The organism is Candidatus Auribacterota bacterium (assembly GCA_026392035.1).
Classification (GTDB): domain Bacteria; phylum Auribacterota; class Tritonobacteria; order UBA1439; family UBA1439; genus JAPLCX01.
Window position 1 is genome coordinate 1 of record JAPLCX010000042.1, and the last position, 51,825, is coordinate 51,825.

A 51,825-nucleotide genomic window follows, 5' to 3' on the forward strand; every position below is an offset into this window, starting at 1 on the left:
CTCCTTGTCTAAACGTGCTTTTTTGCACGACGGAGCCTTCCTTTTATGGTGTGTATTCCCCCCACATCCAATACCCATAGCTTTGCGCTAATCCAACGTCAGGCTTTCGCCATAAATCCTTCCCCACTGTCTGAATCACAGTACTTCATACATGAAATGTTGCCTTCACCCATCCCCTGCCGTATAATCATTCATCTCCATGACTGACCACCTGTACGAGCTGATCATCATCGGGGGCGGCCCGGCGGGGCTCGCCGCCGGCATCTACGCGGCGCGCGACAGCCTTGACTGTCTCCTTTTTGAAAAAGATACCGCCGGCGGGCAGCTCATCCTGGCGACGGAGGTCGCCAACTATCCCGGCTTCTCAGCCCCCCTCACCGGCCACGAACTGGCTGAGAGGATGCGCGAGCACGCCCGCCGTTTCGGTCTCACGGTGCAGGGAGAAGCGGTGGTTGCGCTCGATGTCCAAGAGAACGCGATTTCAATCACGACGGATACGCGCCGGTACAGCGCGCGGTCCGTCATTGTCGCCACCGGATCCTCTTACAGGATGCTGGGAGTCCCCGGCGAAGAGCCCCTCAGGGGACGCGGGGTATCGTACTGCGGGAGCTGCGACGGCCCTCTTTTCCGTGGCAGGTCGCTCATCGTGGTCGGGGGCGGCGATACCGCGCTTGAGGAAGCGCTTCTCCTTACCCGCTTCGCGGCTGAAATCAGGATCGTCCACAGGAGGAATGAGCTGAGGGCGAAGCGCTACCTGCAGAAACTCGCGTTGACCCATAAAAAGATAGAGTTTATACTGGATTCGGTTGTCAGAGAAATTCGCGGCCAGGAGCGGGTGACGGGCGTCCTGATCGAAAATGTGCGCGAGGGGAGTACGCGCGAGCTCACCTGCGACGGCGTCTTTATCTTCATCGGCGCGCATCCGAACAGCGGTTTCCTGGGGGGATGCTGCGCGCGGGACGAGGCGGGGCACGTGGTCACTGATCGCAACATGTGCACATCTGCCCCCGGCGTCTTCGCCGCGGGCGACGTGCGAAAGGATTCAGTGAGGCAGATTGCCTCCGCAGTCGGTGACGGGGTGACCGCCCTCATCTGCGCCGAGCAGTTCCTCAGCGCCCATAACCAGCCCGGGGAGCGCGGTCGCGCGGCTGCGGAAGGTAAATATTAGACTTGCGTGTGAAAGGGATATGCTATAATGATTTTTAAAAGAAGTCCGGGTTGCGTAACACCATGGCGGGCAATCAGGGGAGGTGAGGCATGAGAGGTATCGTGGTAAGCGTTGGCGCGCTTCTCGCACTCCTGTCGTGCGGCGGGGGGGCCCAGGCTGGCGTTGCCGGAGGGGATTCAGCGCTCTCGCGTGCGGCGCTCCTGGGGAAACAGGGTTTTGTTCAGGAGTTTATCAGCGCGGGGACCGTTCAGGAGAACGCCCCTATTATCCTCGCGAAAAGGAAAAAGAGCAAGAAGAAGAGCGTCACGAGTAGCGATGTTTCAGCAGGCGGCGGAGGGACGATTCAGATAGACCCTAATACGGCCGAGCCTGATAAGCTCATGATGCTGCCCCTCCTCGATCGCGAAGAGGCAGAGGCAATCATCGAGTATCGAAAGACCAACCGGATTGATACCCCTGAAGAGATGATGGAGATCAAAGGGGTGCAGCCGACCCACTATCGCATCTTCAAGCATCTGATCGTGATTCGTGAAGAAGAAAAGCCGCCGGCCAAGAGCCGGGAGGAAGAACACGCTCCGCCTCCCCCGCAGGAAAAACAGGAACCGCAGAAGGAACATTAAATACCGCTGCGGGGGACGGGTGGCGAAGAAAAGCGTGCGAAGCGCCGAGATGATCAGCGCGAGGGGCGGGGGATGATGAGTTTTTGACCGGCGGTGATCCGGTCGGCGTCCTTGAGCCCATTGGCCTCAATGATGTCCTGTGCGCGCACGCCGTATTTCTTCGCGATATCCGCAATGGTATCACCCGGGCTCACCGTGTGCTTAACGCCCCGTGAGCCGGGGGGCGCGTATCTTTTTTCGATTGCTCCCCGGAGCTGGGCGTTCTCGCTCTTCACCACCTCAATGACGGCCTTCATCTTCTTGTCCCATGTTCCTCGCTCCGCGTCGAACGACTTTTCGACCGCCGCCACTCTCCTCTCCAGTTCGTTTAGCCTGTCCGTGATGCGGCTGATCGATTCCTGGAGCGGCTGCCTGGGGCTTTCCTCCTGAGCTGACCTGAGGGAGCGCAGCTCTTCGCGTATCGTTTTTATGTCTTCGAGGATTTGCGCCTGCCGTGAGAGGGAGGGCTCGGAATTCGCCGGGCCGCTGCCGGGGCCGGCGCAGCCGCAGAGGAGGAGCGCGGAGAAGAGCGCGGTGGTCGCCGCGAGGAACGGTAGGGACGGGATGCGCCCCGTCGGGCGAAGGCGCGATGATGTGCGCTGACGGTCATGCATGTGCGATCCCCGCGTAGTGAAAAGGCCCGGGCGTGAAGCCCGGGCCTTGGTTCTCATCCGACATCAGGGGTGCACGCTAGCGCTGCTGAGCGGCCAGCAGGAAATGCCCCCTGCGGTTCCGCGCCCAGCATGATTCAGTCGATTCGGTGCACAGTGGGCGTTCCTCGCCATAGCTGATGGTGTAGATCTTCTCAGGCGCGATCCCGAGATTGGCGAGGTAGCTCCGGATGCTCAGGGCCCTCCTCTCTCCGAGGGCCATGTTGTATTCGTTCGAGCCCCGCTCGTCGCAGTGCCCCTCCACCTTGATCACGAGCTGAGGGTGTCCTTTCATATACCCCGCGACCTTTTCCAGAATGGGCCGTTCGCCGGGGCGGATGTCGGACTTGTTGTAGTCGAAGTGGACATCCACGAAAATTTCCTTGGCAGCGGGATCAGGATAGTTCTCGGGTTCGGAAAAGGGCCCCTCCGGCGTCTCGGTGAGCGGAATGCCACCGGGCCCGGCGCCCTCCGCGCCGAAGAGTCCCGCTCCCGGCGCGGGAATAGTCACCTTCGCCTTTTTGGCGCAGCCGGCGCCGGCGAGGCTCACCGCAACTGCGATCCCGGCGAGAAACATCAACCGTCTCATCGTTCATCCTCCTTGTGTTAATTGTTCACTGCGCGCAACCGGTTTCCCGGCGCCGCATGATCCTTCACCCGACGGCCGTTTATGGGACGACGGGCGCTCGATCCACCGAACAGATAATCTCGCTATCCTCACACGAGGAACCAATACTACACTAATACGCATCCGGGCTCAAGCATTTTTAGAGGGCGGGAGGTCCCGCGGATGCCGGAGGTCAGTACTTATAGACACTGCCTCCAATGAACTCGCGAAGGAGAGAAGTGCCGGGGACGCAGGAATCATCCTCCACAACCTCGATCTCGCTGAGTATCTTCTGAACGCGCGTCGCCCGGATAAAGGCATCTTCACGCCGTTTGCGGTGCTTGAACTCCTCGATGGCCTTTCCCAGGTAGGGGAACATATACTTTTTGTGTATCGGCAGCTCGTAGGGGAGCGCCCCGTTGAGGACGAAATCCACGCTCGTGATGAAGGGCACGATATACCGCATCTCGCTCTTGCGCACATAGTGCCAGTGGCCGATCGTGCGTACCGGGTCGTAGCTGCGGTGCCAGCTGTCCCGCACCATGCGCCGCAGCAGCCGGATGTCCGTCCAGCGCACCCAATTGTCCTCGTTGTCTTTTAGCTGGCTCAGGGTTTCAATATAGAGGCGGAACTTCAATTCGCCCGGAACGCTGTGGGTCATCTTCTCGTAGAGGCCATGGAGGCTGTCAATGAGGAGGAGCTGGTTCCGCTCGAGCCTGAGGGGATCTGTCTCCTTCTCCCGCTTTCCCGTTTTGAAGTTGTAGCGCGGGATCTGGATTGTCTTGTGGTCGATGAGCGCGGCGAGGTGCTCGTTGATCAGCTCTAGGTCGAGCGCCTCGGGGACCTCGAAATCATAATCTCCAAACTCGTCCTTCGGGTGCATCTCGAGGTCAAAAAAGTAATTATCCAGGTTGATGGGGACGATGCTCAAACCGGCCTTCTTGAGGCGCTCGTTGAGCTTGATGGTGGTCGTCGTTTTGCCCGATGAGGAGGGGCCGGCGATAATCACGATGCGTATCTTGTCTCTGTGTGTGATGATCTCCGCGGCGGCATTGGCGACGTTCTGACTGTAGGCGTTATCCCCCTCGCGGACGAGGTCGGGGAATGTTCCATCGAGCACACGCTTATTCAATCCGGCGACACTGTTGACACCGTGGGCGATGTTCCATTCCAGCACGCCGCGAATCACCATCTTCGGAATGTACTGCCGCTCGTTATCCTCGGCTGCCAGTTTCATGTTCTTGTGCTGCATCGAGCTCTCTCTCCCCCCCCGGGCCCGTGGAACGCGGCCTGGAGAGGTCTTCTCGGGACCAGTCAATAGGTGAGAAACATTCTAGCCGCCATTTTACTGTTGTCAAGACCATTCTTGCTTGAGTTTCCCAATTTTCGCCAGGAACCCTTCTTTTCAAGAGGAGAGCCCGGCCCACATGCCGCGCCCGAGGTTCTTTGCGTACTTCTCGAGTGAAATAAACGCTTCTCTGTAGGGGTGCTTCTCGGGGAGAGGGGCGGCGCACGACCAGCCGTTCTCGATCATCTCGGCGTTGAGGAACTTATTATCTACCATGATATATGCTTCAGCAATCGCCCGAGACTCAGAACTTTGAGGGCCCGGAAAGAGGAGCGCGGTCTTGCCTTTGACGCGGGCGGAAAGATAGTTCGCGGCCAGGCGCTTCATTCTATTTCCCACCGACCTCGGGGGCGGAGCGACGCCGAGGAGGCGCACCCGAGTCCCGCCTGCAAGTGTAATGGTCGTGGCATCCTCCGCGCCCACGCAGGCAACCTCCACCGCATCCCCCCGGGGAGGGACGAGATAGGGGCTTGGAGCGATTTTCTTCTTGCTCGGGAGGATTATTTTGGTCAGAGGGAACAGGCTGAAATGGACCTTCTTGTCCGGCCGCGCCCCCCGGGGCATGAGGTAGTAGAGCATGCCGTCTTTTGTGGATATCCGGCTCACTTCATCGTACGCGTAGTAGCGACCCGGCGCGTCGGGTTTTTCTCGGAACTGGATTCCCCTGTCATATGAGATGAGGATATCACCCTCGAGCTTCTCGCCTGTTTTGAGGAGCACCGTTTCGGCAGGCGCCCACCCTGTCGAGAAAATTGCCAGGGGGATGAAGAGCGCAACCGCCTCGAGTGGTAATCTCACATGTGCCTCCCCGTTCCTCACCGCGAAACGCCATTATACAGGAGTGGGGCTGCTACGACTACGAGTACTTTTCTCTTTGACGCAACAGGGGGGGGCGCATGCGCGGAAGGCCATTTTTAATTTGCCGTGTGAAGCCGGGGTGACTACAATAGTGTGCGTCGGGGGAGGCGGGAAAACAGCATACAGTCAAAAGCGGAAGGGGGCGGAATCTCATGAAAATTCTCATGATGCTCATCGCATTTTCTTCGGGCATGCGCATCCTCGCCGCGCAGGAGCTGAGCTTCAGGGAGCTACGCAGCGGCCATGACGCGGTCTACGGCGTCAGAAAGACGATGAGCACTCCGGAGGTCGTCATGGCGCGGGACGACGGAGAGCTTGGCCGCATCTGGGCGGAGGATCTTACCGGATCGCACAGGGACACGACCGGCCTCCCGGCGGTCAACTGGGAGGCGGAGTTTGTCGTCGCGATATTTCTAGGAACTGCGCCATCCGCTGGGTACACTATTCGTGTACAAAAGGTAGTGCGCCAGGGCTCCTGCATCGAGGTAACGGTGAAGGAGCGGAAACCGGCAGCGGACGACCTCTCCGCGCAGGTGCTCACGTCTCCCTATACGGTGATCGCGTGCCCCCGCGCGGGCATCCCGCTGGAGAAGGTCCTCATGCTCAAACTGATCAGCGTGGATGGTGGGGTGCTCATTGAGCGCCCGGCATGGTCGTATCGGCTCATGAATGTCTCGCCGGCGGTGCAGGTGGGGAAAGCGCAGAAGTAAATGCAGTTCGATCTTTTCGACCAGGATCTCAATCGCATACTGGAGGCGGCGGATTACGCAGCGTTTAAAAAACTCCTCCAGAGATACAATTGCACCGCATGTGAGCTCCATAAGCACCGGCACCAGATTGTCGTTGACCGGGGGAACCCGGCCGCGGCGGTCATGGTGATCAGCGAACGCCCCGGTGAAAACGAGGACCGGACCGGTCAGGCCTTTGTCGGAAGATCGGGCGAAATGCTGGATAGGATATTCGCCTCGATCGGGCTTGATTCGAACCGTGATATGCTCATATGCAACGTGGTCAAGTGCATGCCGGTGAGCACGCGGGAAGATATGGCCCTCGAAGACAGGGCGCCCCAGGCGGAGGAGGTCAAGGCATGCCTGCCGTTTCTCCGGAAGCAGATCTCGCTCATGGAGCCGAAGGTCATTCTCCTGCTAGGGGCCGTGGCGCTCAAGCACATTGCGAGAACCGGGGGCGAGTTCACGATGGAAAAGGAGGCGGGCAAATTTTTCACACTGCCCGAGTATCCGCGCATCCAGTTCATGGTGCTCTATCATCCCGCGTTTCTCCTCAGGGACCCGCGCAGGAAGAAGGAGATGTGGGAGCACGTCAAGAAGCTGCGCGATTATTTAAAGAAAGAGAATATAATGTCGCGCAATGACAAATGACAAAGAACAAATGACAAATCCCAAATCCCAAAGGTGTAGCGGGGCTGCTATCCGCAGTGGCATACTGTGTGCCGCCCTCGTCGGCCTCTGCGCCGGCTGCGCGACTATTTCCGTCGGCCCCGTGCGGTCGCAGGAGGGCGTGCATCCTGCCGCCACGGCGCCCGATGCGCCGCTCGTCCTCGCCATCCCGGGCCTCAGGATCCCCGCCCTCCCCGTGACGCAGGAACAGCATTTCGGGCATCTCGTGGAGATGCTCGCGGCCGAAGGGATCCCCTGCCGCATCCTCACCTATGATACCCGTGAAAATCCGCTTTCTCGCGATGCGGCGCTCTTCTCCCCTGATCTTGCCATCGCGTGGACGCGGGTCGGCCCGGCTGCCGTCCACGAACTCCAGAGAGAAAACGAACGCCGGGATTCTCTCGGGCTGCCGCCCGTGAAGAAGATTGTCCTCTTCGGCTACAGCCAGGGGGCGGTCATCATGGAGCAGATCGCCACGAAAATCTTCTATGGCTTCAGGAGGGGGTATGAGGAGATGCAGCGGCAGTTCGGCGGCGAGTGGGAGGCGCTCCAGAATGATCCCGAGTTCAACTATTTCATGAACGCGCTCGAAGACTTTCTGGTTCTCCGGAACATCAAGGTTCAGCGGGAGAAGGAGTTCGACCGCGACCCCGATATGAAGTTATTCTACCGCAGGTCCGAGATGAAGGCGGGTCGGCAGTTCGATGAGTTCATCGAGTACCTCATTGATCCCTCAGTCAAGTACCCGAATGTGACGCACTTCGAGGAGCCCGAGTCTCCGATGTACCCGAAGAGGTACCGCAAGGTGAAGCTCTGCGCGGAGTACGGGCAGCACTGCTCGCTGGAGCAACGAGAGAAAATTAAGAACTTCTTCATGGACTACGCTGAGTACCGCTACTTTCTGGATGTGAAGCCCTCGTTCATCACTGCAGCGGGCTCCTTCTTCGGCTCGCCCCGCGCCACGGAGAGTATCGTTCTCTTCAAATGGTTCCCCTTCCTGAAGCTCTTCGCGAGGCGCGAACTCAATCAGATAATTCAGACGCAGCTCGGTACGAAATATCAGTGGAAGAGCATGGAGAACCTCGTGCGGATGAACAGGGACGAGGCGTACCCGATCGACCCCGACAACACCCTGTTCATCGTCGGCGCGAACGGGAAGAGGGGGGACGGCCTCGTGGACCAGTCGAGCGCCCATCTGAGCGACCACTCATTCCGGCTCGTCAGGGTGAACGTGCGCGGGGGTGCGCGCGGGGAAGCGAAGGTGCTCGAACAGGACCGCCTGCCGGACCTTGTCGTGGTCCCCCTTCGGGTCATGCACTTTCCCGAGAAAGTGATGTGGGGCCTGGGGGGCAGGCGCTACGGGGCGGCGTATATGGAGGAGGGGAATCCGGCGTGGCCCTACGTACTGAGCTTTGTGCGGGGTGATTGGGTTGGAATCGGCAGCCGGCTCTCCCGCGGCGAGAAGAGGCTGGCGGAGGAGATGCTCGATCTCGTTCCCCTCGCCAGTCTCGGTGAGGCATTGACGCACGGGGGACTCAGGCAGTTCATGCTGGAGGTCGCGCTCCCCGGAGAAGATCTGCAGACGTCGAGCGTGAGCCGAGGCGGCACCTCGCGGAATGTGCACATAGACGGGCGCTACCATAACCCCAGGGGCCATACCTGGGTATGGACAGGCCACTTTGACGGGCCGGGACAGGAGATGAATCTGCTGGGCCCTGAGACGGTTCAGGGCGCTGTTGATCTCACGGTGCATCTGCCCCGCGGGATGAGGGTGCCGTTCAGCTGCGCCGTCTATCCCGGCTGTAACAGTTTCATAAAGCTTGAGGCGGGAGAGGGCGCGGTTCCGGGGGGCGCGCGTCAGTGAGCGGTGTGTTATTTCCACGAATTCACCGCCGTCGAGGGAGCGAGCGGTATATCCTTCACTGCGCCAGGGATCGCTGTGGTACAATGGTGTCGGGCCCTGTTCAGTTGAGGGCGAACACGACAGGCGGTTTATCGGGAGACAAGATGATGAGAATCAGATGGATATTGATCGCGGTGTTGGCGTGTGCGGGGTGCGTGGTGCCGAGGCATAAGTTTGACGCGGTTGAGAGGGAGAAGCGGCTGCTGGAGAACACGCGCGGGAATCTTGAGCGCGACAAAGAGAAACTGGCTGCGGAAAAGGCATCACTCGAGGCGCAGCTCGCTAAAAGCAACGTCGATGTTGCCAAGTGGGGGCAGCGGATCAGTGACCTCAAGGAAAGTAATGACCAGTTCAATACGATCATCAAGGAAATGACGGAGAAGTCTGCCGAGCTCGGCAAGAAGTGGAGTGAGTGCCAGGCGGAGCGGGAGAAGGTTGATGAGGAGCGCATGACGATTGAGGGAAAGTACGAGTCGATCGAAAAGGAGAAGAAGGAGGTCCAGGGGCAATACGGCGCGCTCCAGAAGCAGCACCGCGATCTCCAGGAGAAGCTCGCTGAACTGGAAAAGGCGAAAGCGGCGGCAGAGGCGCGGGCTGTCGCCGCAGCCGGGGAAGGGGAGTCGGCGGCGGGAGGTGGAGTCACGGGGTCAGGACCGGCGGGTGCGCCGGGCGGGGAGATGAAAAAGGGGAGCGGGGGTGAGCAGCAGGGATCTGATACCGCGCTTGATATTTCCGGCACTGATGAAGATAAGGGACCTTGATACAGTTGAAAGCGTAGCGAGCGTAAAGACAGATTGCAAGGGGCTGAACGAGGATTGCGTATGGCCTACCGGGCATGGTTTCAATGCATAGGGGAGTGCGGTGAGCGGTATCCCCTCAATGAGATCATCTATGAGTGCCGCAGGTGCGGGGAGCTCCTCGAGGTGCGGCACGACATGGATGAGCTGCGCAAAAAGTCGGGGAGCGAGTGGAGGCGGCTCTGGGATAAACGATACCGCCGCCCGGAGTGGCCCTATGGGAGTTCCGTATGGGGGAAGAAGGAGCTCGTGTGCCCCCACGTCAAAAACGAGAACATCATTTCACTCTATGAGGGGGGGAGCAATCTCTTCAGGGCGTGTCGGCTGGGGAGGGAGATCGGCGTTGAGGACCTCTGGGTAAAACTCTGCGGCAATGAGCACACCGGCTCGTTCAAGGATCTCGGCATGACCGTCCTGGTCTCAATGGTCAACCAGATGATCGCGGACGGCACGAAGATCATCGGCGTCGCGTGCGCCTCGACCGGGGACACCTCAGCGGCCCTTGCCGCCTACTGCGCCGCGGCGGGCATCCAGTCGATCGTGTTCCTCCCGAGAGGGAAGGTCTCCACCGCGCAGTTGATCCAGCCGATCGCCAATGGCGCGCTCACGCTTTCGCTGGATACCGATTTCGACGGGTGCATGGAGTTGATCAGGCAGATCTGCGCGCGGGAGAATATCTACCTCGCGAACTCGATGAATTCGCTGCGCATCGAGGGACAGAAAACAGTCGCGATCGAGATCGTGCAGCAGCTCGATTGGGAGGTCCCCGACTGGATTGTGATCCCCGGGGGAAACCTCGGGAATGTGAGCGCCCTGGGGAAGGGGCTGCGGGAGATGAGAGAGCTCGGGATCATCCGGAAGCTCCCCCGGATCGTCTGCGCGCAGGCCGCGCACGCCAACCCCCTCTACCTGAGCTACCTGAAGGGGTTCAAGGAATTCCATCCGGTCAGGGCGGAGAAGACCGCTGCGAGCGCCATACAGATAGGGAATCCGGTGAGCGTTAAGAAAGCGATCAGTGTCCTCAAGGCCTTCAACGGCGTCGTCGAGCAGGCGACGGAGGATGAGCTCGCGAATGCCTGCGCCCTCGCCGACCGGACCGGCCTCTACACGTGCCCCCACACGGGGGTCGCGCTCACCGCCCTCACCAAGCTCGTGAAGCGGGGGATGATAAAGTCATCGGACAAGGTGGTGGTGATTTCCACGGCTCATGGCCTCAAGTTCTCGGAATTCAAAACGCGGTACCACAAGGGGAAACTCCCGGAGGTCACGCCCCGGCACGCCAACCTCCCCCTCGAACTGCCGGCGCGGTACGAGGCGGTGCGGGCAGCCGTCTTTAAGGCTATCCGGAAGCGTTAGCAAAAGAGGATGTGAAATCCACAGGGAACATCACGCGCCCGCGTGTGCGTGCGGGGGTGGAGCGTTGCCCCGCATCCCCTGTGCCGAGGAAACAAGGATCAGGCGCGGGGCATCAAAGCCGGGGCGCGCCCGGTTGAGATCGCCGAAGCGTTCGGTGACCCCGAAGCCCGCGTTCGCGAGCACCGCCTCGATCTCGTGGAGGCCGTAGAGCCTCATGTCGGACTGCTTCCTGGTGATCCGCCCCTCGCCGGCGAAGTACCACGTCGTGACCATGCGGCTCGTCTCGGTGTAGTAGACCCTCTTCTCCATGATATATCCCCTCCCCGCCTTGGTCCAATCACGCGGGCGGAAGTGGCGCAGGACGAAGTCGCGGTTGACGATGTCGAGGAGGAAGCGCCCGCGCGGCTTGAGGGCCTTGACCAGGCCCTTGAGAATCCCGAGGTCGGTTTCATCGCTGTAGAAGCCGAAGCTCGACCAGATGCAGATCGCGGCGTCAAATTTGTTCGCAAACGGGATCTTGCGCATGTCTCCCTGGATGAGCGTGGGACGGACGTGCAGGGTGAGCGAGAGACTCTGGGCTCTTTTGATGTAGTCGGGGTTGAAGTCCATGCCGGTCACCGTGTAGCCCTTCCGCGCGAGGGCGATGCTGTGCCGGCCGATGCCGCAGCAGAGATCGAGCACCGTTTCGCCCTTTCTCAGGTTGAGCGCCTTCTCGATAAAATCAACCTCCCGCTGGGTGTCCTCGGCAGAAACCAGTTCAAAGCCGTAGTCGAGCCATGTCTTGTCGAAAAACTGCTGTGTCCATTCCATGAGTATGCCTCCAGAATTGTGTACGTTGAGAAAGCCCCCTCCTGCTGCGCCATCCCAAGAACCCTCCGCACGATTTATATTCCCTCCGCCCATGCATGTTATCGTCGGGGGCGGCTGAATGCATCGGACGAGCATGTGTATTCCTCGTCCATTCCATTGCGCGGTCTCCTAAAAGCTGAAGAGGCGGTACAGTTTCCGATGCCAGGTAATGAACCTCACGTATCTCCTGGTGGCGGGGTAGGTGATGGCGGCCATGAATTCCCGTACGTTCCCCCTCTGCCGTGTCGCCGTGAGCCAGCGGTCAACGTTGCTGGCCCCCGCGTTGTAGTGGGCGAGGGCGAAGGGGACGGGGTCGCAGAAGTTGCGATAGCGCCTCATGGCCTTCGCCAGGTACCAGCACCCGACCTCGATGTTGAGCGCGGGATCATAGAGCGCCGAGGGGGTGAAGTTTCTCGGGCCCCTTGATCTCGCATATTCACACCCGACCGCGGGGGTCACCTGCATAAGGCCGATTTCCCCCTTGTTCCCTCGAGCGCGGGGCCTGAAGTTGCTCTCCCGCCGGATGATCGCTTTCACGAGGAACGGGTCATGGCCGTAGGTGAGACTGGTTGACTTAATGAGCGTGGCGTATCGGTTCTCGAGCCAGAACCGATGGCTGATCATGGCCGCGGATATCACCGTGAGCATGACCACCGTCAACACGGGTAGGGAAAAGAATTTTTTTACGGACATGACTATGTGTTAAAATTGGGCGCGGCCCGCGACGTGAGGGCAGTATAGCAAAGTGGGGGAGGCAGTATCCAGTATCCAGTTGCCGCGCGGAAACCACAATGAGAAAAACAGAGAAAGAGGTGGCACTGGCCCTGGTGGAACGCCTGAAGCGGCAGGGCTTCGACGCGTACTTCGTGGGGGGGTGCGTCCGCGATATGCTCATGGGGAAGGAGCCGCTCGACCACGACATCGCCACGAGCGCCCGCCCCGCGGAGATCGCCGGGATGTTTGCCCACGTGGTGCCCGTCGGGGAACAGTTCGGCGTCATGCTGGTGCTCGAAGAGGGGCACGGTTTCCAGGTGGCGACCTTCCGCGCGGATCTGGAGTACCGCGACGGCCGCAAGCCGTCAGGGGTGCGGTTCTCTTCTGCCCGCGAGGACGTCCTCAGGCGTGATTTCACCGTGAACGGCCTCCTGTATGACCCGCTGGAGGAGCGCCTGCTGGACTACGTCGGCGGCGAAAAGGATATCCGTGAGAAAGTGATCCGCACCATCGGGGATCCACTGGAGCGCTTCACTGAGGACAAGCTCCGGCTGCTGAGGGCCATGCGATTTTCATCGACGCTCGGCTTCGAGATAGAAGAAAAGACCTTTGCAGCGATCAGGGAGCTCGTCCATGAGATCACGGTGGTGAGCCAGGAGCGCATCAGGGACGAGCTGGTGAAAATGATGATCGGGCCGCGCGCGGGCGAGGGCATCGGGCTCCTCGACCGGGCGGGTCTGCTCCAGGTCCTCCTCCCCGAGGTGCACGCCATGAAGGGGGTCCCGCAGCCGGAGGGGTTTCATCCCGAGGGGGACGTCTTCGCGCACACGAGGAAGATGCTCGACGCGATGGCCGAACCGTCAGTGGTGCTCGCGTTCTCGGTGCTCCTCCACGATGCCGGCAAACCGCCCACCTTCTCCGTCAGCGACCGCATCCACTTCATGAGGCATCAGACGGTGGGGGCGGAGATTGCGGGAAAGGTGTGCGGCCGGCTCCGGTTCCCCAACCATGTGCGGGACAGAATCGTGGCCTGTGTGGAGAACCACATGGTGTTCATGGACATCAGGAGGATGAGGGAGAGCACGGTCAAGCGCCTGGTGAGCAGGCCGACGTTCCTGGACGAGCTCGAGCTGCACCGCCTGGACTGCCTCGCGAGCGACCGCGACCTCTCCGCCTGGGAACTCCTGAAGCGGAAGCTCGACGAGTACGGCCGGGAGGTGCGTGAACCGGCCCCGCTCCTGAGCGGCCGCGACCTGCTCACGCTCGGCTATGCCGAGGGGCCGGTCATCGGGAGAATCCTCCGGCAAATAGAGGAGCTGAACCTCGAGGGCGTGCTCAAAACGAGAGACGACGCACTCAACTGGGTGGAGGAGCACTACAAAGGGGTCAAGTCTTGATTTTCTACTATTCAGAAAATGCGAGCTCACGGACTTGTGAAATATGAGCAGGCCGCTACGGATAGAATTTCCAGGCGCATGGTACCATGTCATGAATAAAGGAGCTGCGGGGCGCGTCATATTTTCCGATGACGGCGGGAAGCGGGCATTTCTCAAGCTGCTTGGAGAAGCGGTGCAGATATGGAATATCAGAATCCACTCATATAGCCTGCGTGACACGCACTATCATTTATTGACGGAGACGCCCGAGGGAAATCTGTCTCGGGCGATGCGCCACATTGACGGGGTATACACGCAGAGATTTAACAGGGCACATCACCGCGATGGAGCTTTGTTTCGCGGACGATATAAGGCAATTCTCATTGAGGAAGAAAGCTACTTGATGGAGATTGCGCGCTATATACATAATCAGAGCGTAAAATCCGGTGAGTTGACCGATCCAGCCGATGACAGATGGACAAGTCACCGCGCGTACGTGCGGGAGGAGGATCGGCCTTTATGTTTGACGACTGATCTTATCCTCTCCAGATTTTCCAGGAATATAGGAGCGGCAAAACGTGCGTTCGACAGATATGTCAAACAGGGAGTCCCTCAAAAAATTGAGGAGCAGTTGAGCGGAAAACGTTGGCCGAGCATGCTTGGCAGCCAGAAATTCAAAAATTGGGTACTCGAGAATTGGATAGATAAGGATAGTTTTGATTCAGAAATAAGTAGAGTAAAAGTGGAAAAGAGGGTGCATACGATGGATGATATTGTGGACGTCGTGTGCAGCTTATGCAGTTGCCCAAGAGATGCGCTCTTGTCGGGCCGAGTGGGACGAGGTCATATCGGAAGGAAGGTTGCGATGTATCTATGCAGGTCCGAACTTGGATACACGCATAAGGAAATAGGACAAATGTTCTACGGGTTGGGATATGCGGCTGTGGCTAAGATATATAGAGAGATTGCGGATCGGATTGAGGGCGGAGAAGATATTGACCTTATATATCGCGCAAAGAGAGAACTAAAAAGCCTGCTAAAAAGTTGAAATTCAAGACTTGACCCCTTCGCGCAGGAGCAGGGCGTTCTTCACAGCGTATCCCTGGGCGTCGTTGTTGAAGTACGCATACACGTCATTCCCCTCCTTCATCCAGGCGCGGGCCTTCGCCGCCCACTTCCTGAGCTCTCCCTCAGAGTAGTTCGAGCCATAGAGTCGCTCACCGCCGTGGAAGCGGAGATAGACGAAGTCGGCGGTCACTATCTCGGGCCTGGGCCAGTGCGGGGAGTGAGCGATGCAGAGGGCGCAGTCGTGCTCACGCAGGAGCTCGTATACCTCCTCGCGGAACCAGCTCTCGTGGCGAAACTCGAAGGCGTGGCGAACACGCCTCGCCGCCGCCGACGACTTGAGCAGATCGCAGAACGCAGCGAGCCGTTCTGTGTCCACCTTCATCCCCGGATGGAGCTGCCAGAGGACGACACGGAGCTTCTCCCTGAGCGCCGAGGCATGGCGCATGAAGCGTGCGAGCGGTCCCCGGCAATCCTTCAGCCGCTTGATGTGCGTGAGGTATCGGCTCCCCTTGAGCGCGAACGTGAACGACCGCGGCGTGCGCTCGCGCCAGGATCGGAAGACGGACGTGTCGGGCAGGCGGTAAAAGGTTACGTTCAGCTCCACGCTCGTGAGGTGGCGGGCGTAGTATTCCAGCCACTGCTTCTGTGGCGTCTCGCCAGGGTAGAATACCCCGTCTCCCCAGTGCCCATAGGCGTATCCGCTCGTCCCGATGTGAATATGCGCTGTCATTTACATATTCCAGCCGTTGATGGTGCGTCTATTGTATCGCTTCAGCCCTGTTTCGACAATGCGTGCTATGATTCTCTCATGTACACAGGGAGCCCCATAGCGGCTCAACTATGGGACACAGACGAAATAGGGCTAAGAATAATTTTCACCACGGAGGCACGGAGTGCACAGAGTGGAGTACATACTTCAGTGTACTCAATGACTTCAGTGGTAAAAACACTTAACCACTGAAGACACTGAACCCACTGAAAATCCACGAGGTTTCTCCGTGCTCTCCGTGTCTCCGTGGTGAATACTACGCGGTATTCTCGGCACGACTGAGGGATTACTGCATGGCATGTTTTGCGCTTGCAATATGCCTCCATTGATGATACATAGCATGTACATTCAGAGGGAAATCATGGACGACATAATGACGAGAATGAAACGCCACGAAAAGTTCAGCGATTTTTTCGTCCCCATTGACGAGCAGACCGAATTCAGGGATGCCACGTATTTTTTGCGCGGCGATGCGGCGTTCATTTTTTCAGAGGGGTACTGTCATGCCCCCGACCGGCCGCTCAAGGAGCGGCGGGTGGTTTCGCACATCGTCTTTGTCCCGCAGAGGGGCGAGGTGCCAGCGTACACAAAGAAGAAACTCTTCGGCCAGGAGTACGAAAATATCACCAAGGGCATTATGAACACGCAGCCGCTCCACATGTTCTATCCGTTGCAATTGAAGAGGTATCTGGAGATTGATCCCTCCCTCGATGTGGAGAAGCCCGCGTACGCGCGCTACAAGGCCCTGATACCAGTGGACTCCCTTCTCGGCTACTTCCCGCACCGCAATTCCCTCCAGGCCATATTCGCCCGCGCCGGGGGAGATGACAGCGCCCGGCGCATCAAGGGAGCGATTGAGGCCTCCGCCGGTCTCCTGGGAATATCCCCGGAACAGTTCGGCATATCGGGATCGTTGTCGCTCGGCACATACGAGAATCCACACGACCTCGACGTGGTCATCTATGCGAGCGTCAAGGAGGTGAGGCGCATCGTGGACTTTCTCTACAGGCTCACCGCCACAGACGAGAAGAGGAAGGTATTCGAGTTCGGCAAATACTGGCCGATCCGTTACTGGGAGTGGGTGGGCGGGGACAAACTCATGTTCTGCCCGTTTTTCTCATACATTGATCTCGATGAGTGCCCCTTGCGTGATTTTACCTGCGAGGAGATCGGCGGAGTGACGCTCGAGGGGCGCGTGGCGGATCACACGCACAACGCATACAACCCGACCGTACTGGGCCTCGAGAAAGTCGCACTGGATGGCAAAAACCGTTCCGGCCAGCTCAGGCTGATTCTCTACCACGGAGGGGAGAGGGGCGATTACGTGGAGGGCGACCGGATTGCCGGCAAGGGGACGCATGTCCTCATACGAACGTTCAAGGGGACGGGCGCCGCGCGGCGGCAGTCGGATGAGTACGAAGCGGTACTCACGACGAACATCGGCGATGTGCACAAGGCAGAGTAATATTGTTAAGTTTTTACCACGGAGGCACGGAGGACACGGAGCAAAGAGATGCATAAGAAAAATATGTTTTTCCAAAGAGGGGAAAAGGCTCTTTCCCACTTTGTGTAAACCACCGTTAATCCTAGATTCGTGGTCAGAAGCATAACGTAAAAAGAAAACAATATGATCTACGGAAAAGACAACAGGGAACTGATGGATGCGGTCAGGCGCCACCCCGATTTCAGGGACTTCGTCGTCCCCATCTCGACACTCAACGAGATCAGGGATGCGAACTTCTTCCTGCGCCGCGACGGCCTCCTTGCGTTCTCAGAGGGATACTGCCATCCCCCCGGCAAACTCATCGGGAATATCATCTATATACCCAGCCCGATGGGGACAAAAAGATTTTTCGGGGTCCCGTACGCGAGCATCATCAAGCACTATGGCGGAGAAGAGGAGAAGTGGGTCACCTTCAAGGAGCAATTGAAGATTTACCGCGAGATCGATCCCTCGACTCAGACGGGGAAACCGATATTCGCTGAGAACAAGTGCGTTTTTAACCTCGATGATTTTCTTGGTTACATCCCGCCGCTCCGCTCGCTCGAGATCGTGCGCAGCCGCATGCCGCAGATTGATGCGACAATCAGAGAAATCGGCGCCCTCCTCGGCATCGACCATGGGAAGATCGGCTGCACGGGCTCGATGTCGTTCGGGAACATCGGGGAGGCACACGACTTCGATCTCGTCTTCTACGGGGAGGTCGGCTTACTACGGGAGGTTCTCTCGGCGATCTACGAGATCGTCAAGGATCCCGCGAGGCAGGTATTCGAACTGGGGATGCTCTGGGCGATCCGATTCTATGACACCGCGGGGAACATGATCTGCCCCTTCTTCTCGTATGACGATCCGTCGGAGATCCCGCTCCCGAAATTCGAGATGGAGCTGCACGCAGGCGACATCGAGGCTACCATGACCATCGGCAATGACGACCACACGGGGTTCATGCCGTCTTTTCTCCCCCTCTCTGGAGCGAGTGCGGGAGGGGAGAGCCTGGGGGAGAATTCCGTGCTCATTATCTACCACGGGGGGAAGAGGGGAGAATACCGCAAGGGCGACCACGTCAGAGCGAGGGGCCATCGCGTCCGGGTGAGTACGGCGCGAAGGGAGTTTGACGCCATCCTCGTCACCGACATGGGCAATACGGAGAAGCTGGTTAAGTGTTGAGGGTTGAGCGTCTGAAGTTTTGATGTATTCGCCATTGCGCTCATCCCTCAACCCTCAACGGTTCTTTAACAGAGGAGATTTCACCATGATCAATGACATACTGGAAATTCTTCAAAGGGACGCCCGCACCACGCCCGAGGAGATAAGCTCCATGCTGGGGAAGAGCGCCGACTCGGTAAAAAAGGCGATCAAGAAACTGGAGCGCGACGGAGTCATTCTCAAATATAAGGCCATTGTGAACAGGGAGCTCCTATCCCCGGCCGAGCGCTGCGTCCGTGCGCTCATCGAGGTAAAGATCATGCCGCAGAAGAACGTCGGCTTCGATCGGATCGCGGAACGTATCTATCGATTCCCGGAGGTGAAGAGCTGCCTGCTGCTCTCCGGCGGCTACGACCTGCTGCTCACCGTCGAGGGGAGCGATATCCAGAGCATCAGCAACTTCGTCGCCGAGAAGCTTGCCCCGATGGAGAATGTTCAGGGGACGGTGACGCATTTCCTGTTGAAGAAGTACAAGGAGGATGGGGATATCCTGTTCGCGAAGCACAGGGAGAAGCGCCTCGCGATTACCTTTTAATGGTTAAGGGTTGAGTGTTGAGGGATAAGTGGCTTCAGCATACCCTCAACCGTGCATTATGATAGCGTCAAGGAGTTAGGCGTGAAGATAAAAATAGCCAGGCGCGTGAGAGAGCTGGCTCCCTCGGGCATCAGGGCGTTTTTCGACCTCGTGCTCGGGATGGATGATGTCATTTCGCTCGGCGTCGGAGAGCCGGATTTCGACACGCCGTGGCATATCAGGGAAACCGGGATTTACTCGCTTGAGCGGGGATACACGTCGTACACCTCGAACAAGGGGTTGCGGGAGCTCCGGGTGGCGATCGCTGATTTTCTCAAGTCTCGCCACGGGCTCGAGTACGATCCCGACGACGAGATCCTCGTCACCGTGGGGGTGAGCGAGGCGCTGGATCTCTCAATGAGGACCATTCTTGAGAGGAATGATCAGTTCCTTGTCCCCCAGCCGAGTTTTGTCTGCTACGCGCCGCTGGTGAGCCTGGCGGGGGGAAAGCCCGTCTGCATCGAAGTTTCTGAGAAACAGGGGTTCAAGCTGACCCCGGCGGTGCTGCGTGAGAATCTCGGGCGATCAGTCCGCGGCGTCATTCTCAACTATCCGTCCAACCCCACCGGCGTGTCTTACAGGGCTCAAGAGCTCGAGGCCCTGGCGGCCGTCCTCCGCCGCAGTGAGCTGATTGTGTTGAGCGATGAGATATATGACGAACTCACCTACGAGTTCACCCACACGGCTTTTCCCACGCTTCCCGGGATGAAGGAGAGAACGATCTATCTCAACGGCTTCTCCAAGGCCTATGCCATGACGGGGTGGAGGATCGGCTACGCCGCGGGCCCCAGAGACGTCATCGCGGCGATGACAAAAATTCATCAGTACACAATCATGAGCGCGCCCACGACCGGTCAGGTCGCTGCCTGCGAAGCCCTTCGTCGGGGGCAGAAGGACGTTGAGGAGATGAAGCGGGAGTACGCGAGGAGGAGGAGCCTCGTGTATCGCCGATTGAATGAAATGGGGCTCGCCTGTGTCAAGCCTGACGGGGCATTCTATATATTCCCCTGCATCCGATCGACGGGGCTCGACTCGATGGGCTTCTCGCAGCGGCTGCTCAAGCAGGAGAAGGTTGCCGTGGTGCCCGGCACCGCATTCGGCAGGGTCGGTGAGGGATTTATCAGGATATCATACGCCTCGAGCTACGACAGCCTCAAGGAAGCCCTTGACCGAATTGAGAAATTTATCAGTGGGCTGAAGGCCTCGCATTGAGCGTGGAGGGCAATCGCCTGCTCCCTCAGCCCTCACCAATAGTTCTCGAAGCCTCGTCCAACGTGAGCCCTCAGGGGCCGGCAATAGTGAGCACATACTTCATCTCAGAAAATAGCTGGCAGAAGTTCATTCAGTCGCTGTCCCGGACCGTCTCGGTGTACTATCCCGAAGCGGCGGGCGAGGATTATCATCTCGCGCCCGCCTTGCAGGGAGCGCCACCCCCTCTCTTATTCAACCGATACCGCACTGTCCAGCCGCTCAAATCGCTCTTCTTTGAATTCCGTCGCGGCGTGGGGAGCTATTTCGGTGGGAGTGGCGAGGAGGAGCGCGGAGGAGAGCAGGTGGTTGTGGGGATGAAGGGCTGCGACCTCAAGGCGATGGCGGTGCTCGATTTCGTGTTTGCGGGTGAGGTGCCCGATCCTTTCTACCTGAGGAACAGGGAACGGACACTCATCATCTCGTCAGACTGCACGGGGTTCAAGAAGGTCTGCTTTTGCGTCCTGGTGGGAGGGAAGCCGCACCCGGAGGAGGGCTACGATCTCAACTACACGCCCCTCCCGGAGGGCTCCGTCGTTGAGGTCGGCACCCCGAAGGGGATGGCGCTTGTGGATCGTTTCAAGGACTACTTCGCTCCCGCGACGCAGGAGCAGCTGGAACAGCGCGCGGAGGCGCGTGAGCGCGTGGCGGCCCTGCTCACAGAGCACCAGAAGGGGTATGGATATCTGTGGGGAGGGGTGACGAGGGAGCTCATGGAGCGGGTGTTCGAATCGCCGGTATGGGAGGAGGAGGCGGAGCGCTGTGTGGAGTGCGGGGCGTGCAATTTCGTGTGCCCCTCGTGCCATTGCTTTTTTCTCTCGGATCATGGCCGGGAAAATTTCAGGCGGGTGAGAAATTGGGACGCGTGTCAGTATAAGGGATTTGCGAGGGTCGGTGGCGGCGCCAATCCGAGGCCGGAGCTCTACCAGCGCCTCCGCACCCGCTACGAGAAGAAATTCTGCTTCTGCCCGGCCGTGATGGGCGTGAACGGGTGTACCGGCTGTGGCCGCTGCGTGGAGGCCTGCATCGGAAAGATCGATATGCGGGAGGTTCTGAAGAGGCTCAGCGGTTGTAAATAAGTGTTCACCACGGAGACACGGAGGGCACGGAGAAAAACAACAAGGTAGTAACCGCGGATTAGGCGGATTGCGCGGATTTTCTTCGCATTGATCTTTGAACCTTAAACTTTACACTTTCACCTGTAACAGCGCTCCGCGACCTCCGTGTCTCCGTGGTGGAAAATCAAATCAATGAAGAACATATATCTTCCCCTCAGGGGCACAATTGAAAAGGTCATCGAAGAGAACTCGACGATCAAGAGTTTCCTCATCGTGCCGGACGAGCTGGTGTCCTTCTGCGCGGGTCAATTTATCGAGCTCACCGTGCCGGGAATCGGCGAGGGGCCATTCACGCCCTGCTCGTCGCACTATGCGACCGGTACGCTGGAGTTCACCGTCATGAAGGTGGGGAAGGTGACCACCGCCCTCCACGGCATGGGGGCCGGTCAATGCGTCGGCCTGAGGGGGCCGTATGGACGCGGTTATCCCCTGGAGAAATTCGAGGGCAGAGCGATCCTTATCTGCGGCGGCGGCGTCGGCCTCGCGCCCTTGCGGTCGCTCCTCCTCACGCTGCGCCATGACATCGAGCGCTACCGTGGGGTGTTGCTGCGCTACGGGGCTCGCACGCCCGCGGATATTATCTACAAGGCCCAGCTCGCGAAGTGGCAGAAGGATGAGAAGTTAGATGTGAAGGTGACGGTGGACAGGAGCGATGCGGGCTGGACCGGACAGGTGGGTCTCGTGACCACGCTGCTCGAAGACCCGGTCATCGATCCGGAGAATTCGGTTGCGGTCGTCTGCGGCCCTCCGGTCATGATGAAGTTCACCACCTTCAAGCTCCTCGATGTCGGATTCGCCCCCGGAGATATCTACCTCTCCATGGAGAAGAACATGAGTTGCGGGTTCGGCAAGTGCGGCCATTGCCGGCTCGGCAGCTACTATGTGTGCAAGGATGGCCCCGTGTTTACCTACGAGCAGGTGAAGGATTTGAGAGAGGTGTGGGAATAAAGCAGGGAGAAGAGGGAAGGGAGAAGGGGGAAGCGGAAACGTTAAAGACAGTTGCTGCCCCCTACGCCCTGCTCTCTTCACCCTGTAGTTCCAAGGAGGAACTACAATGACCAAATGCGCCGGTTGCGGAACAGACAACCCGCAGAAGAGTAAGTTCTGCGGCGAATGCGGCATGAAGCTCAAAGAAACCTCTGCCGAAGTTCACATGGATCGTGGGTACGCCGCCCTCCGACGGGGTGCGGTGGAGCAGGCCATAGAAGAGTATAAGGAAGCGCTCAGGCTCGACCCATCTGCCTCGCGTGCCCACAGGGAGCTCGCCTCGATCTACTACCACCGTAACATGCTCAAGGAGGCGCTGGAGGAAAACAAGGAGGCAGTGGCGCTCGACCCTGATTTCGGCATCGCGCACTACGAGCTGGGGACGGCGTATTACCGGCTCGGGCGGTTCGATGAGGCGATTGAAGCATACAAGAACGCGGTCAGGGCGCACCCCTCGCTCTACCTCGCGTACTTCAGGCTCGGCTTGATCTACTATTACCGGGGGCACCCCGACAAGGCGATCGAGATGTACGAGAAGGCGCTTGAACTCAATCCCTCTTTCAAGGTCATACACTATCACCTCGCGATCGCATACGCGCGGCGGGGGCTGCTCAAGGAGACGATAGAACAGTTCAAGATCGTGCTCCAGATGGATCCGAAGATGGCCGCCGCCCACTATCACATCGGCTGCGCCTACTACTACAAGGGCGATCTGGATAAGGCGATGGCGCACTTTGAAAAGTCACTCGAACTCGATCCTCAGGATGAGCGGTCGGCGCGTAACCTGAGGACACTGAAAGATTTGAGGGGAAAATTCTTTTAAATCCCAGGTTATAGAAGCTGACATTATTTGGGATTTTGGATTTTGACATTGGGATTTCCGTATGAAGCCTCTGCTCATCAACCTCGACATCTGCAGCGCGTGCCCGCAGTGCGTCATCGAATGCAGCTACTATTATCATCCGGGAAACAGGGGGATCGACCGGCTGCGGGAGCTCGTGACCTACGCCCTGGTGTGCCGGCGTTGTGAATACGGCACCTGCGTCCAGGCGTGTCCGGTCGAGGCGCTGGAGAGGGATAGCGCTGGTGTGCTGAGCAGGTATAGCATGCGCTGTATCGGCTGCGGGTCCTGCTCCCATGCATGCCCCTTCGGGACGATCTATCTCGACCTGCTGCCCTACCAGCTTTCCGGCTGCGACCTCTGCCGCGACAGGGCGCTGCGGTCGCCGCCGCTGTGCGTGCGGACATGTCCCTACGGGGCGTTGGGCTACCTGGAGGTTGAAGAGGATAAAGAAAAGGGAGTCTATCTGGTTGACGATGGCATCGCGGTCATTTCACACCACTGGGCGCGACATGGAAAAACAGTTCAAGGTTGAAAGTGTAACGCGTAAAGAATAATGGAAACTTTCCTGATCTACCTTATATTCCCGGGGTTCATCTTTACCGCGGCACTCGGCATGATGGCGCGCTGGCTGGACAGGAAGGTCACCGCAAGGCTCCAGTGGCGTGTCGGCCCCCCCTGGTATCAGTCATTCGCGGATATCGTCAAGCTCCTCGGGAAGCAGACAATCGTCCCCCCCGAGTGCCGGAAGCCGGCCTTTCTCCTCGCGCCGGTCCTGGGCCTTGCCGGTATGATTGCTGTCTCCGGCATGCTCGGTGCGGTCAGCCTGAATCCCGCGCGCGGCTTCGCGGGCGATCTCATCGCGGTGATCTGCATCCTCGCCGTGCCGTCGCTCGCGCTGTTCATCGGCGGGCGAGCGTCGGGGAACCCGCTCGCCGAGATTGGCGCGAGCCGGGAGATGAAGCTCATGGCGGCATATGGAATCCCGTTCATCCTCGCGGCGTTCACGCCCGCCGCGAAGGCAGGATTGACGGTGGCGCTCGGGGACATTCTCGCGTGCCAGCACGTGCGGGGAGCTCTCCTCTGGAGCCCCTCCGGCATCCTGGCGTTCATCGTCGGGCTCGTGTGCATGCAGGCCAGGCTGGGATTTGTCCCGTTCGATAGCCCCGAAGCGGAGACGGAAATCGAGGCCGGCCCGCTCACGGAGTATTCGGGAACCTTGCTCGCGATCTTCACCCTGATGAAAATGATGCTGGTGGTCATCGTGCCGTGGTTTCTGCTCATCCTTTTTGCCGGCGGCGTCCAATTTCAGGGGTGGGGGATCGCACGCTCGATGCTGCGGTATCTGCTCATGCTTATCATAGCGATCCTCGTCAAGAATACGAACCCGCGCATCCGTATTGACCAGGCGCTCAGGTTCTTCCGGGGGCCGGTGACCGTTGCCGCGGCGGCGGGCGTCGTGCTCGCGTTGCTTGGCTACTGACATGAAACGCATTGCACGTGAAGAGTGAAGCGTGGAACGTGAAGCGTATGATGTCGTATATTCGCTTCACGCTTCACGAACGACGATTCACGTGCACGAGGTGTTATGAGTCTAAAATCGTGGGCCTTCAAAAAGTCTCCGTGGGTCTTCCATCTCTCCGCGGGCTCATGCAATAACTGCGACATTGAGATTCTGGACTGCCTCACGCCGCGTTACGATGTGGAGCGCTTCGGCATTCTCCTCGTCGGGAGCATCCGCCACGCCGACATCCTCCTCGTGACCGGCGCCGTCAACAGGAAGGTCGCGCCCAGGATCCGTGAGCTCTATGACATGGCCCCAAGGCCGTGCCTCGTGGTTGCGTGTGGAACATGCGCCTGCGGGCAGCACATGTTCAAAGAGAGCTACCATACGATGGAGCCGCTCGACGCCCGTGTGCCGGTGAGTGTATATGTCCCCGGCTGCCCCCCGAAGCCGGAGGCGCTCATCAGCGGTATTGTGAGAGCGTTGCAACAGTTCAAGGTGTAAAGTCTAAAGTATAAGGTTAAAGAAGTATGAACGCCATGCTGGAAGTGATCAGGGAAGGCCTCAAGGACGACGTCGCCAACTGGGATGAGCGCCGCGGCCGGCGGGTCTACTGCGATGTGCCCCGGGATAAAATTGCCGAGGTTGCCCGCGCGCTCGTCGAGACGTACCGTCTGCGCTTCATCACAGCCTCGGGGACCGATACGCGATTCGCCGTGGAGATCCTCTATCATTTTTCAGTGGATGAAGAGGGCGCGGTCCTGTCGTTGCGCGTTGCCCTGCCGAAGGATGCTGCGCTGAGTTCCCCGAATGAGCATCTCGAGGTTGACTCACTCGCACCTTTCCTGAAGGCGGCCGAGTGGATCGAGCGAGAGATGCAGGAGATGCTCGGCGTGACCTTCAGGGGCCACCCGGATCCGAAGCGGTTGTTGCTCGCATCCGACTGGCCCGCGGGGAGCTATCCGCTGAGGAGGGAGAGTGAGGTGCCGGAGTGACTATAGCGCGCCCTTCAGGGAGCGGATGCGTGGATCGTATCGGCGTGGGGGCGTGTCGGCGTTTCGGGGAACAGTAGTGCAGCGCATCCTTCGGGATTCGAGATAGAGATTATATGTTATGACAGAGAGAATAATATCCATAGGGCCGTACCATCCCCTCCAGGAGGAACCCGCGTGCTTTAAGCTCCACGTTGAGGGCGAGCGGGTGGTGAAACTCGACATCGAGCTCGGCTACAACCACAGGGGGATTGAGAAACTGGTTGAGTCGAAGTCGTATGATCAGGGCATCTTTCTCGTGGAGAGGATCTGCGGCATATGTTCCACGAGCCATCCGTTCGCGAGCGTCAACGCGCTGGAGAACCTCATCGGCGTCGAGATCCCCGAGCGCGCGCGGTATATCAGGAGCGTCGTCGGGGAACTCGAACGAATCCATTCCCACCTCCTCTGGCTCGGCCTGGCGGGCCACTTCCTGGGATACAACACCCTGTTCATGTGGGCCTGGAAGGCGCGGGAGATCGTCCTCAACCTGTTCGAGCGCATCAGCGGGAACCGGCAGAACTACGCGATGTTCAAGGCTGGCGGCGTGCGGCGTGACATCAGGGATGAAGAGATCCCCGACTATCTCAGGGAGCTCGCGCAGCTGACCCCCGCCCTGGACAGGTTCAGGGGGGCGGTGACGGACGATCCGGTATTTCACGCGCGGACGAAAGGCGTGGGGGTCCTCACCGCGGAGGATGTGCGCCGCTTCGGGGCGGTGGGGCCGCTGGCCAGGGCGTCAGGCGTTGACCATGATGTCAGGCGCGATGATCCCTACGCAGCCTATGACCGCGTTGAGTGGAAGGTGATCACTGCTCGCCACGGGGATGTGTATGACAAGGTGCTGGTGCGGATCCTCGAGATGTACGAATCGCTCGCCATCATCACGCAGTGCCTGAAGAAGCTTCCGCCGGGGGAAATTGACGCGAGGGTGAAGGATGTGCCGCCGGGAGAAGGGATCGGCCGGCACGAGGCGCCGCGCGGCGAGGTCTTCCACTACGTGAGGAGCGATGGCACGAACAGGCCGGCGCGCTACAAGATTCGCGCCCCGAGCTACATGAATGTCGCCACAAACGCCAAGGCGGTCGTCGGCGGAACGATAGCGGACGCGACGATCATCCTCGCCGCCGTGGACCCCTGCTACTGCTGCACGGAGCGGGCGGTCGCGGTCGATGTCGAGACGGGGAAAAAAATCTGGAGCGGGGAGGATCTCATCCGCATGTCACAGGAGAAGACGGCGCGATTGCGCGGCAACAGATCAATAGTTAGTAGTCAGTAGTTGGTAGTCAGGGGATAATGGTCAGAAGATGGGGAATAGGGGATGGAAAAGGCAGTCAGGTTTGAGGATCTGGGTGTATGGAGGAAAGCACATCAGCTCGTGATCTTAATCTACGATTTAACAAAACAGTTCCCGGCGGATGAGAAGTTTTGACTGGTTTCACAGATGAGGCGAGCTGCCGTTTCAATACCTGCAAACATTGCGGAGGGATTTAATAAGAGAGGGAAGAAAGACAAAATCAACTTCTATAATATTTCTCAAGGTTCTCTCGGCGAGCTGAGATACTATCTGCTGTTGGCAAGAGATCTTAAATATATGGGTGATATCTCTGAGAATGAGGTACTCATAGAAGAAATAGGGAGAATGCTGAATGGCTTGATCAGCAGGATACAGGGCTCCGTTTAACATTGACCCTAACTACTAGCTACTAACTACTGACTACTTGTTATGAGATTGCCCAAAATCCGCGAATTGGCCGCAGCGCTCCGCGCCCTCTTCGGCCGGCGGTATACCAGCGCGTTCCCCGCTGAAAAGGCGGTGGTCCCTCCCGGATTCCGCGGAGTGCCGCGCTTTGACGAAAAGGAGTGCATCGGGTGCGGCGCGTGCGCCATCGTCTGCCCCGCCAAGGACATCGAGGTTGCCGATGAGATACGTGAGGGGAAGGGAGTGAGGCGGCTCACCATTCACTACGACGACTGCATCTTCTGCGCCCAGTGCCACAGGAGCTGCCCCACGGAGAAGGGAGTGGTGATGACGGAGGAGTTTGATCTCGCCACCGTCAATCGCCACGGCCTGCGCCAGTCGGTTGAGAAGGAGCTCGTCCTCTGCGAGCGGTGCGGCGAGCAGGTGGCCGCGAGGGATCACCTCCTCTGGATTGCGCGGCGGGTCGGGGCGTCCGCCTATTCCAACCCCACGCTCATGCTCACGCTGCTCCAGCAGCTCTCGCCCGGGACGACGGCTCCGGCTGAAAGGGGCGGGCCCTCCGGGCGAAGTGACCGGGTGCGGGTGCTCTGCCCCCGATGCAGGAGGGCCTCGACGCTTGAGTTCTCACTGGAAAAATGAACTGGAGCGCCTCCTGCATCCGCGCATCGGGAAGCGCCTTGTCCTGGTCGGTGTGGGGAATCCGCTCAGGGGCGATGACGGCGTGGGGAGCCTCCTCGCACGGAGGATGCGCGAGCGGGGCAAGCCATTTGTGCTCGACGGGGGAACCGCGCCGGAGAACTGCGGCGAGCCTATCGCGGCGCTCGCACCCGAGACGGTGCTCGTGGTTGACGCGGCCCGCTGCGGCGGGGATGCGGGCGCGGTGAGAATCTTCAGGAGCGGGGAGATCGCCGGCGGGGCGCTCTCCACGCACGATCAGTCCCTGCGCGTCCTCGCGCACTACCTGAAGCGCCGGTGCGGATGCGAGATGCTCATCCTCGGCGTCGAGCCCGCGAGCGTTGGAATCGGTGAGGGGCTCAGCGCCCCCGTGCGGGCGGCACTGGATGAGATGGAGGCAGTACTGCTGGAGATCCTCCCCGACAAGTAGATATAGCCTTCATGGCAATCTGAGCAGCGCGTACGCACCCCGCGCGATCAATTCACCCGCGAGTCTTATCCCGAGTTCCAGCGGTTCCCGCATATTCCCTTCCATGCCTCCCCGCACCGCCTGCCTGCCGTCGGGGGAGAGCACGCACGCGAGCAGCGTGAGCCTGTCCTCCCCAATGGGTTCTGCGTATGCCCCGATGGGGATATGACATCCCCCTCCCAGCGCCTTCAGGAATGATTTCTCCACAGTGATTGCCGCATGGGATTGCGGATGGTTTATTGAGCGGGCGATCCGGAGCGCGTCGCTGTCGCCTTCCCTGACCTCGATCGCCAGGCAGCCCTGTCCCGGGGCGGGGATAAACGCCGGCGGCGTGAGTCGCTGCGTGATGACGCCGCTCATGCCGAGCCTCTGGAAGCCTGCTGCCGCCAGGATGATCGCCTCGCACGTCCCGTCTCGCAATTTCCCGAGCCGCGTGTCAATGTTGCCGCTCATGGGGACGACGCGCAGGTCCGGCCGCATGTTGAGTACCTGCGCCGCGCGCCTCGGGCTCGATGTCCCCACGCGCGCCCCGGTCTCGAGGTCGTAGAGGTCCTCTCCCTCTGGAGAGATGAACGCGTCGAACGGGTCTGCCCGTCGCGGCGCAGCGGCGATGATGAGGCCGGCGGGGTGCTCGGTGGGGAGGTCTTTCATGCTGTGCACGGCGAGATCACATCCTCCCCGGAGGAGCTCCTCCTCGATTTCCTTGACGAAGAGGCCCGTGGCGCCTTTCCCGCGTGCAGCGTGGCGGTCGCCCGCAGTGCGGATCGGCTTTATCTGGAATTCTATATTGGGATAGTTGAGCCGCAGCGCGCTGATGACCTCCTGCGCCTGGGCGAGCGCGAGTCTACTCCCCCGCGTACCGATGGTGATGACGCGTGTTTCCATAATGTGTGAACCACTGAGGGCACTACTGCAGACGAAAGTGTAAAGTTAAAGGTGTAAAGATCAATGTGGAGAAAATCCGCCTCATCCGCTCAATTCGCGGTTAATCTCTTAAGAATATTCTCTGCGGCCTCCATGTCCTCCGTGGTTTGGTTTGATCTTTAAACCTCTTCAGTATATCCCCTGGTAGCTGATGGTCAATGAGATTTCTCACCGCGAATGGTATAATCAGGCGGTCAGACGCCATGATTAACGTGACCAAACTCTACTGCGGGGGAACATTCGCGGGTGATCGCCTGCGCTATGCCGCCGGCGGCCGGACGGCCCCGGTGGTTGCGTGGAACTGCACGGCGCGCTGCAACCTGTGCTGCCGTCACTGCTACAGCGATGCGGGAGTGCGTGACTCAGGGGATGAGCTGAACGGGGCCGAGGCGAGAAGGATGATCGCGGATCTCGCGCGGTACGGCGTTCCCGTCCTCCTCTTTTCGGGAGGTGAGCCGCTCCTCAGGCCCGACCTCATGGAGCTCGGCGCGTGGGCGGCGGCGAAGGGTATCCGGACTGTCCTCTCGACAAACGGAACCCTCATCGGGAAGGAAGAGGCGGCGGCCATCCGCGGGAGCGGATTCTCCTACGTGGGGATAAGCCTTGATGGCGTGGGGAGCGACAATGACCGTTTCCGCGGGATGCCGGGCGCTTTTCAGAAAGCGGTGGAGGGTATGAGACGGTGTCTGAACGCGGGCATTAAAACAGGACTGCGCGTGACGCTGACCAGGCAGAACCGTGCGAGCCTTGAACCGCTCCTGGACCTCGCGCAGACCGAGGGGCTCGCGCGCGTGTGCGTGTATCACCTTGTCTATTGCGGGCGGGGTATGGCCGAGGACGATCTGGCCGCTGGCGAGGTGCGCGGCGTCATGGACATTATCCTTCGCAGGGCACGAGAGTTCCACTCGGTTGACAGGGAGTTCGAGATACTGACCGTTGATAATCATGCCGACGGAGTGTACCTCTATCTCAGGCTGCGCGCGGAGGAGCCGGCGCGTGCGGTCGCCGCCCGCGCCCTTCTTGAAAACGCGGGAGGGAACCGCTCCGCCATCGGGATCGCGTGCGTCGATGCGTCTGGTGCGGTGTATCCCGACCAGTTCATGCGGCAGTCCCCCGTGGGGAGTGTGAGAGAGAGGTTGTTTTCGGAGATATGGAGCGACGCGGGGAATGCCCTGCTCGCCGCCCTCAGGGATCGGAAGGGATTGCTCCGGGGGAAATGCGGACGCTGCTCATGGAAGGAAATATGCAACGGCAACATGCGGGCGAGGGCGCTCGCCGTGCATGGCGACCTCTGGGCTGAAGATCCTGCCTGTTATCTGACGGAAGAGGAAATCGCGGGGGCCCGGTAAAAGACCACGCAGCATGAAGGGGGAATGAGAGCGTCCATGGAGCAGCATCCGCTGAAGGTGCTTTTCTGGGAGGCGACGTCGGCGTGCAATCTCCGCTGCCGCCACTGCCGGCGGATGCCCGCAGGTGCGGGGGCCGGCGCGCGCGAGCTTACGACAGATGAGGCGAAGAGCTGGATCAAAGATGTCGCCGCCTGGTGCCGTCCGCTCCTTATCCTGAGCGGCGGTGAACCGCTGATGAGAGCCGATATAGTTGAGCTCGCTGCGTACGCGGGGAGGCGGGGATTGGCTGTCGCGCTCGCGACGAACGGCGTGCTGATGACGGGTGAGATCGCGGGGGAGCTCCGTCGCGCGGGGGTGCGGCGGGTGAGCGTCAGCCTGGATGGTGCGAGGGCGGGGACGCACGATGGAATGCGAGGGGTAGGAGGTGCGTTTGACGCAGCGCTGAACGCCCTCAGGATCCTCAGGGCGGCGGCCGTGAGCGCGCAGATAAACATGACGGTGTGCAGGGGGAATCGGGGTGAGATTGAGCAAATCTTTATTCTTGCCGAAAGGGAAGGGCTCCAGGCGGTCCACTTTTTTGTTTTTGTCCCCGTGGGATGCGGCCTCACATTCGAAAAAGACCAGGCCCTCTCCGCGGTCGAGTGCGAAGAGCTGCTGCGCTGGTTCCGGACGCATGCGCATCCCCAGGGACTCGAGGTGAGGCTGACCTGCGCCCCTCAGTACCAGCGGATTCTCGCGGAACACGGCGTGTGGCCCGAGGAGAGTGCGCCACGTAGAGTGGGGGAGCCTGCCCGGAGAAGCGCGGCGAGGCCGGCCGGATGCCTCGGGGGAAAGAGCGTCTGTTTCGTTTCTCATGCGGGGGAGGTTTTCCCATGCGGTTATCTGCCCGTCGCAGCGGGCAGTATACGCGAGCGGAGTTTGAGAGAGATATGGGAAAGGTCGGCCCTCTTCCTTGAGCTCAGGGATGAGGATAGGCTCGGAGCCCCCTGTGGGACGTGCGCATATAAGGTGACGTGCGGGGGGTGCCGCGCCCGCGCGTATGCGGCGACTGGAAATTATCTGGGGGGAGACAGGTTGTGTATAAATCCTCCACCTCCCGAAGCGTAAGCGCAGGGAAATAAATCCCCCGACTGCGCCAAGGCTCCGTCGGGCAGGCAAATCCCAAAAAGGAATAAATAGGCTGAACATCCCGGACAAAGTGCTCCTTGACGAAATTCAGCGCCGGTTCCCCCTCTGCGCGCGGCCATACGCTCAATTGGGCGAAAGGCTGAATCTCAGCGAGGCCGGGGTATTGCGCCGGCTGCGGATACACAAGGGGAATGGTCTCATTCGCCGGATCGGGCCCGTGTATGATGTGGGGGCATGTGGACTCACCACTGTCCTCATCGCGCTCTCCGTGCCGCCCTCGCGGGTGATTCGGGCCGCCGCCTGCATAAACTCATATGAAGGTGTCACTCACAATTATCTAAGGCGACATCCGCTCAACATCTGGTTCACGCTCACCTGCCGTGATCGGGCCGCCCAGAGGGCTGTTCTCAGGGAGATAAAAAGAAAGGTCTCACCCCTGCGTTATCTCGAGCTGCCTTCGAAGAAGGTGTTTAAGCTCGGCGTCGTGGTTGATCTCGGCGTGCCGGCGGGGAGGCGGTTGAAAACAGGAGGAGAATATCCCTATCGCGCAAGGATGAAGTCGCGCCCGGCGCCATGGGGGCGCTCATCTATCGGGAAGATTTCATCTGATCTCCCCCTTGTATCCACACCATTCCCGAGGGGAGCGCTGAAGGCGATACGGCTTCTGGCCGCATCCGGGCGCATCCGGCGGTTCGGCGCCATACTGGACGGGCGCCGCCTCGGCTTCCGCTTCAATGCCCTCGTGGCATGGAAAGCCGGTCCCCGGCGGATCGAAGAAGCGGGACGGCGGCTGGCCTCGTTCCCCCAGGTGAGCCATTGTTATGCGCGGGCGAAGCCGCCGTCATGGCCCTATGACCTCTACACGATGATCCACGCGAGGGACGGCACGCGCGGGGGGGAGCTGATTGCGGATATGTCGCGCGCCGCGGGGACCGCCGACTATGTCGTGCTGGAGACGGTGCGCCAGCTGAAACGCTCGTCCGTCGCACCGCCCGTGCGGTGAGGTGTCTAATTTCTGCCCTCATCTGCTGCAGCCGACACTTCAGTGTCGGCGCTGCAAATCAGTTGAACCCCCCGTTGAGAATCCATGGTCACAACGAATGCGTTATAAACTTTCTCAGCGCTTCCGGGGTGCGGTGTGCTATAATCAACGCTTCTGATTTAAAAAGGCGACGTGCCCGACAGTTTGCATTCTACATCTTTCGTAGCCGACACTTCAGTGTCGGCGAGCAATATATTCTTGGAAATCGAGAAGGACGTGAACGTTCCGACGTATCATTTCAAAAGGGGAGAGGAATAGGAGGGGGGCGATGTTCAATATCGGCGATACGGTGGTGTACAAGGGCCACGGCCTTGTGAAAGTTGTCGGCATTCCGAAGAGCAGGCTCGAGGGAGCCGGTGCGGGAGAGGAGGCCTACTACATGCTCAAGTCGGCGCGCACGCCGCTGAGCGGGACCAAACTCCTGGTCAAGGTGAGCGGGGCGGAGAAGGTCCTCCGCTATCCGATGAGCAGTGAGGGAGCGAAAGAGCTCGTCGCGCTGCTCGATGAAGAGGCCGCCGAGCTCCCCGAAGACCACATGGAACGGATGCGCATCCTGGATGAGATTGCGGACAGGAACGACTGGAAAGAGCTCGCGGCGCTCGTGCGAGATTATCGGGAGAGCAAGCTCCTGAATCTGGATCGGGTGGAAATTAAGAGAATCAAGGCTATCTCGCGCAATCTCGCGGAGGAAATCTGCTACGTCCTCAAGATGAACCGCCCCGCCCTCAAGGGCAAGTTATCCATCAGGTCGGTAGCGTGATGGTGGCGGGGTGCCGTATCGCCCCCGACACACCCCTGATTGTCCCGGTTGCGGCCTACATGCTGCCCTTTGTCTCCCTGCCTTTTTCCGTTGTTTCTGAGAATCCCTGAAGTGCGGCTGACTTCTCCATGTCAGCGATCGCGTCATTGATCCCTTTGGAGACGGCCGCGCTCATCGCCTCGACAAATTTACCTTTGTCTTTCTGCGCCACGCGAGCCTTCGCGTCGTAGGACCACACCGGCTGCCCGCTGTTGCCCCGGAGCAGCTCCAGGGTCAACTCGCATTCGGCGGAGTTGCCCGCCTTGGTGACAACCTGGTCAAAATTCACGATCGCACTCTGAAGGATGAGGTCGGGATTTACCACGATGTCGATGGGGTCGACCCGCTGGAACAGGCCCGAATCCTTGAGCGCATCAAGGAGCGCCCTCCGCACCATCTCCGCCGGTTGCTCGACCCACTGGCTGTACTCATAGAAGCCGACTTCGTATTCGGAGGTGCGGTATACCATCTGGTCCTGGTATCGCGAGGGGGCGCGGACGTTGTTGACCGCGACCGTCAGCGGGAGTTGTTTTTCAGACCTGGGAACGACGAGGTCCGTCTCGATGAGGTAGTAATATGTCCGCACCGATCTGCACGACGAGAGGCAGAGGAGAATGCTAAAGAGCGCGAGAATATTTATGATAGTTTTCATCATAACCTCCATTCATTTTCACATTTAAATTTTGACTTTACACTTTCTGCCTTAGGCTGTTGTTAACGCGCATGCGGGTGTTCAGGCATCGGTATCCCCCAGAAAACGGATGCGGGGTTCTGGTTCAGGCGCATGAACACCCTGTTCGCCTGGACGATCGCCTCTCGGAGGGCTCTCATGGTCTGGGTTATTTCGTATTCACTGTTGAGCATCGTCCCCCGTGTGGTCTGGAGAAACGTGGTGACCTCTGCGAAGGTCTTATTGGCCGTTTGTATCGTCGTATCGGCATTGCGCACGAGCGCGCCGAGACGGTCAGCCTTTACATCCCCGATCGACTGGTCAATCTTGGTGAGGATTTGCGAAATGTTCTCGAGTATCTTGGGCAGGTCCGACGCCATATTTTCCAGGATGGAAGGCTGGGAGGCGATAAAAGACCCCGCCGGCAGCACCGGCTCGCTCGGCTCGCCTCCCGCGAGCTCGATCTGCATGCCTCCCATGAGGTTTCCCATGGCGAGCGTGGCGATCGTGCCCTCCCTCAGGGTGACTTTATTGGCCGCGATCCCCACGGTCACAAGTGTTTCATTTTCTTCCGTCACGCGGATATCCTGGACCTTCCCGACGGGGACGCCCCGGTAGAGGACGTCGCAGTCTTTGCCGAGGCCCCGCACGCTCTCGATGAACTTGATGTAGTACGTTTCCATCGGCTGCCTGTTTTTCACCGACACGGTTGCAAAGAGCGCGATGATCAGCCCCAGCCCCGTAATGAGGAAGACGCCCACCTTTACCTTCTGTGCCCTTGTTGCCACGTCACATCTCCTTTTTTATGGTACGTTACACTTTATACCTTAGGCCTTCAACTATCTTTCCACTTTTCAGTGTTCATTGTCGTTCCGCGCCTCGATTGCCTTGTCCGGCTGCCTGTCGAAGAACTGGCGCACGCGGGGTACATCGCTCTTCTCTGCGCCATCGAGAGTTCCCATGAAGATGATGCGTCCACGGTCGAGCATGAGGACCCTGTCGGCGACCGTGCGTATGGATTCGAGCTCGTGTGTGATGACAACCATCGTCACCCCCGTCAGCCGCCGCATGTCGAGGATGAGCTTGTCGAGCCCCGCGGCCATGATCGGGTCGAGCCCCGCGGACGGCTCGTCAAAGAACACGATCTCCGGGTCCATGGCGATGGAGCGCGCGAACCCGACCCTTTTCTTCATCCCCCCGGAGAGCTCGTCCGGCATCCGATCGCCGTAGTTCCCCAGTCCGACGAGGCTGAGTTTCATCCGCACCAGGGTGTCTCGCAACTCCGCGTCCGTGGCGCCGTATTCTTCTATCGGGAGCCCCACGTTCTCCGCGACGCTCATGGAGTTGAAGAGCGCCCCTGATTGGAACGTGATGCCGATCCTCTGCAGCAGCCGTGCGCGCTCGTCATCGTCCATCTTCGTGAGATCTTTGCCCCAGTACAGAATCTCGCCGGCGGCGGGCGCGAGCAGCCCCACCATGTGCCTGAGGAGGGTGGTTTTCCCGCATCCCGACCCCCCGATCACGACGAGTATCTCCCCCTCGCAGACGCCGAACGAGATCCCGTCGAGCACGAGCTGCTCATCATAGCGCGCCACGAGATTGCGCACCTCAATTATCGGCGTGCCCTTATTCATTCCCCATCGCCATATTCTGTAGCCGACACTTTAGCGCACCCTTTAGGGTGCGGATTGCCTTCCCTGTAGCGCGACCCGTAGCACACCCTTCAGGGTGCGGCGCTCGGCGCCATTTTCTACAAAAAGAAATAAAATATCAAAGCGAATATCAGATCGGCGACCACGATGAAGAAGACATCCATGACTACCGCGCGCGTCGTCGCGAGACCTACGCCCCTCGCCCCGCCGGTCACCCTGAGGCCGTTGTGGCATCCCACGAGGACGATGATTATGGCGAAGACGAATGATTTTACCCCGCCCTGGGCGAGGTCGCGCACCGTCGCCGCGAGGAGCGTCTGGGCCCACCAGCTTTGGAAGGTGAAACCCAGGGAGAATACACCGAGGACGAAGCCGCCCGCCACGCCCGTGACGAACCCTATCGCCGTCAGTATCGGCATCGCGATGAGTATGGCGATCACTTTCGGTGCGATCAGGAACTTCGCCACGCTGAGCCCCATCCCCTTCAGCGCATCGATCTCCTCATACACCTTCATCGTGGCGAGCTCAGCGGCAATGGCGGAACCAGTGCGCGCGGAGACCACGATGCCGGTCATCACCACCGCGAGCTCCTTGGCGAAGCCGATCACGACGAGGTTCGCAACAAAGATCTGGACGCCGAAGGTGCCGGCCTGGGCTGCCGAGAGCATCGCGATGACGAGGCCGAGGAGGAAGTTGAGCAGCGAGACGATGCCGATCGCCTTCACCCCTGTCTCATTGAGCTCGGTGAGCAGCGATTTCCACTTGAGGCCGCGCCCTTCGAACGGGGCGATGAACGACCAGTAGACCGCGTCAATGACCAGGCGGCATGCGTCCTTGAGCTCTTCCAGTGCCGCGAACGCCTTTTCACCGATGGTTTCAAGGAAAAGTTTGCGTTGCGGCGCCGGTTCGGTTCCGGTCTTGAAGCCTTCCCAGACAAGGTTGATAAAATCCGCCACCTCGCCGCTCGCGCCGTCCACGGTGACCGTCAGCCCCGCTCGCTCCGCGGTGCGCGCGGCGCGCATGAGCCAGGCGGCGCCCCTGCTGCCGATATCCGCCGCGTCTTTGAGGTTTATCGAGAGATGGTCGCTCCCCTCCGAGATGATGCGCGACACTTCTTGTAGAATGCGCGCTCCATCCTCATCGGTGATCCGGCCGCGGACATACACTGTGTGCTTAGAGGAAACTGGATTTCCCATGATCAGCCACGTGGTTGGCTCTTGTCGAGATAGAGTATATCAGAAAAAGAGATATCAGTGTCCCGAGGTAAGGCCTCAGTTACGCGGGGGCAGGGAATCCGTGCATATAGTAGTAATCACTACGGCCATTCACGATTCTATCGATTCCTGCGCCCGCGCGGAACCATCACACCGGATTGCTGCAACTCGCTGCGGGGTATGCCGTACTTCTCGGAGAGGTCCCGGATCCCCCTCGCCTTTTCCATTTGCACCCTCTGCCGTAGGTTATCGAGGTCTGTCTCTTCGAGCCCCTGCATGCGCCTTTGTATTCGTTGCTTCTCGTTCTCGGGGGCTGCGGCTAATTGTGCCTCAAGCTCTCCCATCATCTGGTTTTTTCTCTGAATCACCTGCTCATCGGTGGGCCTTGTCGACATATTTGAGATTGCATCGTTGAAGTCTTTCCGGTACTGCTCCCGCTGCCCCTCCGGGACGAGCGGCGCGTAATCCTGCACGAAGGCGTTCAGGTTATTCGTGATCTCTTTTATCTCCGGCCCCCACCTGGTTCGGGGGGGAGGGGTTATCCCGTAGTCACTCAGCTCATCGCGTGAAATGTTGTATTCAGCCATCAGTCGGCCCAGCTCCTCGTTGTTGTCAAGTTGCTGGTAATGGTTGAGAATCCCCTCTAGGTCCTCGCCGCTCGCGTTCTTTATCTTCTCCATGCGGTTTCCAAGCTCTTCCTTCTCGTCCTCGTCGGTCTCCGCCGCGATTTTATCGCGCAGATCTCCGAGCGTTCTCTCTTTTCTCTGGAGCGCCGGTTCTTTCTGTGCCTGCGCCCTCAGTGATGCCAGGAAGGCGCCGAATTCCTTCTGGTACTTATCTTGTCGCCCCTCTGCAATGGAATTCTCATACTCGCTCACGAATTGCTCGAGCATGGAGATGTTTCCCGGTATGGCGGAAATTCCGGTGGGGGAAGTCTCCGCGGTGCCTTCCGGTTGGGCCCCGGGCTGCACCGCTGTCGCCAGTGCCTTTTTTTGCCCCAGCTCGCGAGCGGAGAGTGCGGACGCCGCGGGGCGTATCTTCTTTTCAACAGACCGCCTCTTTGCCTCGGCGAGCTCAGTGCCGCGCGCGCGGAGTTCCCTTTCGCGGGCGGCGAGTTTCTGCTTGTAGGTATCGATCTGGGCAGTGTACATGGCCTCCAGTTTCACGATCTCTTTTCTGTTCTGCTCCTGGAGCTTGATGAAACGCTCCCGATAATCATCCCTCTTCCCGCAGCCCGCGCTCGTGAGGAGCGCTGTGGAAATTCCTATGCATACTATAGTTCTCGCGAGCATAATCATTGCCTCCCCGGTTGCCCCCTTTGCGCATACGGAATAACAAGTATTCCGGATCGTGTGTTCGAACACACATTTTATCACGGGAGGGCCGCCTGTATCAACGAACATTACCGGTTCTCCCTCGCCCTGTGCGGGTAAGCTCAAAATCAAATCCCCTCGTCGAAGGCGAGCGTGTCGGGAGCCTGTCCGCATGAGGCGGAGGAAAAATGCGGGGGGAGAAGATCGCCCGCACGTAGGCCGTGAGGGTGTCCCGTGCGCGATCTTTTAGCCGCGCCGTTCACTACTGCACGGTCACCGTCTGCGTGTCAAAAAGGATCATGTTCGGGCTGCTCTGGGAAAGCTGGTCGAGCGGGACGCCGGGAGACTTCCCGGCCGCAACCGCTCCGCAGTAGAACGTCATCTCCTTCCCGGCAAAAGCGTTTGGCAAGACACCCCGCAGTGTCACGGTCGAATTGATGGATGTGCTGAGGCTCGGCACCCGCCGATACAGCGGAACCACGCCCCTGGCGATGTCACCGTTGAGGAAGAGTGTGTAGATGCCGGAGGGAGCGCTCGCAATGAGATAGAAGTCGAACGGCTGTGTGATCTGTCCAGAAAAATCCACGACGTAGCTGAGTCCCTGCCCCGCGGTCATCAACCCCGGCAGGATCGATAGCTGCGTCGCGGATTTAATGCTCGGGATCACGTACTTTTGCCTGTTGTGATTCCATCCCTCGAAGATGCCAAAGTGGGATTCCTGTTTCTGGTTCGGGGTATACTTCCACGGCTCGTCGAACATTTCGAATAGGTATGCCTCCACCTGATGGCTCGTGAGCCAGTTGGAAATCCCGTCGAAGTATGTCTTCGCGTTCGGCTCGCTTGGTTTCACCGTCCCGTTCCACCACGTGCTCCCTCCCGCCGTGGCCCATCCGGTTTCGCCGACGACGACGCGCTTGCCCTTCGCGATGCCGACCACCTGGCCGTACATGTTCTGGAAGTAGCTGATCGCCGCCCCCCCGGGATCATCCCCGTGCCAGAATGGATAGATGGTGCACCATATCTCATCGCACCCGGGGCAGTCCGCGAGGCTGGCGTGACCGATCCACACCCCGTCGGTCTGGCATGTCGTCACCTTGACGCCCGTGAGGCCATTGGCGTTGAGCTGCGCGCGCGCGTAGTTCATCAGGAGCTGGATTTTTTCTTTTGTCAGGCCGTTGGGGTTCGGGGAGTCCTGGAGATTCTCATTCCCGCAGATGATCGTGGCGACCGTCCCCTGATAGTGCTTCGCCTGGGCGACGATTGAATCAATCTCCGCCTTTGATTTCGCCTCGTCGAAGTAATCGGGCCCGCTCGTGCTCGGGAAGCCCCATGCCCCCATGGCGACCTTCACGCCGCACGCGTGCGCGGCGGGGATAACGTGCTGGTTGCTGTACTGTATCGTCCAGGTACGGAGTGCGGTGAAATGTGTGTTGATCAACTGCATCTGCCCGAGCACATCCTGGTAGGAATAGGAATCCCACGCGGGATTCGTGCCGGTATTGGGATCCCCTTTTGTATATGGCTGATATCCCACGTGGACGTAATCCTGTTGGGCCGCGCCGGCGCTTATGATTGTGAAAGACGCAAGAATCAGTGCTGCGGCAGAGCTGATTGTGCGCTGATGCACGACTTTCATTCCGCACCTCCTCACTGGCTCCTCGGCAAAGGTTCTCTTATTTCACTGAATCGCTGCTATCTGGCTGCCCATGGTATGCCTGGCGGAGCATGGCTACACTACCATAATCTCGTTCTTGCAGATATGTTAAAAATGTCGGTACAGGCGAAGCTACACTCGATACCAAATTTTAATCTTTCCCCCCCTTGACATGAGCGCAAAAGCAGGGTAAGTTGAAATCGAAGGAGGTGCGCTGATGGATCAAACCACTCTTCGCTGCATGATTCTGGCAGGGAGCTGTAGTATCCTTATCAGCGCATTCCCTTCAACATTATTTGCCAACTGTGCCTATGGGACGAAGGTGGCTCTGGTCGATGGCGAATGGTATGAGCTCCGGGCAATCGAGGAGATTGGGTTCAGGGATAGCGTGCATGCGCTCGTGCGGGGTGGAGAAGGTCCGGAGTGGAGGTCAAGAGGGGTCAGGTACAGCTATGGCACAGGCCCGGCAGCCACCGACCCCGGCATGATAAGGGTTTCATTCGGTCCGATAGAATCAAATAGCGACATCACGGTGACGGACAGGCATATTTTCCTGGTGATGAACAATTCCCCCGCCAGGGTGATGCTCAAGAGGGCAATAGATCTGATCCCCGGCGCTGATATGCTCGTGGATTTCCATGGGAAGCCGGTCCCGGTACGCAGCATCGCGTTTATCACGTACCGGGGAGGGATCCATCATATCGCCACCGGCACGAATCTGGACGATGGCTGGGAAGGGCACCTGATCATCACCAACGGGATCGTCTCCGCCGATTACCTGCTCCAGCTGGTCTATCAGGAATAGCTGCACTGTAGCCTCTCACGAGTATGCCTCCTTCTTTTATGTCCAAAACCATGCGGTGAGATCATCTCCCCCGGAAGCGCCGGAAGTAAATACCTGATCCTCATCCTCGCGCAGATTACCGTGAGGATGTTTCCCGGGAGGAAACCGAGGCCTGAAAAGTATAATAAGGTATCGTGGCCCCGGCATCACCAGTTATAATGCTAAACATAATCTGCTCAACCGGTACAAAGCGCTTCATACAATCGCCGGTTCACACGGGCTGAGACGGAAGATATGACGGAACAGGTTATTCTGCTCAGTTTTTATTTGAGCGAACAGGACGCGATCAGGGCATTGCAGCAGTTGCGCCATAAGCGATTCCGTCGCTCCGTATTGATCAATAAGTCCGCAGAGGGCCGCATCCGGACGGACGGCATCTCTCCGCGGCATGGCGTCTTCAGGGGAGTTGTCGGCGGACTGTTGTGTGGCGCCCTCGCCGGCTCGATCGCGATATTGTTGCGGGGGATCTACAGCATCGCGTGGGGTTGTTGCGCCCTGATCATGGCGCCGCTGCTCGGAGGGCTGACCGGATTTATCGCCACCCGCCGGCTCGCCATTGGCCTCTCCAGGGAACTGGTGGAACATTATGCACGCTGGCTGGTGGCTGACGAGACCGTCATAATCGTACAGAACTCACCGGAGGCGATAGGCAGTGCCATCCCCATGCTCCGGGGCATCGGAGAAAGCCAGCCCTCCATCTTCGCCATGCACGAGCTACGAAGGATCATGGTCGTCGGCGAACCGGTCCAGACTGAGACCATGGCCGCCGCTCGGCTCCAGCGGTTCGCCCGCCGCCTTGCATCCATCCACCGTGTCAGGGCTGATGTCAGACACGGAGAGCCCCTCCTGCATCAGCTTGATGTGTGCGAAAAGGTTATCGAGCAGGTCCGCCAGGAACTTGCCGAGTCTTCTCATCTGGAACAAACCATCTCAGCCACTGCGGAGTGGATCCTCGATAATGCCTACATCATACAGGGTCAGATCGATGACGTCAGGCTGTACTTGCCGAAAAAGTATTATCATGAGCTCCCGGTGCTCGCGGCTGAGCCGGGCATGGGCGAACCCCGGATCTACAACCTTGCCACGGCGCTGATCCAGCATACCGACGGCCGGCTCGACCGCAACAATATCAATGACTTCCTGACGGCCTATCAATCGGTTTCGGCGCTGACGATCGGTGAACTCTGGGCGGTTCCGCTGATGCTGCGCATCGGGCTGCTGGACATTCTTCGACGGTTGACCGAACAGATTGATCAGCGGCTGCGCGAGCGCGAAAGTGCGGACTTCTGGGCCAACCGCCTGCTCACCGCCGCCCGCCGCGACCCCAACCAGTTGTTCTTTATCCTGGCTGAGCTGGCACGCGAGCAAACCGCACCGAGCGCGCATTTCGCCTTCCAAATCACCGAGCATCTGTACGATGAGGAGGTCGCGTTGGCCCCGGTGCAGGGCTGGCTGGAGCGCAAGCTGGGTAGTGCGCTCGGTGACATCATCATCCGGGAACAGGCCCGGCAGGCCGCCGACCAGGTCTCCATCGCCAACGCGATCACCAGCCTCCGGCAACTCACGCGGTTGGAATGGCGTGAGACCTTCGAGCGCCAGAGCCGGGTCGAGGCGATGCTGTGCAATGACCCTGCGGGCATCTATCATCGCATGGACTTTCCCACCAAAGACAGGTATCGCCATGCGGTTGAGGCGCTCTCGCGCGGCTCAACGACGTCCGAGGAGGGTGTCGCCCAGGCAGCCATTGAAATGGCTTCCGCCCACACCGATGATGCCACTCCTGATCCGCGCCGGCGGCATGCGGGCTATTATCTGATTGATGAAGGGCGCCGGGAGCTTGTCTCACGGCTGCAGGGCCGCGAGCGGCGCCGCGAGCGGGTGCTGCAATGGGTGTATCGGCATCACACCGCGCTTTATCTGTCAGCCGGTGGACTGATGACCACCTCGATCACCGGCATCATCCTTGGAGCTGTCCTCCGGGAACACGGGCGGCTGGCGTTGCTGCCGGTGGTTGCAGCCCTCGCGCTTCTGCCGGCCAGCGAGCTCGGCATCCAGCTCGTCAATTACCTGGTGACCCGCTGTGTCCCACCCCGGACGCTGCCGAAGATGTCGTTCGAAAAGGGAGGGATCTCCGATGAATTCCGGACCCTGGTCGTCGTACCGGTGCTCCTCTTCCATCCCCGGACCATCAGCGAGGATCTGTACAAGCTGGAGGTTCGCTATCTTGCCAATCCGGAATCGAATATCCTGTTTGGCCTCTTCAGCGACTACCCCGATGCGAATGAGCTGCACAAGGACACCGATGCCGGCCTGCTGCGCCAGATCACTGAGGGGATTGCCGACCTCAACAGGCGATATGGCGAGGGCCGCTTTTATCTTTTTCATCGCGAGCGCGAATGGGTTGAGTCCGAGGGCCGCTTCATAGGCTGGGAGCGCAAACGCGGCAAGCTCGAGGAACTGAACCGGCTGCTGACCGGCGCCCCTCCCCGCGGCGGCCGGGAGATCGTGCAGGTGGGGGATCCGCACCAGCTCGAAAACGTCCGCTATGTCATTACCCTTGATAGCGACACACAGTTGCCGCGTGGGAGCGCCCGGCGCATGATCGAGACAATTTCACATCCGCTGAATCAGGCGAGGCTCGGGCCGGATGGTTCCACCGTTATCAGCGGGTACACCATCATCCAGCCGCGCGTCGGCATCTCCCTCCCCAGCGCGATGGCAACCCCCTTCAGCCGCCTGTGCACCGACCCTGTCGGCACTGACCCGTATACCCGGGCGGTATCCGACGTGTACCAGGATCTGGCGGGCGAAGCCTCCTACCTCGGGAAGGGTATTTATAACCCGCGGGTGTTTCACCGGGTGCTCGCCGACCGGTTCCCCGAGCAGCTGCTCCTGAGCCACGACCTGATCGAGGGCGCGCATCTGCGGGTCGGCCTGGCGAGCGATATCGAACTGTATGAGGAGTTTCCCCAGGATTATATTTGCTATACGAGCCGGCAGCATCGCTGGATCTGCGGTGATTGGCAGATCGCCGGCTGGTGCATGCCGCGCGTGCCGACGCCCGAGGGTCCGCGCGTGCCCAACCCGCTCTCGATGCTGAACCGGTGGAAGATATTCGACAATCTCAGGCGCAGCCTCATGCCGATCGCGTCGGCGCTGTTTCTTGTCGCGGCCTGGCTGTTCCTGCCGGCTGCGGTGGCCGCAGCCGGAACGCTCGTCGGGCTGCTGGTGTTCGCCCCGCCGCTCGCACGACTGCTCACGTGGGTGACGACGGCGCCGGGATCGGGCAAAATCTCATGGCGCGAACTGGGGCATTGTCTCTTCCGGTCGGTCGTGGAGGCGGCGCTCATCCCGCACCAGGCCAGCCTTGCCCTGGATGCGATTGTACGGGTCTGGTATCGCCGCCTCATCAGCAAGCGCAAGCTGCTGGAGTGGACCACGGCGCAGCTCGCCCAGTGGAAGACGCGAGGCCTCATCCGTCCCTTCCTGGCGCGGATGGCGTGCATCAGTCTTTTCTCGCTCGGCATGGGGATTGCGCTGGCGCGGCGTGCGCCGGCGGAGCTGTATTTCGCGGGGCCGTTTCTGGCGCTGTGGCTGATCAGCCCCGTGATCATGTGGCGGCTGTGCGTCAAGCCTCGCCCCACGCCGCAGCGCGCGCTGATCCCGCCGTCAGACGCGCAACTGCTGCGAACACTCGCCCGGCAATCCTGGCGTTTATTTGACGACTTCGTCGGCCCCGCGACATCATGGCTCCCGCCGGACAACTACCAGGTATCCCACCGCAATACAATTACCCTCCGCACGAGCCCTACCAACATAGGACTCTGGCTGCTGAGCGCGGTCGCGGCATACGATTTCGGATATCTGACCGGCGATGAGGTGATCCGCCGCATCGGAGAGACCTTCAAAACGCTTGGCGAGCTCGAACGGCATGAGGGGCACCTTCTCAACTGGTATGATCTCCAGACGCGCACGCCCCATGAGCCGCGCTATGTCTCCATGGTGGACAGCGGCAACCTGCTCGCCTGCCTGTGGACGCTGGAGCATGGCCTCACCGATCTGACCGCCAGGCCGCTGATCGGCCCGCAGTCCATCCGCGGATTGTATGATACGCTCCAGATCCTGCGCGGCAATATATCGCCGGCTCACCAGAATGAGCCGCTCATCAAGGCGATGAGAGTTCTCGACGATCTTTTCAACAATCCCCCCCCGCAGCTCGACGAGCTTATCCGCCGGATCCGCCTGGCGAAAGCGCCGGCTGAGATACTCGCTCATCAACTTCTGCAGGACGCCAGCGCGGACAGCGAACTTGCCTACTGGGCAGGGCAGATCGATCGGCAGGTGTCATCGTGGGGGATGATCATCGACCGCTACCTGTCCTGGATGGAGATACTCTCCGCCGAGCCGGAAGAGGTCCTGAGCACGCTCGGGCAGGAGGTATGTGACGCCCGCCGCCAGGCGCTGACCGAGACTCCCTCCGCCCGCTCTCTCGCCGGCGGGAGCGTGGCCGTTATTGCGCTGCTCCAGAATGCGCGGGGGAAGGTGGGCGGGTCATCCACGCAGCTCGGGGAATGGATCGACCGGCTCGGCGATGCCTTTTCCCGATCGCGGGGGCTTGCCGATGAATTACTTTCCCGGGCCGAGGATCTCCGCCGGCGCAGCACCGCCCTCGCCAATGGTATGAATATGACATTCCTCTACGACCCCGATCGGCGATTATTCAGGATCGGCTTTAATGCGAGCGAGCAGAAGCTCGATTCCTCCTACTACGATCTTTTTGCCAGCGAGGCCAGGCTGGGTAGTTTCGTGGCGATCGCGCGCGGGGACGTCCCGAGCGCGCACTGGCTGGCGATGGCAAGGCCGTTCGGTTCGGTGGGGAGACGCCGGGTGCTCCTCAGCTGGGGCGGGACCATGTTCGAATATCTGATGCCGCTGCTGCTGCAGCGCGTCTTCGATAACTCGTTATTGGCCATGGCCTGCCGGGAAGCGGTGAGCGTGCAGATCGCCTATGCGCGCCGTCGCGGAGTGCCGTGGGGGATGTCTGAGTCCGCATACAGCGATCTTGATGCCAATAAAATGTATCAGTATCAGGCATTCGGCGTGCCGGGTCTGGGACTGAAACGCGGACTCGAGGACGACCTGGTGGTGGCGCCCTATGCATCACTGCTGGGGCTGCTGGTAGATCCGGCGGCGGCGGTGCGTAACCTGAAGTGGCTGGTGCAGCTGGGGTTGCATGGCAACTATGGATTTTATGAGGCGATCGATTTCACCCGGCAGCGTCGCCGCGAGGGCGGCCGGGGCGTGATCGTGCGCACCTATATGGCGCACCACCAGGCGATGGGATTCCTGGCGATTGACAATTTCATCAACGATCAGGCGATGCAACGGCGGTTCCACGCAGATGCGCGCGTCAGGGCGAACGAGCCGCTGCTGTATGAGCGCATCCCGGTTTCACCGCCACTCCATCAGGTGTCCCTCCGCGAACGCGCCCCGTCGCGCGTGATGCCCTCGGAGATTGTCCCGGCGGCCGGCAGGTTTGAATCCCCTCACTCGCACACACCCAAGACGCAACTGTTCTCCAACGGTCGCTACAGCCTGATGGTGACCAGCGCCGGCGGGGGATACAGCCGGTGGCGCGATTTTGATATCACTCGCTGGCGGGCGGATGCCACCTCCGACCCCTGGGGCGCGTTCTGCTACATCCGTGACGTGCGGCAGAGTCGGCTATGGTGCAACACCTATCAGCCCGTCGGAGGCACGCCGGACAAGTATGCCGTCAGCTTCACCATGGATCGGGCCGAGTTCCGCCGCTCCGATGGTGACATCGACACGGAGACCGAGATTGTTGTCTCTCCCGAAGACGACGCTGAAATCCGCCGCGTCGCCCTCACCAACCGCTCCGGCCGCAGGAGGAAGCTGGAGGTGACCAGCTACATAGAGCTTGCCCTTGCCCCCCACAACACCGACCGCCAGCACCCCGCCTTCAACAAGATGTTTGTGTGCACCGAGGCGATCCCCACACGCGGCGCGCTGCTGGCATTCCGGCGGCCGCGAGACAAGGACGACCCGCCGGTCTACGCGGCCCACCTCCTTGCCTTCGAGGATGGGGTGAAAGGCACGATGCAGTTTGAAACCGACCGGTGGCGGTTCATCGGGCGCGGTAATACCACCGCCCGCCCCGCGGCGCTGTCCGGTGCGCTGTCGAAAAGCGCCGGCCATGTGCTGGACCCGATCTTCAGTCTGCGCCGCACGATCGTGCTGGAGGCCGGCCAGCGCGTCTATTTTTCACTGGTGCTCTGTGCCGCCGAGTCACGCAAGGATGTCCTGGCGCTGGTCGAGAAATATAGTGATCCGCAGGCGGTCAGGAGGGTGCTCGAACTCGCCTGGACCTATGCCCAGGTGGAGCTTCGCCGGTTGCGCATTCAGCCTGATGAGGCACGCCGCTTTCAACAGCTCGCCAGCTACATGCTGTATCCCAGCGCCAAGTTCAGGCCGCCCGGGGATCGGATCCGTCAGAACAGGCTGGGTCAGTCGCGCCTGTGGGCCTACGGCATCTCGGGCGATCTTCCAATCGCCGTGGTCAGCATCGGGGAGTCGGACGATATCAGTCTGGTCCGCCAGGTGCTCCAGGCGCATACCTACTGGCGCCTCCACGGCCTGAAGGCTGACCTGGTTATCCTCAATGAGGAATCCAGCGGCTATGATCAGCCGTTGCATGAGCAGTTGAAGCGGCTTGTCCATGCGCACTCGATGCACATCGGCGTCGATCAGCCCGGTGGTATCTACCTGCGGAATGTTGACCAGATTCCCGCTGAGGATCTGACGCTGATACTCTCCGCCGCGCGGGTGGCGCTGGTTGCTGCCAGGGGCCCGCTGCCGCAGCAACTGGGGGCGCCGACAGAGTTATCAGAGCTCACCGCCGCGCTGCGCGTGCGGCAGCTCCCTGAAGAGCCCTCCCCGCCGCTGCCGTTCATGGATCTCACGTATTTCAACGGCCTGGGCGGCTTCACCGCCGGCGGCAGGGAATACGCGATCTATCTGGACCCCGGCTCTCGGACGCCGGCGCCGTGGGTCAATGTGATCGCCAACCAGAATTTTGGCACGCTGGTGAGCGAGTCCGGCTCCGGTTTTGCCTGGTACGGCAATAGCCAGCAGAACCGTCTGACGAGCTGGTCCAATGACCCGGTGACCGACACGCCGTCCGAGGCGATCTATATCCGGGACGAGGAAACCGGGAAGTTCTGGACGCCCACGCCGTTGCCGATCCGGGAACAGGACGCCTACCGGGCGCGGCACGGCACGGGCTACAGCGTCTTTGAGCACAACAGCCATGCCATCCAGCAGGAGCTGACCACCTTCGTGCCGATGGATGAGAGCGGCGGCGAGCCGATTCGCGTGCAACGGCTCCGCTTGCGCAACGACTCATCACGGAGGCGGAAGCTGTCGGTCACCTTCTACGTCGAGTGGACGCTGGGCGAGAACCGTGAGGAGAGCCAGATGCACGTGGTCAGCCAGTGGGACAGCGAGATGCGGACACTGCTGGCGCGCAACCGGTACCACGCGAGTTACGGCGAGCGCATCGCATTCGCCACGCTCAGCCCAGCCCCCCAGAGCTATACCGCCGACCGCACCGGCTTCCTGGGGCGCAATCAGACAGTGGCCTCGCCCGTCGCCATGAAACGGATCCGCCTCTCCGGGCGCGTCTGGCCGGGGCTGGACCCATGCGCGGCCGTACAGGTTGCGCTGAATCTGCCTCCGGGTGAGAGCGCGGAGGTGACGTGCCTGCTCGGGCAGGCAGGGTCGGTTGAAGAGGTCGACCGCCTCGTCCAGAAATATCGGGATGCCGTTGAGGTGGAGGAATCGCTGAAGCGCACGATCGCATGGTGGGACCAGCTCCTGGGACGCATCCAGGTCACCACGCCGGAGCCGTCGATGAATTTTCTGGTGAACCGCTGGCTGCTGTACCAGGCGTTGAGCTGCCGGATCTGGGGACGGACAGGTTTCTACCAGTCAGGCGGGGCGTTCGGATTCCGCGACCAGCTCCAGGACGTCATGGCGCTGTTCTACGCGGCGTCTCCCCTGTCATGGAAGCACATCCTTCTGGCGGCGAGCCGCCAGTTCAGGGAGGGAGACGTGCAGCACTGGTGGCAGCCGCCGTCCGGCGCGGGTATCCGTTCGCGCTGTTCCGACGACATGCTCTGGCTGCCGTACGTGGTGGCCCACTATGTCCGTTTCTCGGGCGATACGGCGATCCTGAATGAGCGCGTCCCTTTTATCGAAGACCGCCCGCTCGAAGAAAAAGAGGATGTGGCCTACCTCACGCCGCGAGAATCAATGGAGAGCGCCACGCTCTACGAGCACTGCCGCCGGGCGATCGAGCGCGGTTTGAAAACGGGACCCCACGGGTTGCCGCTGATCGGCAGCGGCGACTGGAATGACGCCATGAACCGGGTAGGCATCGCGGGGAGCGGCGAGAGTGTCTGGCTGGCATGGTTCCTGATCGAGGTGCTCAATGAGTTTGCCGGGGTTTCGGAGTTATACGGGAAACCGGAGCAGGTGGCCGCGTATCGCGAGCGCGCCCGTCAACTGGCCGAAGCCGTCGAGCGGCACGCCTGGGATGGAGGATGGTACCTGCGGGCCTTTTTTGACGACGGGACGCCGCTTGGATCCGCCGCGAGCGAGGAAGCCCGCATTTTCTCGCTGCCTCAATCATGGACAGTGATCAGCGCTGCGGCCGACCCCGAGCGGGCGGCGCGGGCGCTTGAGTCTGCCTGCGAGCAACTGGTGCTCAAAGACGAGAACCTGATCGTGCTGCTCACGCCCCCGTTCGACAGGTCTGACATGAACCCGGGCTATATCAAGGGGTATCCGCCCGGCGTCCGGGAGAACGGCGGCCAATACACCCATGCCGCGTTATGGCTGGCGATGGCCCTGTGCCGCCGGGGTGAGGGGGACCGCGCGGTTTCACTGCTGCGCATGCTCAACCCGATCGAGCGCGCGCGCGAACCGAAGGCCGTTGAGCGCTACCGGGTCGAGCCATATGTGGTGGCGGGCGACGTCTGCAGGATGGCGGGCCGGGTGGGGCAGGGGGGATGGACATGGTATACCGGATCCGCGGCTTGGATGTATCGCATCTGGATCGAGGAGGTGATCGGCATGAAGGTCTGCGGGCGAACCCTCCTGATCGATCCGGTCATCCCGTCCGGCTGGAAGCAATTCAGCATCCGTTATCAGCGGGGCGAGGCCATATACGAGATCGCCGTCGAAAACCCGGACGGCGTGAGCCGCGGCGTGGCGTGGGTGGAGATGGACGGCCGCCGTCTGGAGAAGCCGGCCATCCCCCTGGAAGAGGTCTCAATCAAACACAAGGTGGTCGTGCGGATGGGCACGGGGGCTTGATGGCGGAGGAGGCCAGCGTCCCCGCATCCGGGTCGCATTCCTGCGCGGCATCCTGCATGACACGCCATGCCGTAAATGCTTTTTTCCCCCGCCTCCACTGTGCTATAATACCCACGTTCTTTGACGGTTACTATGTATGAAAAAGTCGATGACCAAAAAAGAAAGGAGGGGCCTATGGTTCCGATGGAAGGGGTGAGCAGGGGTTGGCTGGTTTTTTTAGGCGTCATTCTCGTCATCGCGGGGATTGCGGCAATCGGCATGCCGCTCGTCGCGTCACTCGCGGTGGAGCTTCTCATCGGCTGGATTCTGATAGTGAGCGGGATCATGCAGAGCATTTACTCGTTCTCATCCCGCAGGTGGGGAAAATTCTTCATGCGCCTGCTCGCGGGGCTCCTCTACTTCCTTGCCGGCATCATGCTGGTGGCGCACCCGCTCAGGGGCGTGCTCACGCTGACGCTCCTGCTGGGAATCCTCTTCGTGCTCGAGGGAATCTGCAAGATCATCGGCTCATTTCAGATCCGCCATGTGCAGAATTGGGGATGGCTGTTTTTTAGCGGCATCCTGGCCCTCCTCATCGGCATTCTCATCTGGAAAGGGTGGCCGTCCAGCTCGGCATGGGCGATCGGACTCCTGGTGGGGATAAACATCCTCTTCAGGGGCTGGGCGCTCATCGCGCTGGCCCTCGCGATTCCGTCCGGGAGCGCCGGTCAGAGCCGGGCATTCTGAATCGCGCGGTGCGGTTGAAAATATCATAGCTGGGCTGGGTGCGCGCAAGCTCTCTTCTGCTGTCTTTCGCTGCCCTGCTATGCTATCGCCGTTCTTTGACAACAATGCAGTGAATCGGATTATCACTTTTCACTTTCCACTATTCACTGCGTTATTCCCCGGTAGCTCAGTCGGTAGAGCAGGTGGCTGTTAACCACCGTGCCGCAGGTTCGAGTCCTGCCCGGGGAGCCAGTCCGATGGCGCAGAGCGTTCTACGTTCTGCGCCATCACTTTTTCCGGCTCCGTCGCAAGGAATTCCGGCGGACGGCCGCGCAGGGCCAGTTCTATGCGGTTACCAGAGACGACCGCCTTGTTGAGGGTGAGGCCGAGGAGCTGCCTCTGCTGGTAAGGGTTCGCCCGCTCGAAAACGTCCATGATATTGCTCAAGGCGAGCCGGACGAGGTCCTTGCTCACCGATTCTCGCTCTATTTCCCCGATAGTCAATTCCACGTCTTCAAGGCCGCTATCGAGTTCCTTCCGCCTTTTCGCCAGCTCGTTCAGTTTCTCTTTCAGAAACAGCTTGTTCTCCTCCGTCGCGAGGTTGCCCCATTCCCCAAGTAACTGATCGGCCAGCGTCTTCACCTTCACCAGTTCTTTTTCAAGCTGCGACTTCTGTTCTCTCAGCTCGGGAAGCTCCTTCCTGAGCTTGATGTTCGTCGCCGCGACGATGTCCTCCATGATGTCTTTTCTCCGGGCG

Annotated in this window: 47 protein-coding genes, 1 tRNA gene and 1 pseudogene; 32 read left to right on the top strand and 17 right to left on the bottom strand. The window is 60.0% G+C overall.

The features are described 5' to 3' along the window. Positions 1-199 precede the first annotated feature (199 nt). Both trxB and NTX71_03830 read left to right on the top strand, forming a co-directional pair. Positions 200-1,168 (top strand): thioredoxin-disulfide reductase, encoded by a 969-nt coding sequence (trxB, locus tag NTX71_03825; GenBank protein ID MCX6339032.1) that lies wholly within the window; start codon positions 200-202, stop codon positions 1,166-1,168. An 89-nt stretch (positions 1,169-1,257) separates the two neighbouring features. Beyond that, complete coding sequence (locus tag NTX71_03830) at positions 1,258-1,788, top strand: helix-hairpin-helix domain-containing protein (protein ID MCX6339033.1); 531 nt, start codon at positions 1,258-1,260, stop codon at positions 1,786-1,788. Between the two features lie 53 nt (positions 1,789-1,841). On the opposite strand, the gene NTX71_03835 is transcribed toward NTX71_03830, so the two are convergent. The 4 genes from NTX71_03835 to NTX71_03850 all read right to left on the bottom strand — a co-directional run bounded on the left by NTX71_03835 (position 1,842) and on the right by NTX71_03850 (position 5,230). Beyond that, positions 1,842-2,441: a LysM domain-containing protein gene (locus tag NTX71_03835; GenBank protein MCX6339034.1), complete on the bottom strand. Its 600-nt coding sequence runs from the start codon at positions 2,439-2,441 to the stop codon at positions 1,842-1,844. A gap of 76 nt (positions 2,442-2,517) precedes the next feature. Then, positions 2,518-3,066 carry a peptidoglycan-associated lipoprotein Pal gene (gene pal, locus NTX71_03840; protein ID MCX6339035.1) on the bottom strand — a complete coding sequence of 183 codons (549 nt, stop codon included), beginning with the start codon at positions 3,064-3,066 and terminating at the stop codon, positions 2,518-2,520. A gap of 211 nt (positions 3,067-3,277) precedes the next feature. Then, a complete protein-coding gene (locus tag NTX71_03845; protein ID MCX6339036.1) occupies positions 3,278-4,336 on the bottom strand; it encodes a nucleoside kinase in 1,059 nt (352 codons plus the stop codon). A gap of 153 nt (positions 4,337-4,489) precedes the next feature. Then, positions 4,490-5,230, bottom strand: coding sequence for a thermonuclease family protein (locus tag NTX71_03850; GenBank protein MCX6339037.1), 741 nt, complete (start codon positions 5,228-5,230; stop codon positions 4,490-4,492). A 212-nt stretch (positions 5,231-5,442) separates the two neighbouring features. On the opposite strand from NTX71_03850, the gene NTX71_03855 reads away from it, so the two are divergent. From NTX71_03855 to thrC, 5 genes are all read left to right on the top strand, one after another. After that, on the top strand, positions 5,443-6,000 hold the full coding sequence (locus tag NTX71_03855; protein MCX6339038.1) for a protease complex subunit PrcB family protein: 558 nt from the start codon (positions 5,443-5,445) through the stop codon (positions 5,998-6,000). Further along, on the top strand, positions 6,001-6,669 hold the full coding sequence (locus tag NTX71_03860) for a uracil-DNA glycosylase (protein ID MCX6339039.1): 669 nt from the start codon (positions 6,001-6,003) through the stop codon (positions 6,667-6,669). It begins immediately after the preceding gene. Beyond that, positions 6,659-8,551, top strand: a complete 1,893-nt coding sequence (locus NTX71_03865) for a hypothetical protein (protein ID MCX6339040.1) — start codon at positions 6,659-6,661, stop codon at positions 8,549-8,551. The genes NTX71_03860 and NTX71_03865 overlap by 11 nt, the downstream gene beginning before the upstream one ends. A 143-nt stretch (positions 8,552-8,694) precedes the next feature. Further along, positions 8,695-9,351, top strand: coding sequence for a hypothetical protein (locus tag NTX71_03870; GenBank protein MCX6339041.1), 657 nt, complete (start codon positions 8,695-8,697; stop codon positions 9,349-9,351). A 60-nt stretch (positions 9,352-9,411) separates the two neighbouring features. Further along, positions 9,412-10,743 (top strand): threonine synthase, encoded by a 1,332-nt coding sequence (gene thrC, locus NTX71_03875; GenBank protein ID MCX6339042.1) that lies wholly within the window; start codon positions 9,412-9,414, stop codon positions 10,741-10,743. A 30-nt stretch (positions 10,744-10,773) separates the two neighbouring features. Here thrC and NTX71_03880 read toward each other — a convergent pair whose 3' ends face one another. Together NTX71_03880 and NTX71_03885 are read right to left on the bottom strand one after the other, a co-directional pair. Then, on the bottom strand, positions 10,774-11,553 hold the full coding sequence (locus NTX71_03880; GenBank protein ID MCX6339043.1) for a class I SAM-dependent methyltransferase: 780 nt from the start codon (positions 11,551-11,553) through the stop codon (positions 10,774-10,776). A gap of 168 nt (positions 11,554-11,721) precedes the next feature. Further along, entirely contained in the window at positions 11,722-12,285 is a 564-nt protein-coding gene (locus NTX71_03885) for a lytic transglycosylase domain-containing protein (protein ID MCX6339044.1), read from the bottom strand. Between the two features lie 98 nt (positions 12,286-12,383). Between NTX71_03885 and NTX71_03890 the strand changes: the two genes are divergently transcribed. Together NTX71_03890 and NTX71_03895 are read left to right on the top strand one after the other, a co-directional pair. Then, entirely contained in the window at positions 12,384-13,703 is a 1,320-nt protein-coding gene (locus NTX71_03890; GenBank protein ID MCX6339045.1) for a CCA tRNA nucleotidyltransferase, read from the top strand. Positions 13,704-14,205: 502 nt separating this feature from the next. Next, the gene (locus NTX71_03895; GenBank protein ID MCX6339046.1) at positions 14,206-14,730 is read left to right on the top strand and encodes a hypothetical protein; all 525 of its coding nucleotides are present in this window, start codon (positions 14,206-14,208) and stop codon (positions 14,728-14,730) included. 3 nt (positions 14,731-14,733) lie between these two features. On the opposite strand, the gene NTX71_03900 is transcribed toward NTX71_03895, so the two are convergent. After that, entirely contained in the window at positions 14,734-15,480 is a 747-nt protein-coding gene (locus NTX71_03900; protein MCX6339047.1) for a DUF72 domain-containing protein, read from the bottom strand. Positions 15,481-15,859: 379 nt separating this feature from the next. On the opposite strand from NTX71_03900, the gene NTX71_03905 reads away from it, so the two are divergent. The 15 genes and pseudogenes from NTX71_03905 (at position 15,860) to NTX71_03975 (ending at position 28,336) form a co-directional block, all read left to right on the top strand. Next, a complete protein-coding gene (locus NTX71_03905) occupies positions 15,860-16,984 on the top strand; it encodes a hypothetical protein (GenBank protein ID MCX6339048.1) in 1,125 nt (374 codons plus the stop codon). 162 nt (positions 16,985-17,146) lie between these two features. Continuing rightward, positions 17,147-18,187 carry a hypothetical protein gene (locus NTX71_03910; GenBank protein MCX6339049.1) on the top strand — a complete coding sequence of 347 codons (1,041 nt, stop codon included), beginning with the start codon at positions 17,147-17,149 and terminating at the stop codon, positions 18,185-18,187. Positions 18,188-18,272: 85 nt separating this feature from the next. Then, a complete protein-coding gene (locus tag NTX71_03915) occupies positions 18,273-18,761 on the top strand; it encodes an Lrp/AsnC family transcriptional regulator (GenBank protein MCX6339050.1) in 489 nt (162 codons plus the stop codon). 81 nt (positions 18,762-18,842) lie between these two features. Further along, positions 18,843-20,012 (top strand): aminotransferase class I/II-fold pyridoxal phosphate-dependent enzyme, encoded by a 1,170-nt coding sequence (locus tag NTX71_03920; protein MCX6339051.1) that lies wholly within the window; start codon positions 18,843-18,845, stop codon positions 20,010-20,012. Between the two features lie 86 nt (positions 20,013-20,098). Beyond that, the gene (locus tag NTX71_03925) at positions 20,099-21,127 is read left to right on the top strand and encodes a 4Fe-4S dicluster domain-containing protein (protein MCX6339052.1); all 1,029 of its coding nucleotides are present in this window, start codon (positions 20,099-20,101) and stop codon (positions 21,125-21,127) included. A gap of 171 nt (positions 21,128-21,298) precedes the next feature. Next, the gene (locus tag NTX71_03930; protein MCX6339053.1) at positions 21,299-22,114 is read left to right on the top strand and encodes an FAD/NAD(P)-binding protein; all 816 of its coding nucleotides are present in this window, start codon (positions 21,299-21,301) and stop codon (positions 22,112-22,114) included. A 106-nt stretch (positions 22,115-22,220) separates the two neighbouring features. Then, entirely contained in the window at positions 22,221-22,976 is a 756-nt protein-coding gene (locus tag NTX71_03935) for a tetratricopeptide repeat protein (GenBank protein ID MCX6339054.1), read from the top strand. Positions 22,977-23,037: 61 nt separating this feature from the next. Further along, a complete protein-coding gene (locus NTX71_03940; protein MCX6339055.1) occupies positions 23,038-23,529 on the top strand; it encodes a 4Fe-4S binding protein in 492 nt (163 codons plus the stop codon). A gap of 21 nt (positions 23,530-23,550) precedes the next feature. Next, positions 23,551-24,477, top strand: coding sequence for an NADH-quinone oxidoreductase subunit H (locus NTX71_03945; protein MCX6339056.1), 927 nt, complete (start codon positions 23,551-23,553; stop codon positions 24,475-24,477). A gap of 105 nt (positions 24,478-24,582) precedes the next feature. Continuing rightward, positions 24,583-25,002: an NADH-quinone oxidoreductase subunit NuoB gene (nuoB, locus tag NTX71_03950; GenBank protein ID MCX6339057.1), complete on the top strand. Its 420-nt coding sequence runs from the start codon at positions 24,583-24,585 to the stop codon at positions 25,000-25,002. Positions 25,003-25,028: 26 nt separating this feature from the next. Then, positions 25,029-25,493, top strand: a complete 465-nt coding sequence (locus NTX71_03955) for an NADH-quinone oxidoreductase subunit C (protein MCX6339058.1) — start codon at positions 25,029-25,031, stop codon at positions 25,491-25,493. 118 nt (positions 25,494-25,611) lie between these two features. Beyond that, the gene (locus tag NTX71_03960) at positions 25,612-26,808 is read left to right on the top strand and encodes a nickel-dependent hydrogenase large subunit (GenBank protein MCX6339059.1); all 1,197 of its coding nucleotides are present in this window, start codon (positions 25,612-25,614) and stop codon (positions 26,806-26,808) included. A 42-nt stretch (positions 26,809-26,850) separates the two neighbouring features. Further along, positions 26,851-27,213, top strand: a pseudogene (locus NTX71_03965) (four helix bundle protein). A gap of 42 nt (positions 27,214-27,255) precedes the next feature. After that, complete coding sequence (locus tag NTX71_03970; protein MCX6339060.1) at positions 27,256-27,870, top strand: 4Fe-4S dicluster domain-containing protein; 615 nt, start codon at positions 27,256-27,258, stop codon at positions 27,868-27,870. Further along, positions 27,848-28,336 carry a hydrogenase 3 maturation endopeptidase HyCI gene (locus NTX71_03975; GenBank protein MCX6339061.1) on the top strand — a complete coding sequence of 163 codons (489 nt, stop codon included), beginning with the start codon at positions 27,848-27,850 and terminating at the stop codon, positions 28,334-28,336. Before NTX71_03970 ends, NTX71_03975 begins: the two co-directional genes overlap by 23 nt. A gap of 9 nt (positions 28,337-28,345) precedes the next feature. Here NTX71_03975 and hemC read toward each other — a convergent pair whose 3' ends face one another. Then, entirely contained in the window at positions 28,346-29,260 is a 915-nt protein-coding gene (gene hemC, locus NTX71_03980; GenBank protein MCX6339062.1) for a hydroxymethylbilane synthase, read from the bottom strand. Positions 29,261-29,457: 197 nt separating this feature from the next. Here hemC and NTX71_03985 point away from each other — a divergent pair, with 197 nt between their 5' ends. The 4 genes from NTX71_03985 to NTX71_04000 all read left to right on the top strand — a co-directional run bounded on the left by NTX71_03985 (position 29,458) and on the right by NTX71_04000 (position 33,578). After that, on the top strand, positions 29,458-30,648 hold the full coding sequence (locus NTX71_03985; GenBank protein ID MCX6339063.1) for a radical SAM protein: 1,191 nt from the start codon (positions 29,458-29,460) through the stop codon (positions 30,646-30,648). A gap of 24 nt (positions 30,649-30,672) precedes the next feature. Further along, positions 30,673-31,755 (top strand): radical SAM protein, encoded by a 1,083-nt coding sequence (locus tag NTX71_03990; GenBank protein MCX6339064.1) that lies wholly within the window; start codon positions 30,673-30,675, stop codon positions 31,753-31,755. Positions 31,756-31,846: 91 nt separating this feature from the next. Then, the gene (locus tag NTX71_03995) at positions 31,847-32,779 is read left to right on the top strand and encodes a hypothetical protein (GenBank protein MCX6339065.1); all 933 of its coding nucleotides are present in this window, start codon (positions 31,847-31,849) and stop codon (positions 32,777-32,779) included. A gap of 307 nt (positions 32,780-33,086) precedes the next feature. After that, positions 33,087-33,578 (top strand): hypothetical protein, encoded by a 492-nt coding sequence (locus tag NTX71_04000; protein MCX6339066.1) that lies wholly within the window; start codon positions 33,087-33,089, stop codon positions 33,576-33,578. A gap of 55 nt (positions 33,579-33,633) precedes the next feature. On the opposite strand, the gene NTX71_04005 is transcribed toward NTX71_04000, so the two are convergent. From NTX71_04005 to NTX71_04030, 6 genes are all read right to left on the bottom strand, one after another. After that, entirely contained in the window at positions 33,634-34,269 is a 636-nt protein-coding gene (locus NTX71_04005) for an ABC-type transport auxiliary lipoprotein family protein (protein MCX6339067.1), read from the bottom strand. A 62-nt stretch (positions 34,270-34,331) separates the two neighbouring features. Further along, positions 34,332-35,075 carry an MlaD family protein gene (locus tag NTX71_04010; GenBank protein MCX6339068.1) on the bottom strand — a complete coding sequence of 248 codons (744 nt, stop codon included), beginning with the start codon at positions 35,073-35,075 and terminating at the stop codon, positions 34,332-34,334. 66 nt (positions 35,076-35,141) lie between these two features. After that, positions 35,142-35,921 (bottom strand): ATP-binding cassette domain-containing protein, encoded by a 780-nt coding sequence (locus tag NTX71_04015; protein ID MCX6339069.1) that lies wholly within the window; start codon positions 35,919-35,921, stop codon positions 35,142-35,144. 116 nt (positions 35,922-36,037) lie between these two features. Beyond that, positions 36,038-37,135, bottom strand: a complete 1,098-nt coding sequence (locus NTX71_04020) for an ABC transporter permease (protein MCX6339070.1) — start codon at positions 37,133-37,135, stop codon at positions 36,038-36,040. A gap of 137 nt (positions 37,136-37,272) precedes the next feature. Continuing rightward, positions 37,273-38,445 carry a hypothetical protein gene (locus NTX71_04025; GenBank protein ID MCX6339071.1) on the bottom strand — a complete coding sequence of 391 codons (1,173 nt, stop codon included), beginning with the start codon at positions 38,443-38,445 and terminating at the stop codon, positions 37,273-37,275. Between the two features lie 283 nt (positions 38,446-38,728). Beyond that, positions 38,729-40,102, bottom strand: coding sequence for a glycosyl hydrolase family 17 protein (locus NTX71_04030; protein MCX6339072.1), 1,374 nt, complete (start codon positions 40,100-40,102; stop codon positions 38,729-38,731). 235 nt (positions 40,103-40,337) lie between these two features. On the opposite strand from NTX71_04030, the gene NTX71_04035 reads away from it, so the two are divergent. Further along, complete coding sequence (locus NTX71_04035) at positions 40,338-40,925, top strand: hypothetical protein (protein MCX6339073.1); 588 nt, start codon at positions 40,338-40,340, stop codon at positions 40,923-40,925. Between the two features lie 234 nt (positions 40,926-41,159). Here NTX71_04035 and NTX71_04040 read toward each other — a convergent pair whose 3' ends face one another. The 3 genes from NTX71_04040 to NTX71_04050 form a co-directional block, all read right to left on the bottom strand. Further along, the gene (locus NTX71_04040; protein ID MCX6339074.1) at positions 41,160-41,549 is read right to left on the bottom strand and encodes a hypothetical protein; all 390 of its coding nucleotides are present in this window, start codon (positions 41,547-41,549) and stop codon (positions 41,160-41,162) included. Between the two features lie 129 nt (positions 41,550-41,678). Then, positions 41,679-41,879, bottom strand: a complete 201-nt coding sequence (locus tag NTX71_04045) for a hypothetical protein (protein ID MCX6339075.1) — start codon at positions 41,877-41,879, stop codon at positions 41,679-41,681. Positions 41,880-41,894: 15 nt separating this feature from the next. Continuing rightward, positions 41,895-42,647, bottom strand: a complete 753-nt coding sequence (locus NTX71_04050) for a hypothetical protein (GenBank protein ID MCX6339076.1) — start codon at positions 42,645-42,647, stop codon at positions 41,895-41,897. Between the two features lie 324 nt (positions 42,648-42,971). Between NTX71_04050 and NTX71_04055 the strand changes: the two genes are divergently transcribed. The 3 genes from NTX71_04055 (at position 42,972) to NTX71_04065 (ending at position 51,320) form a co-directional block, all read left to right on the top strand. Further along, positions 42,972-50,363: a glycosyl transferase gene (locus NTX71_04055; protein MCX6339077.1), complete on the top strand. Its 7,392-nt coding sequence runs from the start codon at positions 42,972-42,974 to the stop codon at positions 50,361-50,363. A gap of 174 nt (positions 50,364-50,537) precedes the next feature. Beyond that, positions 50,538-51,089, top strand: coding sequence for a DUF308 domain-containing protein (locus tag NTX71_04060; protein MCX6339078.1), 552 nt, complete (start codon positions 50,538-50,540; stop codon positions 51,087-51,089). Between the two features lie 155 nt (positions 51,090-51,244). Next, positions 51,245-51,320: transfer RNA gene (locus NTX71_04065), tRNA-Asn, on the top strand. Positions 51,321-51,825 lie beyond the last annotated feature (505 nt).

Coding starts and splice junctions, on each gene's coding strand:
- NTX71_03940 (MCX6339055.1), top strand. CDS start 23,038: ATGAAGCCTCTGCTCATCAACCTCGACATCTGCAGCGCGTGCCCGCAG.
- NTX71_04020 (MCX6339070.1), bottom strand. CDS start 37,135: ATGGGAAATCCAGTTTCCTCTAAGCACACAGTGTATGTCCGCGGCCGG.
- NTX71_04060 (MCX6339078.1), top strand. CDS start 50,538: ATGGTTCCGATGGAAGGGGTGAGCAGGGGTTGGCTGGTTTTTTTAGGC.
- NTX71_03905 (MCX6339048.1), top strand. CDS start 15,860: ATGTACATTCAGAGGGAAATCATGGACGACATAATGACGAGAATGAAA.
- NTX71_03960 (MCX6339059.1), top strand. CDS start 25,612: ATGACAGAGAGAATAATATCCATAGGGCCGTACCATCCCCTCCAGGAG.
- NTX71_04040 (MCX6339074.1), bottom strand. CDS start 41,549: ATGTTCCACCAGTTCCCTGGAGAGGCCAATGGCGAGCCGGCGGGTGGC.
- NTX71_04045 (MCX6339075.1), bottom strand. CDS start 41,879: ATGAGAAGACTCGGCAAGTTCCTGGCGGACCTGCTCGATAACCTTTTC.
- NTX71_03935 (MCX6339054.1), top strand. CDS start 22,221: ATGACCAAATGCGCCGGTTGCGGAACAGACAACCCGCAGAAGAGTAAG.
- NTX71_04030 (MCX6339072.1), bottom strand. CDS start 40,102: ATGAAAGTCGTGCATCAGCGCACAATCAGCTCTGCCGCAGCACTGATT.
- NTX71_03860 (MCX6339039.1), top strand. CDS start 6,001: ATGCAGTTCGATCTTTTCGACCAGGATCTCAATCGCATACTGGAGGCG.
- NTX71_03915 (MCX6339050.1), top strand. CDS start 18,273: ATGATCAATGACATACTGGAAATTCTTCAAAGGGACGCCCGCACCACG.
- pal (MCX6339035.1), bottom strand. CDS start 3,066: ATGAGACGGTTGATGTTTCTCGCCGGGATCGCAGTTGCGGTGAGCCTC.
- NTX71_04015 (MCX6339069.1), bottom strand. CDS start 35,921: ATGAATAAGGGCACGCCGATAATTGAGGTGCGCAATCTCGTGGCGCGC.
- NTX71_03845 (MCX6339036.1), bottom strand. CDS start 4,336: ATGCAGCACAAGAACATGAAACTGGCAGCCGAGGATAACGAGCGGCAG.
- NTX71_03930 (MCX6339053.1), top strand. CDS start 21,299: ATGAAGAACATATATCTTCCCCTCAGGGGCACAATTGAAAAGGTCATC.
- NTX71_03945 (MCX6339056.1), top strand. CDS start 23,551: ATGGAAACTTTCCTGATCTACCTTATATTCCCGGGGTTCATCTTTACC.
- NTX71_04000 (MCX6339066.1), top strand. CDS start 33,087: ATGTTCAATATCGGCGATACGGTGGTGTACAAGGGCCACGGCCTTGTG.
- NTX71_03885 (MCX6339044.1), bottom strand. CDS start 12,285: ATGTCCGTAAAAAAATTCTTTTCCCTACCCGTGTTGACGGTGGTCATG.
- NTX71_03870 (MCX6339041.1), top strand. CDS start 8,695: ATGATGAGAATCAGATGGATATTGATCGCGGTGTTGGCGTGTGCGGGG.
- NTX71_03900 (MCX6339047.1), bottom strand. CDS start 15,480: ATGACAGCGCATATTCACATCGGGACGAGCGGATACGCCTATGGGCAC.
- NTX71_03855 (MCX6339038.1), top strand. CDS start 5,443: ATGAAAATTCTCATGATGCTCATCGCATTTTCTTCGGGCATGCGCATC.
- NTX71_03955 (MCX6339058.1), top strand. CDS start 25,029: ATGAACGCCATGCTGGAAGTGATCAGGGAAGGCCTCAAGGACGACGTC.
- NTX71_03970 (MCX6339060.1), top strand. CDS start 27,256: ATGAGATTGCCCAAAATCCGCGAATTGGCCGCAGCGCTCCGCGCCCTC.
- NTX71_04035 (MCX6339073.1), top strand. CDS start 40,338: ATGGATCAAACCACTCTTCGCTGCATGATTCTGGCAGGGAGCTGTAGT.
- NTX71_04025 (MCX6339071.1), bottom strand. CDS start 38,445: ATGCTCGCGAGAACTATAGTATGCATAGGAATTTCCACAGCGCTCCTC.
- NTX71_03830 (MCX6339033.1), top strand. CDS start 1,258: ATGAGAGGTATCGTGGTAAGCGTTGGCGCGCTTCTCGCACTCCTGTCG.
- nuoB (MCX6339057.1), top strand. CDS start 24,583: ATGAGTCTAAAATCGTGGGCCTTCAAAAAGTCTCCGTGGGTCTTCCAT.
- NTX71_03865 (MCX6339040.1), top strand. CDS start 6,659: ATGACAAATGACAAAGAACAAATGACAAATCCCAAATCCCAAAGGTGT.
- NTX71_03880 (MCX6339043.1), bottom strand. CDS start 11,553: ATGGAATGGACACAGCAGTTTTTCGACAAGACATGGCTCGACTACGGC.
- NTX71_03890 (MCX6339045.1), top strand. CDS start 12,384: ATGAGAAAAACAGAGAAAGAGGTGGCACTGGCCCTGGTGGAACGCCTG.
- NTX71_03910 (MCX6339049.1), top strand. CDS start 17,147: ATGATCTACGGAAAAGACAACAGGGAACTGATGGATGCGGTCAGGCGC.
- NTX71_03835 (MCX6339034.1), bottom strand. CDS start 2,441: ATGCATGACCGTCAGCGCACATCATCGCGCCTTCGCCCGACGGGGCGC.
- NTX71_04005 (MCX6339067.1), bottom strand. CDS start 34,269: ATGAAAACTATCATAAATATTCTCGCGCTCTTTAGCATTCTCCTCTGC.
- hemC (MCX6339062.1), bottom strand. CDS start 29,260: ATGGAAACACGCGTCATCACCATCGGTACGCGGGGGAGTAGACTCGCG.
- NTX71_03985 (MCX6339063.1), top strand. CDS start 29,458: ATGAGATTTCTCACCGCGAATGGTATAATCAGGCGGTCAGACGCCATG.
- thrC (MCX6339042.1), top strand. CDS start 9,412: ATGGCCTACCGGGCATGGTTTCAATGCATAGGGGAGTGCGGTGAGCGG.
- NTX71_03990 (MCX6339064.1), top strand. CDS start 30,673: ATGAGAGCGTCCATGGAGCAGCATCCGCTGAAGGTGCTTTTCTGGGAG.
- NTX71_04050 (MCX6339076.1), bottom strand. CDS start 42,647: ATGGCGATACCTGTCTTTGGTGGGAAAGTCCATGCGATGATAGATGCC.
- trxB (MCX6339032.1), top strand. CDS start 200: ATGACTGACCACCTGTACGAGCTGATCATCATCGGGGGCGGCCCGGCG.